36 protein-coding genes are annotated in these 42,827 nt (G+C 71.6%); 15 read left to right on the top strand and 21 right to left on the bottom strand.

The window, feature by feature from the left end:
* Positions 1–210: 210 nt before the first annotated feature.
* Positions 211–1,182 (bottom strand): GlxA family transcriptional regulator, encoded by a 972-nt coding sequence (locus IEZ01_RS00180; RefSeq protein ID WP_189199192.1) that lies wholly within the window; start codon positions 1,180–1,182, stop codon positions 211–213.
* Positions 1,183–2,062: 880 nt separating this feature from the next.
* On the opposite strand from IEZ01_RS00180, the gene IEZ01_RS00175 reads away from it, so the two are divergent.
* The 3 genes from IEZ01_RS00175 to IEZ01_RS00165 all read left to right on the top strand — a co-directional run bounded on the left by IEZ01_RS00175 (position 2,063) and on the right by IEZ01_RS00165 (position 5,751).
* Positions 2,063–2,923 carry an SCO6745 family protein gene (locus IEZ01_RS00175; RefSeq protein WP_028798164.1) on the top strand — a complete coding sequence of 287 codons (861 nt, stop codon included), beginning with the start codon at positions 2,063–2,065 and terminating at the stop codon, positions 2,921–2,923.
* A gap of 96 nt (positions 2,924–3,019) precedes the next feature.
* Entirely contained in the window at positions 3,020–5,416 is a 2,397-nt protein-coding gene (locus IEZ01_RS00170) for a Tex family protein (protein WP_189199190.1), read from the top strand.
* Positions 5,417–5,580: 164 nt separating this feature from the next.
* Positions 5,581–5,751, top strand: a complete 171-nt coding sequence (locus IEZ01_RS00165; protein WP_158685724.1) for a hypothetical protein — start codon at positions 5,581–5,583, stop codon at positions 5,749–5,751.
* 27 nt (positions 5,752–5,778) lie between these two features.
* On the opposite strand, the gene IEZ01_RS00160 is transcribed toward IEZ01_RS00165, so the two are convergent.
* From IEZ01_RS00160 to IEZ01_RS00140, 5 genes are all read right to left on the bottom strand, one after another.
* Positions 5,779–7,416, bottom strand: coding sequence for an ABC-F family ATP-binding cassette domain-containing protein (locus tag IEZ01_RS00160; RefSeq protein WP_189199187.1), 1,638 nt, complete (start codon positions 7,414–7,416; stop codon positions 5,779–5,781).
* A gap of 236 nt (positions 7,417–7,652) precedes the next feature.
* Positions 7,653–7,940 (bottom strand): hypothetical protein, encoded by a 288-nt coding sequence (locus IEZ01_RS00155; protein WP_019890633.1) that lies wholly within the window; start codon positions 7,938–7,940, stop codon positions 7,653–7,655.
* Between the two features lie 78 nt (positions 7,941–8,018).
* Complete coding sequence (locus tag IEZ01_RS00150) at positions 8,019–9,716, bottom strand: BCCT family transporter (RefSeq protein WP_019890632.1); 1,698 nt, start codon at positions 9,714–9,716, stop codon at positions 8,019–8,021.
* A gap of 169 nt (positions 9,717–9,885) precedes the next feature.
* Entirely contained in the window at positions 9,886–11,181 is a 1,296-nt protein-coding gene (locus IEZ01_RS00145) for a M14 family metallopeptidase (protein WP_189199185.1), read from the bottom strand.
* Positions 11,178–13,196, bottom strand: coding sequence for a Xaa-Pro dipeptidyl-peptidase (locus IEZ01_RS00140; protein WP_028798163.1), 2,019 nt, complete (start codon positions 13,194–13,196; stop codon positions 11,178–11,180). Before IEZ01_RS00140 ends, IEZ01_RS00145 begins: the two co-directional genes overlap by 4 nt.
* 213 nt (positions 13,197–13,409) lie before the next feature.
* On the opposite strand from IEZ01_RS00140, the gene IEZ01_RS00135 reads away from it, so the two are divergent.
* Positions 13,410–14,954 carry a M1 family metallopeptidase gene (locus tag IEZ01_RS00135; protein WP_019890628.1) on the top strand — a complete coding sequence of 515 codons (1,545 nt, stop codon included), beginning with the start codon at positions 13,410–13,412 and terminating at the stop codon, positions 14,952–14,954.
* Positions 14,955–15,159: 205 nt separating this feature from the next.
* Positions 15,160–16,242: a LacI family DNA-binding transcriptional regulator gene (locus IEZ01_RS00130; protein WP_019890627.1), complete on the top strand. Its 1,083-nt coding sequence runs from the start codon at positions 15,160–15,162 to the stop codon at positions 16,240–16,242.
* A 256-nt stretch (positions 16,243–16,498) separates the two neighbouring features.
* Here IEZ01_RS00130 and IEZ01_RS00125 read toward each other — a convergent pair whose 3' ends face one another.
* Together IEZ01_RS00125 and IEZ01_RS00120 are read right to left on the bottom strand one after the other, a co-directional pair.
* On the bottom strand, positions 16,499–17,212 hold the full coding sequence (locus IEZ01_RS00125; RefSeq protein ID WP_158685723.1) for a hypothetical protein: 714 nt from the start codon (positions 17,210–17,212) through the stop codon (positions 16,499–16,501).
* A gap of 193 nt (positions 17,213–17,405) precedes the next feature.
* Positions 17,406–20,177: a glycosyl hydrolase gene (locus IEZ01_RS00120; protein ID WP_019890625.1), complete on the bottom strand. Its 2,772-nt coding sequence runs from the start codon at positions 20,175–20,177 to the stop codon at positions 17,406–17,408.
* A gap of 258 nt (positions 20,178–20,435) precedes the next feature.
* On the opposite strand from IEZ01_RS00120, the gene IEZ01_RS00115 reads away from it, so the two are divergent.
* From IEZ01_RS00115 to IEZ01_RS00100, 4 genes are all read left to right on the top strand, one after another.
* A complete protein-coding gene (locus IEZ01_RS00115) occupies positions 20,436–21,722 on the top strand; it encodes an ABC transporter substrate-binding protein (RefSeq protein ID WP_019890624.1) in 1,287 nt (428 codons plus the stop codon).
* Positions 21,723–21,809: 87 nt separating this feature from the next.
* The gene (locus tag IEZ01_RS00110) at positions 21,810–22,784 is read left to right on the top strand and encodes a carbohydrate ABC transporter permease (RefSeq protein WP_019890622.1); all 975 of its coding nucleotides are present in this window, start codon (positions 21,810–21,812) and stop codon (positions 22,782–22,784) included.
* On the top strand, positions 22,781–23,617 hold the full coding sequence (locus tag IEZ01_RS00105) for a carbohydrate ABC transporter permease (protein ID WP_019890621.1): 837 nt from the start codon (positions 22,781–22,783) through the stop codon (positions 23,615–23,617). The genes IEZ01_RS00110 and IEZ01_RS00105 overlap by 4 nt, the downstream gene beginning before the upstream one ends.
* Positions 23,618–23,730: 113 nt before the next feature.
* Positions 23,731–25,128, top strand: coding sequence for a GH1 family beta-glucosidase (locus IEZ01_RS00100; protein WP_019890620.1), 1,398 nt, complete (start codon positions 23,731–23,733; stop codon positions 25,126–25,128).
* Here IEZ01_RS00100 and IEZ01_RS00095 read toward each other — a convergent pair.
* Entirely contained in the window at positions 25,100–26,026 is a 927-nt protein-coding gene (locus tag IEZ01_RS00095; protein ID WP_189199183.1) for an oxygenase MpaB family protein, read from the bottom strand. The two genes, IEZ01_RS00100 and IEZ01_RS00095, sit on opposite strands and share 29 nt — an antisense overlap.
* Positions 26,027–26,264: 238 nt before the next feature.
* Here IEZ01_RS00095 and sph point away from each other — a divergent pair, with 238 nt between their 5' ends.
* The gene (gene sph / locus IEZ01_RS00090; protein ID WP_189199181.1) at positions 26,265–27,257 is read left to right on the top strand and encodes a sphingomyelin phosphodiesterase; all 993 of its coding nucleotides are present in this window, start codon (positions 26,265–26,267) and stop codon (positions 27,255–27,257) included.
* 66 nt (positions 27,258–27,323) lie between these two features.
* On the opposite strand, the gene IEZ01_RS00085 is transcribed toward sph, so the two are convergent.
* The 3 genes from IEZ01_RS00085 to IEZ01_RS00075 form a co-directional block, all read right to left on the bottom strand.
* Entirely contained in the window at positions 27,324–28,220 is an 897-nt protein-coding gene (locus tag IEZ01_RS00085) for a S1 family peptidase (protein ID WP_028798161.1), read from the bottom strand.
* Positions 28,221–28,383: 163 nt separating this feature from the next.
* A complete protein-coding gene (locus tag IEZ01_RS00080) occupies positions 28,384–28,845 on the bottom strand; it encodes a hypothetical protein (RefSeq protein WP_040875226.1) in 462 nt (153 codons plus the stop codon).
* Positions 28,846–28,947: 102 nt separating this feature from the next.
* Positions 28,948–29,427 (bottom strand): macro domain-containing protein, encoded by a 480-nt coding sequence (locus tag IEZ01_RS00075; protein ID WP_019890615.1) that lies wholly within the window; start codon positions 29,425–29,427, stop codon positions 28,948–28,950.
* A gap of 112 nt (positions 29,428–29,539) precedes the next feature.
* Between IEZ01_RS00075 and IEZ01_RS00070 the strand changes: the two genes are divergently transcribed.
* The gene (locus IEZ01_RS00070) at positions 29,540–30,313 is read left to right on the top strand and encodes a MerR family transcriptional regulator (protein ID WP_019890613.1); all 774 of its coding nucleotides are present in this window, start codon (positions 29,540–29,542) and stop codon (positions 30,311–30,313) included.
* A 3-nt stretch (positions 30,314–30,316) separates the two neighbouring features.
* On the opposite strand, the gene IEZ01_RS00065 is transcribed toward IEZ01_RS00070, so the two are convergent.
* The 6 genes from IEZ01_RS00065 to IEZ01_RS00040 form a co-directional block, all read right to left on the bottom strand.
* On the bottom strand, positions 30,317–31,216 hold the full coding sequence (locus tag IEZ01_RS00065; RefSeq protein WP_189199179.1) for a hypothetical protein: 900 nt from the start codon (positions 31,214–31,216) through the stop codon (positions 30,317–30,319).
* Positions 31,213–31,572 carry a hypothetical protein gene (locus IEZ01_RS00060; RefSeq protein WP_189199177.1) on the bottom strand — a complete coding sequence of 120 codons (360 nt, stop codon included), beginning with the start codon at positions 31,570–31,572 and terminating at the stop codon, positions 31,213–31,215. Before IEZ01_RS00060 ends, IEZ01_RS00065 begins: the two co-directional genes overlap by 4 nt.
* Positions 31,573–31,776: 204 nt before the next feature.
* The gene (locus IEZ01_RS00055) at positions 31,777–33,960 is read right to left on the bottom strand and encodes a 3-hydroxyacyl-CoA dehydrogenase NAD-binding domain-containing protein (protein ID WP_189199175.1); all 2,184 of its coding nucleotides are present in this window, start codon (positions 33,958–33,960) and stop codon (positions 31,777–31,779) included.
* A gap of 35 nt (positions 33,961–33,995) precedes the next feature.
* A complete protein-coding gene (locus IEZ01_RS00050; RefSeq protein ID WP_189199173.1) occupies positions 33,996–35,210 on the bottom strand; it encodes an acetyl-CoA C-acetyltransferase in 1,215 nt (404 codons plus the stop codon).
* 31 nt (positions 35,211–35,241) lie between these two features.
* Entirely contained in the window at positions 35,242–36,384 is a 1,143-nt protein-coding gene (locus IEZ01_RS00045; RefSeq protein ID WP_189199171.1) for an acyl-CoA dehydrogenase family protein, read from the bottom strand.
* Positions 36,384–37,535, bottom strand: coding sequence for a CaiB/BaiF CoA transferase family protein (locus IEZ01_RS00040; protein ID WP_052185702.1), 1,152 nt, complete (start codon positions 37,533–37,535; stop codon positions 36,384–36,386). The genes IEZ01_RS00045 and IEZ01_RS00040 overlap by 1 nt, the downstream gene beginning before the upstream one ends.
* Positions 37,536–37,691: 156 nt before the next feature.
* Between IEZ01_RS00040 and IEZ01_RS35815 the strand changes: the two genes are divergently transcribed.
* Both IEZ01_RS35815 and IEZ01_RS00030 read left to right on the top strand, forming a co-directional pair.
* Complete coding sequence (locus IEZ01_RS35815; RefSeq protein ID WP_308427116.1) at positions 37,692–38,066, top strand: mycothiol transferase; 375 nt, start codon at positions 37,692–37,694, stop codon at positions 38,064–38,066.
* 56 nt (positions 38,067–38,122) lie between these two features.
* Complete coding sequence (locus IEZ01_RS00030) at positions 38,123–39,301, top strand: saccharopine dehydrogenase family protein (protein WP_019890603.1); 1,179 nt, start codon at positions 38,123–38,125, stop codon at positions 39,299–39,301.
* 98 nt (positions 39,302–39,399) lie between these two features.
* Here IEZ01_RS00030 and IEZ01_RS00025 read toward each other — a convergent pair whose 3' ends face one another.
* Both IEZ01_RS00025 and IEZ01_RS00020 read right to left on the bottom strand, forming a co-directional pair.
* Positions 39,400–39,777, bottom strand: a complete 378-nt coding sequence (locus IEZ01_RS00025) for a VOC family protein (protein WP_189199169.1) — start codon at positions 39,775–39,777, stop codon at positions 39,400–39,402.
* Positions 39,774–40,514, bottom strand: coding sequence for an endonuclease V (locus tag IEZ01_RS00020; protein WP_189199167.1), 741 nt, complete (start codon positions 40,512–40,514; stop codon positions 39,774–39,776). Before IEZ01_RS00020 ends, IEZ01_RS00025 begins: the two co-directional genes overlap by 4 nt.
* Positions 40,515–40,639: 125 nt before the next feature.
* On the opposite strand from IEZ01_RS00020, the gene IEZ01_RS00015 reads away from it, so the two are divergent.
* A complete protein-coding gene (locus tag IEZ01_RS00015; RefSeq protein ID WP_019890599.1) occupies positions 40,640–40,939 on the top strand; it encodes a YciI family protein in 300 nt (99 codons plus the stop codon).
* On the opposite strand, the gene IEZ01_RS00010 is transcribed toward IEZ01_RS00015, so the two are convergent.
* A complete protein-coding gene (locus IEZ01_RS00010; RefSeq protein WP_229832541.1) occupies positions 40,936–42,129 on the bottom strand; it encodes a WD40/YVTN/BNR-like repeat-containing protein in 1,194 nt (397 codons plus the stop codon). The genes IEZ01_RS00015 and IEZ01_RS00010 overlap by 4 nt on opposite strands.
* Positions 42,130–42,337: 208 nt before the next feature.
* Between IEZ01_RS00010 and ssgD the strand changes: the two genes are divergently transcribed.
* Complete coding sequence (ssgD, locus tag IEZ01_RS00005) at positions 42,338–42,754, top strand: spore wall synthesis regulator SsgD (RefSeq protein WP_028798157.1); 417 nt, start codon at positions 42,338–42,340, stop codon at positions 42,752–42,754.
* Positions 42,755–42,827 lie beyond the last annotated feature (73 nt).

Below are 42,827 nucleotides of genomic sequence, written 5' to 3'. Positions count from 1 at the left end.
GTGGTGCCGGCGCCGTCAGCGGGCCGGGGGTACGGGTAGGTGGTGCCGGCGCCGTCAGCGGGCCGGGGGTACGGGTACGTGGTGCCGGCGCCGTCAGCGGGCCGGCGGTACGGGTACGTGGAGCCGGCGCGGTCAGCGGGCCGGCGGTACGGGTACGTGGAGCCGGCGCGGTCAGCGGGCCGGCGGTACGGGTACGTGGAGCCGGCGCGGTCAGCGGGCCGGCGGTACGGGTGCGTGGAAGCGGCGGCGGTACTCGGCCGGGGCCGTGTCCATCGCCTTGACGAAGGCGCGCCGCATCGCCTCGGGGGTGCCGTAGCCCGCGGCGCGCGCGACCTCCTGGACGCCGTCGGCCGACTCCTCCAGGAGACGGCGCGCGTGCTCCAGGCGTACCCGGTCGACGTACCGGCCGGGGGTGGTCCCGGTCTCCGCCTGGAAGGCGCGGGCGAAGTGCCGGGGTGAGAGCCGGGCGCGGGCGGCGAGCGCCTCCACGGACAGGTCCGCCTCGGGATGGTCGGCGATCCAGGCCTGGAGTTCGCGCAGCGGTTCACGCTTGGCGGTCTGGGCGGCGAGCTGGGCGCTGAACTGCGCCTGGTTGCCCGGGCGGCGCAGGAACACCACCAGCGCGCGGGCGATGGTGAGCGCGGCGTCCCGGCCGAGGTCCTCCTCGACCAGGGCGAGCGCCAGGTCGATGCCGGCGGTGACCCCGGCGGAGGTGGCGACGTTCCCGTCCCGGACGAAGATCGGTTCGGGCTCGACGGTCACCTCGGGGTAGTTCCGGGCCAGATGGTCGCAGGCGTACCAGTGGGTGGTCGCCCTGCGCCCGTCGAGCAGCCCGGCCTCGGCGAGCAGCAGCGAGCCGGTGCACACGGACACCAGCCGGGTGGCCCGCGGGCCGTTCTCGCGCAGCCAGTCGATCAGGCGCGGGTCGGGGGTGCGGGTGCCGTCGCCACCGGGGACGAGGAGGGTGTGGGGCCGGCCGGCCTCCGCCAGCGTGGAGTCGGGCAGCATCCGCAGCCCGCTCTGGGTGCGCACGGGCCCGCCGTCGAGCGAGGCGGTACGGATCGGATAGGCGTCCCCGGAGCCGGTGAGCTGCCCGGCACCCGCGAACACCTCCACCGGTCCGGTGACATCCAGGCTCTGCACGCCGTCGAAGAGGACGACGAGGACGGGTCGCTTCGTCATGCCCCCATCCTTCGCCGGGCGCCACGACAGCCGCAATGACGAAGACCCCACCTTTCCTGCCACGGGCCTGGCGCGGCGCCGGCCGCATCCCGGCCCCGGGGACCAGCCACGCCGGGGAGGCCGCGCGGGAACGTCCGCGCGGGCCGCGCCTGCGAGGGGGACTGGGCCCCGCCGGCCCGGTCCAGAGCGGCCGGCCGACGACGGCGTACGGGAAACGCCTACGCGCGCCGATCCCGGCGGCGAGGGCCACAGCCCGGCTCGGGCCCGCGCGGCCTGGGACTGCCGGGCCCAAGCGGCCCGGCCGGCGAGGCGCACCGGGCGGCGACAGCCGCAGCCTGGCCCGCCCCGCTCGGCCTCTGACGACTGGGCCCCGCACGGGCCTGCCCAGAACGGCCGGCCGACGACGGCGTACGGGAAACGCCGACGCGCCGGTCCCGGCGGCGAGGGGCACAGCCCGGCTCGGGCCCGCGCGGCCTGGGACTACCGGGCCCAAGCGGCCCGGCCGGCGAGGCGCACCGGGCGGCGACAGCCGCAGCCTGGCCCGCCCCGCTCGGTTTCTGACGACTGGGCCCCGCACGGGCCTGCCCAGAGCGGCCGGCCGACGACGGCGTACGGGAAACGCCGACGCGCCGGTCCCGGCGGCGAGGGCCACAGCCCGGCTCGGCCCCGCGCGGCCCCGGCGGCCGGGCCAACACCGTCGGCCGCGAGCGCGTCCGTGCCACCCACGCCTCGCCCGGGGCGAGAGCCGCCGCCGGTCACGCGGTCCACGGCCGGGTTACCGCAGGTCGGCGGCGTGCGGCCGCCCCGTGCGCCCCGCCGGTCAAAACAACGTACCGCCCCCGCATTCCCTCCGTACCGACCAGTCGGTAACGTGCCGTCCATGACTTCTCTGCCCGCGCGCGCCGGACGCCGCTGTCACAACGTGCTCAACCCGATCCACTCGACGCACTACTTCTCCCCCGACTGCGACCGCGAGTTCGCCGAGATCGGCATCACCGACGGCGCCGCCGCGCGGCTCGCCGCCCGTAGTGCCGCCCTTGGGGCGGTCGGGGCCGGGACCGTCGCCGCCGCGTTCTACAACTACAACCACGACCTGCTGGGCCGGCATCTGCCCGCCGTCTGGCGGGTCGCCTCGCCCGAGGAGGTTCTGGACGCGCGGCTGCGGGTCGTCGACGCCACCTTGCGGCGGGTCCTCGGGGACGCCGTGGAGTCCGCCGAGATGAAGGAGGCCGCCCGGCTGGCGCTGACCGCCACCGAGGCGTGCACCCGGCACGCCCGGCCGCTGTACTCCGCCCACGCCGACCTCCCCGTGCCCGAGCAGCCGCACCTCGCCTACTGGTACGCGGCCACCCTGCTGCGCGAGCACCGCGGCGACGGGCATCTCGCCGCGCTGCTGACCGCGGGGCTCGACCCGGTGGAGGCCCTCGTCAGCCACACCGCCACCGGCAAGGGCATGACCCCCCGCTGGGTGCTGGGCTCCCGCGGCTGGCGGCGCGCGGACTGGGAGGCCGCCGCCGGGCGGCTGCGGATACGCGGAATCATCGACGCGGACGGCGAGTTGACCGAGGACGGCACCGCGCTCCGCGCCGAGCTGGAGGACCACACCGACCGGCTGGACGCGGCGCCCTACGAGCACCTCGGCGCCACCGGCGTGGCACGGCTGACCGAGCTCGGCCGGGGCTTCCTGGAGCGGGCGCTGACGGCGGGCGCGTTTCCGGCCGACCTGACCGGAAAGAGCTGAGCTGCGCCGCGCGGCGGGGGCGGTTGCGGCGCTCGGGGCGGTGAACCGGCAGAATACAGGCGCAAGCTTGAGGCACGAGAAGGCGAGTCGGGACCCGTGACGACGTCCATCGAAGGCAGGATCGCCGAGGAGCTCGGCGTACGCGAACGGCAGGTGAGGGCGGCCGTGGAGCTGCTCGACGGCGGTTCGACCGTGCCGTTCATCGCGCGCTACCGCAAGGAAGCCACCGAGATGCTCGACGACGCGCAGCTGCGCACGCTCGAGGAACGGCTGCGCTATCTGCGGGAGCTGGAGGACCGGCGGACCGCGATCCTCGACTCGGTCCGTGAGCAGGGCAAGCTCACCGACGAGCTGGAGAGCCGGATCCGGCTCGCCGACACCAAGGCGCGGCTGGAGGACATCTACCTGCCCTTCAAGCCCAAGCGCCGCACCAAGGCGCAGATCGCGCGCGAGGCGGGTCTGGAGCCGCTCGCCGAGGGCCTGCTCGGCGATCCGTCCGTGGAGCCGGCCGCCGCGGCGGCCGCGTTCGTCGACCCCGCCAAGGGTGTCGCCGATCCGCAGGCCGCCCTGGACGGCGCCCGGGCGATCCTCGCCGAGCGTTTCTCCGAGGACGCCGACCTCATCGGTGAGCTGCGTGAGCGGATGTGGGGCCGGGGCCGACTGGTGGCCAAGGTCCGCGACGGCAAGGAGGAAGCCGGCGCCAAGTTCGCCGACTACTTCGACTTCGCCGAGGGCTTCACCCAGCTCCCCTCGCACCGGATCCTGGCGATGCTCCGCGGCGAGAAGGAGGAGGTCCTCTCCCTGGAGCTGGAGCCGGAGACCCCCGCCGACGACGGCGGCCCCTCCACGTACGAGGGCCTGGTCGCCCGGCGCTTCGGCGTCGCCGACCGGGGCCGGCCGGGCGACCGGTGGCTGCTGGACACGGTCCGCTGGGCCTGGCGGACCCGGATCCTGGTCCACCTCGGCATCGATCTGCGGCTGCGGCTGCGCACGGCGGCCGAGGACGAGGCGGTCCGGGTCTTCGCGGCGAACCTGCGTGACCTGCTGCTTGCCGCCCCGGCCGGGACGCGGTCGACGCTCGGCCTCGACCCCGGATTCCGTACGGGCGTGAAGGTCGCCGTCGTCGACGCGACGGGCAAGGTCGTCGCCACCGACACGATCTACCCGCACGTGCCGGCCAACAAGTGGGACGAGGCGCTGGCGAAGCTGGCGCGGCTCGCGAAGGAGCACGCGGTCGAGCTGGTCGCCATCGGCAACGGCACCGCCTCCCGGGAGACGGACAAGCTCGCCGCCGACCTGATCGCCCGCCACCCCGAGCTCGGCCTGACCAAGGTGATGGTGTCCGAGGCGGGCGCGTCGGTGTACTCCGCGTCCGCGTTCGCCTCCCAGGAACTGCCCGGGCTCGACGTGTCCCTGCGTGGCGCCGTCTCCATCGCGCGCCGCCTGCAGGACCCGCTCGCCGAACTGGTCAAGATCGACCCCAAGTCGATCGGCGTCGGCCAGTACCAGCACGACCTGTCCGAGGTGAAGCTGTCGCGCTCCCTCGACGCGGTCGTGGAGGACTGTGTGAACGGTGTCGGTGTCGATGTCAACACCGCCTCGGCGCCGCTGCTTTCGCGGGTCTCCGGCATCGGCGCCGGCCTCGCCGAGAACATCGTGGCGCACCGGGACGCCAACGGCCCGTTCCGCTCCCGCAAGGCCCTCAAGGACGTGCCGCGGCTCGGCCCGAAGGCGTACGAGCAGTGCGCGGGCTTCCTGCGGATCCGAGGCGGCGACGACCCGCTGGACGCGTCCAGCGTGCACCCCGAGGCCTACCCGGTGGTGCGGCGGATGGTGAAGACGACGGGCGGCGAGGTCGCCTCGCTGATCGGCAACACGGGCGTGCTGCGCTCGCTGCGCGCGGACGCGTTCGTCGACGAGACCTTCGGTCTGCCGACCGTCACCGACATCCTGCGTGAGCTGGAGAAGCCGGGCCGCGACCCGCGTCCGGCGTTCCGGACGGCCACCTTCAAGGAGGGCGTGGAGAAGATCGGCGACCTCGCCTCCGGGATGGTCCTCGAAGGCGCGGTGACCAATGTGGCGGCCTTCGGCGCGTTCGTCGACATCGGTGTGCACCAGGACGGTCTCGTCCATGTGTCGGCGATGTCGAAGACCTTCGTCAAGGACCCGCGCGACGTGGTGAAGCCGGGCGACGTGGTGAAGGTGAAGGTCCTGGACGTCGACGTGCCGCGCAAGCGGATCTCGCTGACCCTGCGCCTGGACGACGAGGCGGCCGCCGGGACCGGCGCGTCTGCGCCGAAGCGGGAGCGGGAGCGGGGCGGTCAGGGCGGCCGTCCGCCGCAGCAGCGGCAGGGCGGCGGCCGCGACGGGGACCGGGACCGCCGGCAGGGCCGCCAGGGCCGTGGCGGCCAGGGCGCACCGGCACCGGCGAACAGCGCGATGGCGGACGCCCTGCGCAAGGCCGGGCTGCTGGACCCGAAGGGCCGCAAGTAGCCCGCGGGTATGCGCACGTCGGCGCAGAGGCGGCGGGTGGGGTGGCGGCACGGTGTGCCGGCACCCCACCCGCGGTTCGTTGCGGCCGACGTGCGGGCGAAGGCGGGCTGTGTGAGGCTGGCCGCGTCCCCTGATCAGCACAGGACGCGGAAGGCGTGACCGTCATGAACCAGATCGGAGACAAGCCCGAAGAGGTACGCAAGCACCTCGAGGAGGAGAAGCGCGGGGCTCGCCGCAAGGAGCGCAAGCACGGCGAGCGGGCCGCGCCGCCCGTGGACCCGGCCCGGCCGCGCCGGCCGGACGACGAGACGTACGAGGAGAAGGACCGCCCGTAGGGGCGGCCCCCTGTGGCGACCCTCTGCTCAGAGCTCGGTGACCTTGCCGGCCGCGACCTCGACGCGGCGCGTGGTGTGCACGGCGTCCAGCATCCGCCGGTCGTGGGTGACCAGGAGCAGCGTGCCGGTGTAGGCGTCGAGGGCCGACTCCAGCTGCTCGATGGCCGGCAGGTCGAGGTGGTTCGTCGGCTCGTCGAGGACGAGCAGGTTGACGCCCCGGCCCTGGAGAAGGGCGAGCGCGGCGCGGGTGCGTTCGCCCGGTGAGAGCGTGGTGGCCGGGCGCAGGACGTGGTCGGCCTTGAGACCGAACTTGGCCAGCAGCGTGCGCACCTCGGCCGGTTCGGTGTCGTGGACGGCGGCGCAGAACGCGTCGAGCAGCGACTCGGCGCCCAGGAAGAGCCCGCGAGCCTGGTCGACCTCGCCGACGACGACGCCCGGGCCGAGCGCGGCGTGGCCCGCGTCGAGCGGCAGGCGGCCGAGGAGGGCGCCGAGGAGGGTGGACTTGCCCGCGCCGTTGGCGCCGGTGATGGCGACCCGGTCGGCCCAGTCGATCTGGAGCGAGGCCGGGCCGAAGCGGAAGCCGCCGCGGTGGATCTCGGCGTCCCTGAGCGTTGCGACGACGGCGCCGGAGCGCGGCGCGGCGGCGATCTCCATCCGCAGCTCCCACTCCTTGCGGGGCTCATCGACGGTCTCCAGGCGTTCGATCATGCGCTGGGTCTGGCGGGCCTTGGCGGCCTGCTTCTCGCTGGCCTCGCTGCGGAACTTCCGGCCGAGCTTGTCGTTGTCGCCCGCCTTGCGGCGGGCGTTCTTGACGCCCTTGTCCATCCAGGAGCGCTGCATCTGGGCGCGGCCTTCGAGGGCGGCCTTCTTGTCGGCGTACTCCTCGTAGTCCTCGCGGGCGTGCCGGCGGGCGGTCTCCCGCTCCTCCAGGTAGGCGTCGTAGCCGCCGCCGTAGAGGGTGATCCGCTGCTGGGCGAGGTCGAGCTCAAGGACCTTGGTGACCGTACGGCTGAGGAATTCGCGGTCGTGGCTGATGACGACGGTTCCGGCGCGCAGACCCCGGACGAAGCCTTCGAGCCGCTCCAGGCCGTCCAGGTCGAGGTCGTTGGTGGGCTCGTCGAGGAGGAAGACGTCGTAGCGCGACAGCAGCAGCGAGGCGAGTCCGGCGCGGGCGGCCTGGCCGCCGGAGAGCGAGGTCATCGGCTGGTCGAGGCCTACGGTGAGGCCGAGGGAGGCGGCGACCTCCTCGGCGCGCTCGTCGAGGTCGGCGCCGCCGAGGTTCAGCCAGCGTTCCAGGCTGACGGCGTACGCGTCGTCGGCGCCGGGCGCGCCGTCGACCAGGCCCTGGGTGGCCTCGTCCATGGCGGCCTGGGCGGCGGCCACGCCGGTGCGGCGGGCGAGGAAGGCACGGACGCTCTCCCCGGCGCGGCGCTCCGGCTCCTGGGGGAGGTGGCCGACGGTGGCGGCGGGCGGGGAGAGCCGCAGCTCGCCCTGTTCGGGGGTGTCGAGTCCGGCGAGGAGCCGCAGCAGAGTCGACTTTCCGGCGCCGTTGACGCCGACGAGGCCGATCACGTCGCCGGGGGCGACGACGAGGTCGAGGCCGGAGAAGAGCGAGCGTTCGCCGTGGCCGGCGGCGAGGTCCTTGGCGACGAGGGTTGCAGTCATCAGGCCTCGCATCCTAGGCCAGCCGGCGCGGCGGCCGGGATCCGGTTCCGGTCCGGGCACGAACGCGCGGTGGGCGGCTCCCTGGATACGGGAACCGCCCACCACGACCGCCCGGGGCTGACTACTACGACCCCCTGAGGCTCACCACGACCGCCTGGCGAGTGAGCCGCAGACGCTCAAAGCGCCCGGTGGGGGTCCCCCCGGCGAAGCCGGGGGAGAACCGAGCCCCGAAAAAGCTAGTTGTTCTCCTCGGCGGCGATGATCGCGTCGATGCGGCGCTGCAGCGCGTCGGCCTGGGCGCGAGCCTTGCGGGCGGCGTCGCGCTCGCCGAGCCGGTCGAGCTGGGCGGCCTTGCGGCGGAGGTCGGCGACCTGCTGGCGCATCTCTCCGATGTTGACGGTGATGGAGCCGACGGTCTGGGTGCGGTCCAGGGTGTCGGGGGCGGCCTGGAAGCCGCCGGCGCCGAGGAAGGTGCCGCCGGCGATGGCGGCGGTGACGGCGAAGGTCGTCAGGAAGCGACGCATGGGTGTTACTCCAACTTCCGGGTCGTGGGGACCCGTTGGGGTGTGGTCAGTACCAGTCGGTAACTTTAACCCACGTGATCAACTTCCGGCGACCGGGGACCGCGCCCCCTCCGGCCCGGTGCCGGCGTCGGGCCCGACGCCGGGCCCGATGCGCAGTTCGAAGTCGCCGTCGTACTTCTCGTGGCCCGCGATCACGGCGAGTTCGACGACCTCCTCCCCCATCTCCCCGCGCACGATGAGCGGGTCGTGGCGCAGATCGCGCATGAGCGCCACGCACATCCCCGCCATGACGAGCACGAACGGGGCGGCGACCAGGATCGTCAGGTTCTGCAGTCCGGCGAGCGCGTCGCCCTGGCCGTTGCCGACCAGCAGCATGATCGCCGCGACCGCACCGGTCACCACACCCCAGAAGACGACGACGAACCGGCCCGGTTCCAGGGCGCCCTTCTGGGAGAGCGTGCCCATCACGATGGAGGCTGCGTCGGCGCCGGAGACGAAGAAGATCCCGACGAGGACCATCACGAGCAGGCTCATCGCCGTGGCCCAGGGGTACTGCTGGAGCACCGCGAACAGCTGGCCTTCCGGCGAGGGCTCGTCGCCGAGGCGCGAGCGTTCCTGGAGGTGCATCGCCGTACCGCCGAAGACCGCGAACCAGCAGAGGCTGACCGTGCTGGGCACCAGGATCACTCCGCCGACGAACTGCCGGATCGTACGGCCGCGGCTGATCCGGGCGATGAACATGCCGACGAACGGCGTCCAGGAGATCCACCACGCCCAGTAGAAGACGGTCCACCTGCCCAGCCAGTCGGCGACCCCCTCGCCGCTGGAGGCCTCGGTACGGCCCGCCAGCTGCGGCAGTTCCCCGAAGTAGGTGGCGATCGACGTGGGCAGCAGGTCGAGGACGAGGATGGTCGGCCCGACGACGAACACGAACAAGGCCAGGATCAGCGCGAGCACCATGTTGATGTTGGACAGCCACTGGATGCCCTTCTCGACCCCGGAGACCGCCGAGACCACGAAGGCGACGGTGAGGACGGCGATGATGCCGACGAGGAGGCCGGTGCCGACCGTGTCCAGCCAGCCCAGTTCGATCGCCCCGCTGCCGATCTGCAGCGCGCCGAGGCCGAGGGAGGCGGCGGAGCCGAAGAGGGTGGCGAAGATGGCGAGGATGTCGATGACCCGGCCGCCGGTTCCCCCCGCGTGGCGCTTGCCGATGAGGGGTTCGAAGACGGCGCTGACGGTCTGGCGCCGGCGGCGCCTGAAGGTGCTGTAGGCGATGCCGAGTCCGACGACGGCGTAGATGGCCCACGGATGGAGCGTCCAGTGGAAGAGCGTGGTGGCCATGGCGGTCTCCATGGCCTGGGCGGCGTCGGCGGGGCTGGTCCCGGGCGGCGGATCGCTGAAGTGCGCGAGGGGTTCGCTCACTCCGTAGAACATCAGGCCGATCCCCATGCCGGCGCTGAACATCATGGCGACCCAGGAGACCGTACGGAACTCCGGCGGCTCGCCCTCGTTGCCCAGCGGGATCCGGCCGTAGCGGCTGATGGCGAGCCAGAGCGCGAAGACCACGAAACCGGAGGCGGCGAGGACGAACGCCCAGCCGCCGTTGTGGATGAGCCCGGACAGCATGCTGCTGGAGACGGTGTGCAGGGCGTCCGTGGCGACCGCTCCCCACAGGACGAAGGCGAGCGTCAGGGCCGCGGTCACACCGAAGACCACCCGGTCCGTCGAGGAGCGGCCTCCGGTGTGGGGCGAGCCGGGGAGGTCCGCCGTCACCAGCGGGCCGTTCCGGTCGTGCGGGTCCTTCCGGCCCTGCGGCCGCTGTGGTCCACCCTCCGACCCGTGCGGCTCGCGCGACTCATTCGACACAGAGGCACCTTTCAGGTGATACCGGGGATTTTCCCCGGTATCACCTGTTACCACAGGTGGTGGCGGACTCCCGGGATCAACAGGCCTGGACGGCCTGACCCGTTGTGAGGTGGTACGCCGCCCGCGCGTCGAGCAGCAGCGGCACCAGGGCCCGCTGGGACTGCCGCAGCGGCACGAACGCCCCGCCCGGGGCGGGCCGGACCGCCACGCCGTGCAGCGCCAGCTCGTCCTTGAACTCGTCGTACTGCGCGCGGTCCAGGCGGTAGCCGCACGGCGGGTCCTTCAGGACCTCGGCGGGCTCGGCCGGGTCGTTGTCGGCGCCGCCCAGATACACCGGCCCCCGGTCGGCGAACCCGGTCAGCCGGGCAAGCCCGGTCGCCGCCTCGATCCGGCCTCGGCGGGCGTCGACATAGCCGAAGGCGCCCTCCAGCGCCGCGCGTTGGGTGTCCACCCGGCGCCGGTGGTTGAGCGCCGGGTCCTTGCTCTCCGCCTCCGTCAGCGCCTCGACCCGGGTCTCGACGAGCAGGCCGACCGCGTGCTTGAGCCCCGCGGTGTTGCGCAGGATGCGTTCCTGGCCGTCGCCCGCGACCTGCTGGAGCGGCTCGCCGGTGACCGGGTCCGTCCAGATGCCGTAGACCCCGCTGCTGAAGCCCGCCTCCTCCGCCGCGGGCCGGACATGACGCTCCGACAGCCGCCTTGCTTCGTCGTGGACATGGCCGTCCGTGTTGAGGTTGCGCGGCCACAGGGCCAGCAGGTCCTTGTCGTAGTACGGCGAGGTGCCGCCGTACTCGTGCAGGTCGTAGATCACATCGGGCCGCCGGTCCCGGATCACCGCCGCCAGCGCCCGGCCCTCCGCCGTCTTCAGGGCGATGTGGTCGCGGTTGATGTCGACCCCGTCGGCGTTGCCCCGGGTGTCGGCCGCCCTCCCGTCGGGGTTGGCCGTCGGCACCACCAGGACCGTCGTACGGGCCAGGAAGCTCCGGGTCTTCGGGTCCTGGGCGTAGCCGAGGTCCCGTACGGTGCTGAGACAGGCCTCACGGCCCGACGGCTCGTCGCCGTGCTGACTGCAGATCAGCAGCATCGTGCTCGCGGTCCGGCCGGAACCGATGGTGAGGAGCTGCAGCGGCCTGCCCTGGACGGTGGTGCCGATGGTCCGGGCCGACACCCGGTCGCTGCCGCGGTCGACGGCGGCCAGGAATTCCCACTCCTCGGGCTGGCTGGTCCAGCGCGCACCGCCGGAGGTCTCGAAGCCGGTACGGGGCGGCGCGCCGGTACGGTCATCGGCCGCGGCCTGCGCGGGGGCGCCGAGCAGCGGCAGGGCCAGCGCGGCCGAGGTGGCTGCGAGGACGAGGGCGCGGATACGGGGTCTCATCGGGGGAAGCCTCCGGGGATCGGACGGATCTGACGCGGCGCGGTCACGCCCGCCCCCCGGGCCGCGGGCGGGGCGGCGTCGGCCACCGGTCCCGAGGTGGCCCGGACGAACGAGAACGCGCCGCCGACCAGCGGCAGCCTGGCCGAGGTGCGGGCCAGGTCGAGGGTGACGGTGGGCCGGGTGGCGGGAGCGTCGAGGAGGCCCCGGTCCGTACCGCCCACGATCAGGGCGAGGCGGTGGCCGGCCGGGACGACGTGGTCGGCCGACGCGAGGTCGAGGGTGAGGGTGTACGCCCGGCCCGGGGTCAGCGGGCGGCCCTTGGCGGGGTCGGCCCAGGTGCCGAGGTCGGCCCAGCCGCGGCTGACGACGTTGAAGCCGACGTCGGCCGTCTTCGCCTTCGTCTCCTTGAAGCAGGCGCTGTCACCCGCGGTGCTCGCCCCCCAGCAGGTGCGGTGGGCAAGGGTGGTGATGCCTTCGCCGGCCGCGCCGTAGTCCCGGATGGTGTCCGGGCCCAGGTCGACCAGGACGGCCGACAGATGGGCGCTGGTGGTGCTCGGAGTGGCGGTGACCGTCACCTTCGAGGCACCGGAGATCCGCAGGTCCCGGCCGAGCGGACGGGTGAGGAAGGCGGCCTTCGACGGGGTGGAACGGTCCGCGGCGGCGGCCCAGTCCAGCTCGCCGAGCGCCGGGTCGTCGGTGAACGTCTCGGTGGCGCCGGGCCGGGCCGGGGCCAGGGAGAGCGTGCCTACCCCGGCGGACGCTCCGCGCCCCGGGCGGAGGGTGGTGGCGGCGGTGCCGCGCGGCGGCCAGACACGGTCGGTGGTCCACCGGTCGGGGCTCCGCTCGATGTCGGCCATCGGCTCGCGGTCGATGCCGTTGTCGACGCCGAGGAGGTAGTGGTCGAACCAGCGGTGCAGGGTGGTGACCCACTCGGCGCGCCGGAAGTCGAACGGGTCGACGTGCCCGGTCTGGGAGAGCCAGATCTTGCGCTCCACGCCGTTACGGCCGAGCGCGTCCCACCACTGGCCGAAGTGCTTGGCGCGGACGTTGAGGTCCTGCTGGCCGTGCACGACGAAGACGCTCGCCTTCACCTTGTGGGCGTCCTTCACATGGTCCCGCTCCGTCCAGGCGGGGGTCCGGTCGCCGCTGTACGGCGTCCCGGCGGTGATCCGCTGCTGCACCGCCGCGCAACGCGCCCGCGCCTCGGGGCTGTTGACGTACTCGGAGAGCCAGCTGGGGTTGGCGTCGTAGAGGGGGGCGCCCTGGGAGTGGAAGTATTCGTACCAGGAGGAGATCGCGCCGATCGGCACGATCGTCTTAAGCCCCTCGACGCCGGTGGCGGCGACGCCGTTGGCGATCGTGCCGTCCCAGCTCTTGCCGATCATGCCGACCGCGCCGGTGGACCAGGCCGTAGCGCGGGCCGGCTCGGAGCCCGTACGGCTGGTGAAGGCGCGGGCCCGGCCGTTCAGCCAGTCGACGACGGCCTTGGCGGACCGCACGTCGGAGCGGCCGCCGACGTCGTCGCAGCCGTCGGAGCGGTTGGTGCCGGCCAGGTCGACGGCGACAAAGGCGTAGCCGCGCGGGACGAAGTAATTGTCGTAGTAGAGCGGGAACTGCACGGGCCGGCCGTCGGCGTCGTAGGTCTTCTTCTGGCTCTCGTTGCCCCGTCCGCAGCAGGCGTAGTACGGACTGGCGTCCATGATCACGGGGATGCGGCGGCCGTTCGCCGCCGGCTCGCGCGGCCGGACGATGTCGGCGGCGACCCGGTCCGTGCGCCCGTCGCCGTCACCGTCGAGGCCGGTGTCCACCCACACGGACTCGCGGATCGCGTCGGCGTAGGAGTGGACGGGCCGGGACTCCCGGCCGGGTGGCCCCTGGCCGGGGGCCGGGGCGGTGAACGCCGCGGGCGGGGTGACCGCCGTCGCGGGCGTGACCAGCACGGACATCAGGGCGGCCGCGGCCACCACCACGAGTGTTCTGCACGACAGCGGGGTTCTCCGCACGGATATCGGCATGGGCGGGAACGTACTGGAGTCAACTCCCGTATAAAAGAGGGCAGTCGGCGGACCAACGCGACTCAAGGGACGCCCGGGGTGATGGCGGTTCATGTCCGCCAAATGGCGATCGCGTGACAGATGGGGCCATGGACATGACCTGATCCCAGGAGGCTGAATAGGGTCCGAGAGACGTCCAAGAGACCTGTTCCACCTCATGACTTGGAGTTTTCCGTGCACCGCAGACTGATCGTCCCGAGCGCGCTCGCGGCCTCCCTGCTGCTGGCGATCCCGGCATCGGCCGCCGACTACGTCCCCGGCACCCCGGGCATCGGCGACGCCTACTACCCGGCCAGCGGCAACGGCGGATACGACGTGTCCCACTACGACCTGCGGCTGAAGTACCAGCCGGCGACCGATCTGCTGGAGGGCACGGCGACCCTCAACCTCACCACCAAGCAGAACCTGTCCCGCTTCAACCTCGACCTCGGCCTGAAGGCCTCCGAGGTGCGGGTGGGCGGCAAGAAGGCCCGGTTCAAGGCCACCGGCGACCACGAGCTGGAGATCACCCCGGCCACCCCGCTCGACAAGGGCAAGAGCGTCACCGTCGTCGTCCGGTACGCCGGAAAGCCCTCCGAACTGAAGATCGGCGGCTGGACCGCCTGGCACCGCACCCCCGACGGCGGCGTCGCCGCCCAGGAACCCGACTCGGCCGTCTGGTGGTTCCCCTCCAACGACCACCCGCTCGACAAGGCCACCTTCGACGTCTCCGTCTCCGTCCCCGACGGCACCCAGGCCATCAGCAACGGCACCCTCCAGTCGCAGTCCTCCCGGCTCGGCTGGACCCGCTACAACTGGCGCTCCAACAAACCGCAGGCCACCTACCTCGCCACCCTCGCCATCGGCAAGTTCGACATCACCACCGACAAGACCGCCGGCGGCCTGCCCGTCCTCAACGCCTACAGCAAGGACCTCGGCGACAACGCCGGAGCGGCCCGCGCCTCCCTGGAGCGCACCACCGAGGTCGCCGAATGGCTCGAGGAGATCTTCGGGCCGTACCCCTTCAACGCCCTGGGCGGCTACGTCCCCAATGTGACCAGCGGCTACGCCCTGGAGACCCAGACCCGGCCGTTCTACAGCCCCCGGCAGTTCGCGAACGGCGCCAACGTGTCGGTGGTCGTGCACGAGCTGGCCCACCAGTGGTACGGCGACAGCGTCTCCGTCGACAACTGGAAGGACATCTGGATCAACGAGGGCTTCGCCCGCTACAGCCAGTGGCTCTGGTCCGAGAAGGAGGGCGAGGGCACCGCGCAGGAGCTCGCCGACTACGTGTACGCGCAGCGCGCCGCCGAGGACCCGTTCTGGACGGTCAAGCCGGGCGACCCGGGGCCGGAGAAGCAGTTCGACATCGCCGTCTACGACCGTGGCGCGCTGGCGCTGCAGGCGCTGCGCAACAAGGTCGGCGACGAGGACTTCTTCGCGATCCTCAAGGGCTGGCCGACCGAGTACAAGTACGGCAACGCCAAGGTCTCCGACTTCGTGAAGTACGCCGAGCGGATCTCCGGCAAGCCGCTGGCCGGACTCTTCGACACCTGGCTGTACCAGCCGGTGAAGCCGTCCGCCTCCACCGCCGCTCAGGCGAGGATCGCCCCTAAGTCGCTCGCGGCGTCGCCGTCCGGCGCCGGGGCGAAGTCGGCCAAGCCGGTGAAGCCGAAGTCCTGGCAGAAGATCGCCGCGACGAACTCGGTCCACGACCACGACCACGACCACGGGCACTGAGCCCGGCGGCTCCGCGGCGCCGTCCGTCCCCTCGGCGGGGGCGGGCGGCGCCTTGTCGTCGGGCGGGAGCGGCTCGGGCGATTAGGGTGAGAGCGCTCTCACCGTGATGGGAAGCGGTTACCCTCTACCCGTGCTTCCGTACGGACCAGGCCCGCGCCCGCCCGTACGGCGCGTCCGCCCGCCCGCGTCCGACGAGGAGTGTCCGTTGCCCGAGCCGACCCCCGGGGCCCGTCCCACTCTGGAAGCCGTCGCGGCCCGCGCCGGGGTCTCCCGGGCGACGGCATCCCGTGTCGTCAACGGCGGCGCGGGGGTGCGCCGGCCCCTCGTGGAGAAGGTCAGCCGGGCCGTCGAGGAGCTCGGCTACGTCCCCAACCACGCGGCCCGCACGCTCGTCACCCGGCGCAACGGCGCCATCGCCGTGATCATCGCCGAGCCGGAGTTCCGGGTCTTCTCCGATCCGTTCTTCGAGCAGCAGGTACGCGGCATCAGCCGCGAACTGACCGCGCACGACGCACAGTTGGTGCTGCTGTGGGTGGAAGGGTCAGGCGACTACGATCGGATAGCCCGCTACCTCGGCGGCGGCCATGTCGACGGAGCGCTCGCCTTCTCCCTCCACAACGACGACGGACTGCCCGCCGTCATCGCCCGGGCCAAGGTCCCCACCGTGTTCGGCGGCAGGCCCGGCTGGCCGGGCGCCGGAGCCGGGCAGCAGGTGCCGTACGTCGACTGCGACAACCGCGGCGGCGCCCGAGAGGCCGTACGCCACCTCGTCTCCCTCGGCCGCACCCGCATCGCGCACATCGCCGGCCCCCGCGACCAGACCTCGGCCCTCGACCGCATCGACGGATACCGCGACGCGCTGCTCGACGCCGCCACGGGCGGCGGGCCGGGGCTGATCGCCCAGGGTGACTTCACCGTCGACAGCGGGGCCCGGGCGATGGCCGAACTGCTGGAGCGCGCCCCCGACCTGGACGCGGTGTTCGCCGCCAACGACCTGATGGCGTCCGGGGCGTTGCGGGTGCTGCGGGAGCGGGGGCGGCGGGTGCCGCAGGACGTGGCCGTGGTCGGTTTCGACGACATGACCCCGCTCGCCGAGTCCTGCGATCCGCCGCTGACGACGGTCCGTCAGGACATCGAGGGAATGGGCCGGTTGATGGTCCGGCTGCTGATGCGGGTGCTGGGGGACGGCACCGGTACGGGCGCGGACGAGAACGCGGACGAGCCCGGGGCGGGCGCTCCGGGCTCGGTGATCACTCCGACGCGGCTGGTGCGCCGGGCGTCCGCCTGACGGCCGGCTCGCGACGCCCGGCAGTCGGCACCCGCCGCCGGTAATAGGTCATCGGTTTCTTGTCATCCGTTTCCTGTCATCTGTCATCCGGCATCCGGCATCCGGCATCCGTAAAGATCTTGTTTCTCGACCGAGCACGTCACCGCCGGGCAGGATCGGGCGTCAAGTTGGCCATGTGATCAGCCGCCTCGATGGGGTCGGCTCGCAGACGCTCGGCCGTTCCGACTGGCCGTTCGGCGGCGTCTCGACCGGGTTGTCACCAGTGCGTAGGTTCGAGGGGAGCGTGGCCGATCTGACTGTAGTAGGCGCGTACCAGCGAGACGCCGGCGACTTGCCGGCCTTGTTTCACTGCCTGTTCCGCGGCTTTTCGCCCGGTGAAACTCCGCCGCTCCCGTTCGTACTCCTCGACACCCTCGAACTCGAATCGGGTCGCATCGTCCAGGAGTCGAAGCTCGGGACCGTCTTGAACCAGCGTGATGATGAGCCGGTCACGGGTTCGCGGATCGCGGTACTCGTACCGTTCGGAGGTGGAGCTGTATCCGGAGGGGAACGGCGCCCGTGAGCCGATCCACCGGTCGTCGCCGAGGGCCTTCCCCCATGCTTCACCAACCGCCCGCAGGTCACCGTCGAAGACGACAAACCGCTCCAGCCGCCACTGGCAGCCCAGCGGGCCAGGCGGTTCGCCTTCGAAGGAGGAATTGCGAAGGCAGTGGTCCGCTGCCGCATCACCGAGCGGCCGCGGTGCCCCTGGCAGGAGGCCGACGACCTCCTCGAGCCGGTGTTCGGCCTCCGTCTTCGCCTTGCTGCTCGCCGCGTCCACCTCACCGGTCCGCGATGCACCGGCCATCGGAACCGCGGGCCAGGCGTAGATGTACCACCCCCCCACCACGGCGAGGCCCGCCAGCACGGCCGACACCATTGCCGCGCGGACCATCCGGCGCCGCGCCTGGGGTACTCTCCCGCTTTCCATGCCGAGATCCTCCCAAGCAGATGTCACGGAACAGCTACGGAGCTGTCCGGAGTTCGCGTGCCGACGGGCCTGCGTCATCCACACCCAGGCCCGTGCGACGAGCCGGCGACACGGCCGCACGACGAGTCCGGAGGAGTCTTCGGGGCGGCTGACCGTGTTGACCTCGAGGCCAGGTGTCACTTGTGAGCGGGTACTACGGGATGACCACGGCTGAGCGGTCCGTGCCGGTCTGGAGCAGGGCCGTGCCGTTGCCTATGGCGTGCCACACCTCCAGGCGTACGGTGCCGCCGCGCAGGTCGCCCGGTGTGCCGGTGGCCGACTTCAGGCCGCGCGCCTGGGTGTATTCCTCCCAGCCGTGGACGGGGTCGGTGGCGAAGTAGTGGTACGTCTCCGTCCGGTCGAAGGTGCCGTCGCCGGTGAGGTCGTAGCTGATTCTGGCCTGCTGGCCGAGGCCGACGGTGGTGCCGGCGTCGACCTGGAGCCGGAAGGCGGTGCCGGCGCCGGGAGTGAGGGTGGCGTGGACGCCCTTGGCCTCGTAGACGAGGGGCCGGTTGGGGGTGCCGTCGTGGTTGGCGCCCTGGGCGGAGGCGAGGGTGTCGTTCACGGCCGTGGTTCCGGTGGCGGTGGTGAGGGTGCCGCCGGTGCGGAGCTGGAAGGTGTTCCCGGTGCTGGGGCCGGGCTCCCCCGGGTCGGTGCCGCCGCTGCCCGTCTTGGTGGCGGTTGACCGGGCGGGGACAATGAGCTGGGTGCCGTCGGAGAAGGTGACGGTACGCGCGGTGGAAGCGTGGTTGTGGGCGGCGTACGTCCGTACCGTTCCCTTGGTGAAGACCGCCGAGGTGGCGATGTCACCGGTGACGGTCGCGTCGGGGGCGCCGAGGGTGTCGAGGCTGGTGATCCAGTGGTACGTGTGGGCCTTGGACTCGCCGGCCTCCGGGGTGTAGCCGGCGTGCCCCGCGTCCCACTTCGCGCGGGCGGCGGCCGGGTCGGCGAGTGACTGGAACTCCCAGAGGATGTCGCGCCATTCGACGGCGGGGCCGCCGTTCTCCCGTTCCAGTTCGGCGAGGTTGCGCCGGATCGCGGCCTTGTGGCGGGCGAGGTGGAGGGAGCTGCCCGCGGTGACGGGCAGGACGTTGATGCCGTGGATCTCCTCGGGGTTCGCGGTCCACCAGGTGGCGTAGGCGGCGCCACTCCCCCACACCATGCCGGCCGTGTCATGGCCGAAGGAGCCGGGGAAGACCTGCTGGTCGGCGTCGAACCAGTACTGCGCGACGGCCTCGGACTCGGTGGTGAGCAGGTAGAGACCGAGATCGCGCAGTGCGGTGTCACCGGTCACCGAACCCCACAGGACGAGGCCGGCGCTGAGGTTGGTGGACTCGGAGGAGGATTCCTGGTTGTTGCCGGCGGCGAAGCCCTGGTGTCCGGAGGCCCAGCTGTGGCCCGCGTACACATCGAAGCCGCGCAGGAAGGGGAAGGCGGTGTCGGTCCTGCTGGGGTTGGCGGCGTCGCGGATCAGGGTCTTCACCATCCCGCCCCAGGCCTGGTCGGTGGCCCATGCCGGGTCGTACTGGGCGACGATCGCCGCCGCGTACACGTAGTACGAGTAGTGGAAGTGGTGGTCGTTGAGTTCGGTGTCGCTGCCGTAGGAGGCCGGGTAGCCGATCAGGGTCTTCCAGTTCTTGTCGTACGAGAACTCGTTCGCGCCGCCCGCGGTGAACCAGTCCTGGAGGCGGCCCTTGAGCAGACCGATCAGTTTGTCGCGGGTGGCGTGCTCGCCGATCTGGTCGGCGAGGGGCACCAGTTGGGCGAGGCGGCCGAGTGCTTTGCCGGTCCAGTAGGTGTCGGTGGCGCCGGCGAAGGGGTCGGCGGCGTTCGCGGCTTCGGCGAGGTGGGTGCGGAGCCGGGCCTGGTCGATGCCGGTGGTCTTGGGCAGGGCGGGGAGGACGGCGGCCGCCTTCTGGGTGGTGGTGAAGGTCGCCGCGGCCCGGACCTTCATGGTGCCGCGTGGGGAGACGTAGGTGTACGGGGTGAGCGGGTCGGTGGTGTGCAGCCACTGGTGGCGGTAGAGGGCCTGGAGGGTGCCGGTCTCGGTGCCTTCCTGGGGCTGGGTGGTGAGGGTGTAGGTGGCCCTGACCGTGCCGCCGGTGGCCGACCAGGTGGCCTTGGAGCCGGTGACGAAGGAGTAGGCGTACTTCTTGTAGAGGGCGAGGGCGTCGGTGGAAGGGAGGACGGCGAGCGAGAAATAGTCCTTGGTGCCGAGTCCGGCGGTGAGGGTGTCGCCGGCGACGGTCCAGTCGCTGCCGGTGGGTGCGAACAGGGCGTAGTGGTGGCCTGCGACGGTGATGCCGAGGACGTTGCCCTGGTCGGCGAAGACGGTCGGGGTGGTGGCGGTGGTGACGCGGGCGCTGCCGCCGGTGCCCTTGGCGTACACGAAGGGCAGGCCGTGGCCGATGGTGGTGCGCAGGGTGCGGGTGCCGTCGGACCAGTACGGCGTGACGGTCCAGTCGGACCAGGAGTCGGCCTTGGTGTCCGGGGAGTTGAGTCCGCTCAGGCCGAGCGTGAGGTCGCGTTTGTGGGCGTACTCGTACTGCCGTCCCTCGCCGACGACGGCGGGGGTGGTGGGGTGGCCGATGTCGAGGCCGTTCGCCGTGGCCTGGTAGGTCAGGGGGTGGCCGTACATGGGCGTGGAGTACGGGTTGTCGCCGTAGCGCTGGAAGGCGAGGGAGGACCACCAGTCGTTGGTGGGGACGGGGCGGTTCTGGGCGGCGGCGGTGAGTTTGGGGAGGACCGGGGCGCCGGTGTGGTTGGTGGGGCCGGAGGTTCCGGCGGGGCGGGTGTCGGAGTAACTGCCGGATCCGACGGGGATGGTGGCGGCTGCGGCCGGGGCGGCGGCGGGCCCGGTCAGGGCGGCGGCGGCCAGGGCGGTGGTCAGCAGGAATGCTGCGGTGGGTCGGGCGCGGGCTGGCATGGACGGCACCTCGAAGTCGTGGGGGAAATGGGTGTCGAGAGCGCTCTCAGGTGCCGAGGAACGTAAAACTCCTGAAACGCACCTGTCAATACGGCGCGTCGAGCCGCGAGTTGACCGGACAGTATGGCTGTTGTGTGTTCGACTCTTGACGGGAGAAGGATCGGAGAGGCACGCTCCAGACGCATTCGTGAGAGCGCTCTCACACTCTTCCGCACTGAAGACTCACCCACGTCCCGTACGAAGCCAAGGAGGCTTCCCATGCCCCTCGCCCGAGCCGCCAGAACGGCCGTCGCGGTCGTGCTCGGCGGAGCCCTGCTCGCCGCCTGTGGATCTGGGCCGTCCTCGTCCGACGGCGCGGGTGGCAAGGTCACCCTGACCGTCGACCTCTTCGGCTCGTTCGGATACCAGGAGGCCGGGCTCTACGCCGAGTACGAGAAGCTCCACCCCGGGGTCAGGATCAAGCAGACCGACACCGAGGACGAGCAGGACTACTGGAAGTCCCTGCAGACCCGGCTCGCGGGCGGCGGCGGACTCGCCGACGTGCAGGCCGTCGAGGTCGGCCGGATCGCCTCCGTCACCCAGCAGCAGGCCGACAAGTTCGAGGACCTGAAGAAGTACGGGGCGGACGGCCTGAAGAACCAGTTCGCCGAGGCCAAGTGGTCGGCGGCCACCACCAAGGACGGGCGGGTCGTGGGCCTCGGCACCGACGTCGGCCCGGAGGCGATGTGCTACCGCACCGACCTGCTGCGCGAGGCGGGGCTGCCCACCGACCGTGACGTCCTCGCGCGGAAGTGGGCCACCTGGGACGGCTATCTCGCCCTCGGCAAGCAGTACAAGGCCAAGGCCCCGGCCAAGAGCGCCTGGCTGGACAGTGTCGGCAGCCTCTTCACGATCATGATCGGGCAGGAGAAGGAGCGCTACTACGACGCCTCCGGCGCCCTGGTCTACGAGGACAATCCCGCGGTGAAGGCGGCCTGGGACGCCTCGGTGCGGGCCGCCGGGGACGGGCTGAGCGCCAAGCTCGACCAGTGGTCACCGCAGTGGAACCAGGCGTTCTCCTCCGGCTCCTTCGCCACGCTGCCCTGCCCGGCCTGGATGCTCGGCTACATCAAGGGTCAGGCCGGTGAGGCCGGCAAGGGCAAGTGGGACATCGCCAAGCTCCCCGGCGGCGCGGGGAACTGGGGCGGCTCGTATCTGACCGTCCCGCGCGCGGCCAAGCACAAGAAGGAGGCGTACCAGCTCATCCAGTGGCTCACCGCCCCCGAACAGCAGGCCAAGCTCTTCCGCAAGCAGGGCAACTTCCCCTCCGCGACCGGCGCGATCGCCGCGGTCGCCGACGCCACCGACCCGTACTTCTCGGGCGCGCCGATCGGCAAGATCTTCGGTGAGGCGGCCAAGGCGGCGCCGGTGCAGGTCCTCGGCGTCCACGACAAGAATGTCGCCGACCAGATCACCAACGCGCTCAGCGAGGTCGAACGCAAGGGCACCTCCTCCGAAGAGGCCTGGTCGCATGCGAAGAAGGGCGTGGAGAACGCCACCGGCTGACCGGCGCCGGCGGGCCCGGCCACCGCACGCCCGGCCCGCCGCCCCGGTTCGACCCCAGCCCCCTCACGCCTCCCGAAGGGCCGCACGATGACCCTGCCCTCCGCCCCTCCCGCGACCGGGACCGCGCCGCCCGGCTCCCCGGCTCCCGCGCCGGCGCCGCGGGCGCCGCGGCGCCTGTGGCGCACGCTCTCCCCGTACACGTACATCGCCCCGTTCTTCACCCTCTTCGCCGCCTTCGGGGTCTTCCCGTTGATCTACACCGCGGTGGTCTCCCTCTACCGCGTGGAGCTGCAGACCCCCGGCGAGATGGAGTGGCGGGGCCTGGGCAACTACACCGCCCTGTTCACCGACTCCTACTTCTGGACGGCGCTGCGCAACACCTTCACCATCGGGGTGCTCTCCACGGTGCCGCAGCTGGCGATGGCGCTGGGCCTTGCCCATCTGCTCCACTACAAGCTGCGGGGCCGGACCTTCTTCCGTACGGCGATGCTGATGCCGTACGCGACCTCCGTCGCCGCCGCCACCCTTGTCTTCGCCCAGCTCTTCGGCCGTGACTTCGGCCTGGTCAACTACGTCCTGTCGGCTGTCGGTATCGGTCCGGTCGACTGGCAGACCGGCACGCTCGCCTCGCAGGTCGCCGTCTCCTCGATCGTGATCTGGCGGTGGACCGGCTACAACGCGCTGATCTATCTGGCCGGTATGCAGTCCATCCCTGGTGAGCTGTACGAGGCGGCGGAGATGGACGGGGCGTCGCGGTGGCGGCAGTTCGTCCATGTGACCCTGCCCGGGCTGCGGCCCACGATCGTCTTCACGGCCGTCGTCTCCACCATCGGCGCCACCCAGCTGTTCGGCGAACCGCTGCTGTTCGAGGGGTCGTTGTCGGGCGGCATCTCCCACCAGTACCAGACCCTGGGCCTCTACCTGTACGAGCAGGGCTGGGGCTTCTTCCACCTGGGCCGGGCCGCCGCCATCGCCTGGGTGATGTTCCTGCTGATCCTGCTGCTCGTGGGCGTCAACGCCCTGATCGCGCGCCGCCGTTCCCGTACGGAGACCATCCGATGACCAGCTACGCGGGCCGCACACGGCACGGCGGAAAGCTCACCTACGCGATCCTGACCGTCGCCGTCCTCGTCTCCGCCTTCCCGTTCTACTGGACCCTTGTCGCCGCCAGCCGTTCCAACGCCGATCTGGCGCGGGTGCCGCCCTCGCTGCTGCCCGGGCCTCATCTGCTGCGCAACATCGAGGCGGTGACGCTGGAGGCGGACATCGGCAAGGCCCTGCTGAACTCGCTGATCGTCTCGACCTCGATCACCGTCGGCACGGTCCTGTGCTGCACCCTGGCCGGGTTCGCCTTCGCCAAGCTGCGCTTCCGCGGGCGGGGTGCGCTGCTCGCGGTCACCGTCGCCACGATGATGATCCCGCCGCAGCTGGGTGTGATCCCGCTGTTCATGCTGATCGCGAAGCTGCAGTGGGTGAACCAGCTCCAGTCGGTGATCCTGCCCGGGCTGGTCTCGGCGTTCGGGGTGTTCTTCATGCGGCAGTTCCTGGTGCAGGCGCTGCCGGACGAGCTGATCGAGGCGGCGCGGGTCGACGGCGCCTCGACGGCGCGGATCTTCTGGGCCGTCGTCGTGCCGATCGCCCGGCCCGGCATGGCCGTTCTCGGCCTGCTGACGTTCATGACCGCCTGGAACGACTTCTTCTGGCCGATCGTGGCGCTCTCCTCGCAGGAGCCGACGGTGCAGGTCGCGTTGCGGCAGCTCGGCGGCGGCTATGTCCACGACCAGTCCGTGATCATGGCCGGCACGCTGCTGGGCACCCTGCCCGTCCTGCTCGTCTTCGGCCTGCTCGGCCGGCAGATAGTCGGCGGCATCATGCAGGGGGCCGTCAAGGGCTGACCTGTTTCCGGGGCCGACCCGATCTACAGCGCCGCCCGCTCTTCACGGCTGACCCGATCTTCAGGGCTGGCTCATTTTCCCTCCTCATCACGTCTGTTGGGAGCTCCTTCTCCATGACCTCCGTCGACGCCCGCCCCGAGGCCCCCACGCTCGCCTTCCCGGCCGGTTTCCGCTGGGGCACCGCCACCGCCGCGTACCAGATCGAGGGTGCCGCCACCGAGGACGGCCGCACCCCCTCCATCTGGGACACCTTCAGCCGCACCCCGGGCCGGGTCCGCAACGGCGACACCGGCGACATCGCCGCCGACCACTACCACCGCATGGACGAGGACATCGCCCTGCTGGCCGAGCTCGGCGTCAGCGACTACCGCTTCTCGATCGCCTGGCCGCGCGTCCAGCCCACCGGCCGTGGACCGGCCGTCCAGAAGGGCCTGGACTTCTACCGGCGGCTCACCGACGCCCTGCGCGCCGCCGGCATCCGCCCGGTTGCCACCCTCTACCACTGGGACCTCCCCCAGGAGCTGGAGGACGCGGGCGGCTGGCCGCACCGCGACACCGCCGCCCGGTTCGCCGAGTACGCACACCTGACCGCGGACGCGCTCGGCGACCGGGTCGCCACCTGGACCACCCTCAACGAACCCTGGTGCGCGGCGTTCCTCGGCTACGGCTCGGGCGTCCACGCCCCGGGCCGTACGGAACCGGCGGCCGCGCTGCGCGCCGCCCACCACTTCAACCTCGCCCACGGGCTCGCCGTGCGGGCGCTGCGCGCGGCGCTGCCCGCGGCCGCGGAGATCTCGCTGACGCTCAATCTCCATGCGGTGCGGCCTGCTTCCGGTGACCCGGACGACCTGGACGCGGCCCGCCGGATCGACGCGCTCGGCAACCGGATCTTCCTCGACCCGGTCTTCCATGGTCGGCTGCCGGACGATCTGGTGGCGGACACAGCCGCGCTGACCGACTGGTCCTTCGTCCACGACGGGGACCTGGCGACGGCGCACGCGCCGATCGACTCGCTCGGCATCAACTACTACGCGCCGACCGTGGTCGCCGCGGGCACATCCCCCACGCCCTCCCCGTGGCCGGGCACCGAGGACCGGGTGCGGTTCCTGCCCGCGCCCGGGCCGCGGACCGCGATGGACTGGCCGGTGGACGCGGAGGGACTGTACGAGCTGCTGACCCGGCTGCGCGACGACCTGCCCGGGGTGCCACTGGTGATCACGGAGAACGGCGCGGCGTACGACGACTACGCCGACCCGTCCGGCGACGTCCACGACCCGGAGCGGGTGGCCTACCTCCATGCCCATCTGGCCGCCGTGCACCGCGCGCTCGCCGACGGGGCCGATGTGAGGGGCTATTTCCTGTGGTCGCTGCTGGACAACTTCGAGTGGGCCTACGGCTACGGCAAGCGGTTCGGCATCGTCCATGTCGACTTCGCCACCCAGCGCCGCACGCCGAAGGACAGCGCCCGCTGGTACGCGCGGGTCATCGCGCGCGGCGGCCTGACCGGCTGAGCCGCTCGCGGCGGCGCGCCTCGCGGGCGAGGGGGAGGTAGCGCAGGCGCTCGGGGAGTACGGGCACCACGATCCGTACGACCCGGGCGAAGCGGCGCAGGGTTCGCTCCTGCCGGTCGGTCCAGGTCAGGCCGAGGGCGTCGCGGGCGTCCGGTGGCATGAGTCCGGCGGTGAGGAAGGACCGCAGCCGTACGTACCGGGGCATGATCCAGGGCCACAGTGCCGTGAGGAGCAGGCGCAGGGGCATGGGGCCGCGGTCGGGGGGCGGCAGTTTCTGGTGGGGGTCGACGAGGTCGCGTACGACGGGGGTGGCTTCCAGTTCGTCGGCGACGATTCTGCGGTAGTAGGGCCAGAACTCCTCGATGGTCTGGGGCATGTCCTGGTCCCTGATGCCGAGGATGCGGCCGACCTGGAGCCATTCGGCGTAGAGCCGGCGTTCCTGGGCTTCGGTGAGGGGCCGGATGAAGTAGCGGGCGCCGTGGTGGTAGACGGGGAAGCCGGTGGCGTGGACCCAGGCGTAGGTGGCGGGGTCGAGGGCGTGGTAGGGGCGGCCGTGGGTGTCGGTGCCCTGGATGCCGCGGTGCAGGCGGCGCAATCGGCGGCCTTCCTCGGCGGCGGCTTCTCCTCCGTAGATCCACAGCTGGAGTGAGCGCAGGGAGCGTTCTCCGCGGCCCCAGGGGTCGGTGCGGAAGACGGAGTGTTCGTCGACGCCGGCGCCGACGGCGGGGTGGGCGACCTGGAGGGTGAATGCGGCGGGGAGCAGGAGGAGGCCGCGGATGTCTCCGGCGAGGGTCCAGAGGACTCCGCCGGGCGGGGGCGGCAGCGGGTCGGTGGGGGCGGCTGGGGCCTGGGGGCCGGTGGGGTCTGTGGGTTCTGTGGGGGCCGCTGGGTCGCTCATGTGGTGCTCCGGGGTGGTGCGGTCGCGCCGTGGCGGGTGCTCCGGTCGGGCACCGGCCGGGGGGTTTCTCCGTGTCTCTTCCAGTATGGGGAGGGAGGCTTCGATGGCGGCCGAAAAAGAGTTACGGGGGCGGACGTGGCCCGGCAAGATTCCCGCCCTCCGGAGGCTACCGGAAGGTAACCGTGGCTGATTTGATGTGCGGCGCCGGTCCAACCCCCCACCAGAAACGGGAGATCCTGTGCCGCACGCCTCGCTCCGCCGTCGTATCTCCGGTGCAGCCCTGTCCACCGCGCTCGCCGCCGTCACACTGGCCACGGCCACGCCGTCGGCCACCGCGACGGAGGCGGCCGCGACCCCGCGGCTGAAGGTGCTGAGCTACAACACCTTCCTTTTCAGCAAGAACCTGTACCCGAACTGGGGCCAGGACCACCGGGCCCGTGAGATACCGAAGACGTCGTTCTACCAGGGCAATGACGTCGTCGTGATCCAGGAGGCCTTCGACAACTCCTCCTCGGACCTGCTCAAGCAGAACTCCGCCGCGCAGTACCCGTACCAGACCCCGGTCATGGGCCGCAGCAAGACCGGCTGGGACGCCACCGGCGGCGCGTACTCGGCGACGACGCCCGAGGACGGCGGGGTGACGGTCCTCAGCAAGTGGCCCATCGTGCGCAAGGAGCAGTACGTCTACAAGGACGCCTGCGGCGCCGACTGGTACTCCAACAAGGGCTTCGTGTACACCGTGCTGAACGTCAACGGCGCCCGGGTGCACGTGGTCGGCACGCACGCCCAGTCGACCGACCCGGGCTGTTCGGCGGGTGAGGCGGCGCAGATGCGCAGCCGTCAGTTCAAGGCGATGGACGCCTTCCTGGACGCCAAGAACATCCCCGCCTCCGAGCAGGTGATCGTCGCGGGTGACTTCAACGTCGACTCGAGCACCGCGGAGTACGGCACCATGCTGAGCGACGCGGGTCTGGCCGGTGAGGACTCCCGTACCGGTCACCCGTACTCCTTCGACACAGAGGTCAACTCGATCGCCTCCGAGCGCTACCCGGACGACCCGCGCGAGGACCTGGACTACGTCCTGCACCGGGCCGGGCACGTCAGGCCCGCGGGCTGGACCAACCATGTGGTCCTGGAGCGGAGCGCGCCCTGGACGGTCTCCAGCTGGGGCACGAGCTACACGTACACCAACCTCAGCGACCACTACCCGGTCGTCGCCTCCGGGCAGTAGCCGGAAGGTGCCGTGGTGGTGACCCTGACGGGGTCGGGGTCACCACCACGGCGTGGCCGTGCGGGATCAGCGGCCGAGCAGCTTCTTCATCCGCTTGCCCTCGGCGGACTCCCAGAGGGTGTTCCAGAGCTTGGCGGAGCTGGTGGAGGCGTAGACGCCGGGGGCGCCCTGCTCGGCGCAGCCCTCGCCGTACGAGACGATGCCGATCTGGTACGTACGGCCGGAGACCTTACGGAAGAGCGGGCCGCCGCTGTCGCCCTGGCAGGAGTCCTTGCCCTCGACGCCGGCGCAGATGTTGACGGCCTTGTTGTAGCCGGGGTAGGTCGCCTTGCACTCGGGGTGCGAGAGCAGCGGGACCTGGACGCCGCGCAGGCGGTCGGGGTAGTTGGTGATCTCGGTGTCGGTGTTGCCCCAGCCTATGACGGTGGCCTTGTGGCCGGGCCGCAGAAGGGCGTCGGTGCCGGGGGTGGGCAGCTTGACGGGGGCGATGTTGGTGACGGGCTTGGCCAGTTCGAGCAGGGCCAGGTCGTAGGCTTCGTCGCCCTTGGAGTAGCGGGGGTGGGAGATGACGGCGGCGACGTTGCGCAGCTGCCCCTGCTTCTTGTTGGACAGGACCGTGCGGCCGACGGTGACTTCGAGGCCCTTGGGGTCGCTGCCGTCGACGCAGTGGGCGGCGGTGAGGACCACGGTGGGGGCGATGAGGCTGCCGCCGCAGAACTGGCGGTTCACCGGGCTGCCGGAGCCCTTGGAGAGCAGCGCGGCCATCCAGGGGTAGGCGTTGTCGGGCTGCTCGACGCCGCCGATGATGTACGCGCCGGGGTTGCCCTTGCCGGACGGCGCGGGCTGCGCGGCGTGCGCGGTGGCCGCGGTGGCCGCCGACGCGACGAGCGCCAGCGCGGCGCCCGTCGCCAGGCCGGCGGCGCTGATCCGACGAGCGCGGCCGCTGGTGGAGGACATTCTCATGGGGGGTTGGTCTCACTTTCTCGAGGATGGGCGCCAAACTCCTTGGCCGGTGGGGCCGTTGGTGTTCGGGCGCATGCCGTGTTGTCAGACCGGAGAATGTGCTCCGAGGTTCACTGTCTTTCGCGTCATTTCGCGTCTTCGGCGTCCGCCTCTTCTGGCCAGTTCAGTAGGGCGCGTTGGTGACGCTGTGGACGTAGAGGCCGACGACGGCGGCTATGCAGAGGATGACCACCCAGGAACGCAGGCTGGTGTGGCGCCCCTTGGGTCTGCGGGCGGGCTTCGCGGCGCGCGCGGTGGGACGTCCGTTGCGACGCGTCTGCGGGGGCACCGTCGTGTCGGCGGCGGTGTCGGCCAGCAGCCGGCGGCAGATCGCGGCGAGTTCGGACGTCCCGACGGTCAGGGAGACGATGATCTCCGAACGCGCCGGGGCGGTGGTCCCGCCGTCCAGGATGCGCCCGGCCCGTACGAGGACCTCGTCACGGCCCCCGCTCGGCGCGAGGCTGATCCACCGCTGCACATGCTCGCCCCGGATGACGACACCGCCGCCGCGCTCGCGGTAGACGGTGTGTTCCCGCCACAGGACGTCGGCCAACTCGGTTGCTGTTTCCCTGAGTTGGGTGTGCATGTGCTCCCCCTCCACCGTGCCCAATAATTCGAACAAGCACATGACTCTAGCGGCAGGTACACGCCATCTCGCGCCGGGGTGGGCACGCCCGCCCCCGGGGCCCTAGTCCCCGAAGTCGTACACCGTGACCGCGATCCCCCGCTCCACCAGCCGCCGGACGATCAGCGGCTCCACCCGCGACCACTTCCCCCCGGCCAGCCCGCAGCCGATGCGCGGCATGTGGACCGACGCGCCGAGCTCCACCGCCTTGTCGGCGAGGGTGCCGAGCGCGGTGTCTATCGCCTCGTAGCGCACGGGCACGCCCTTGCTGCCGGTCCGCATGCCGCGCTGGCCCACCATGTTGGCCACCCACAGATACGGACCGACCTGGACGCACTGCACGGCGCCGAGGCCGAAGTCGTTGGCGGCGCGCTCGCGGTGCCAGCGCCGGTAGGCGGCCTCGGGCTCGGGCCAGCGCCGGGAGAGGGCGAGCACGAAGCCCTTGCCCCAGCCCCCGAGGTCGTTGCAGACATGCGCGACGATTTTGACGCCCTTGCCGCGCGGCGCGGTGGCGTCCCCCCGTACGTAGTCGATCCCCGTCATGCGAACTACCGTACGGGTCGCCACTGACACCCGCATCGCACTTTCACAACAGTGGTGAGACAGCAGTACTGTTCCACCGGAGGGACGCACCGCGGGAAGGCGAGGCAAGCACATGTCGACCGAGACCGACGAGCCGGCGGAGCAGACGCTCACCGTCGACGAGCTGGCGGCGCGGGCCGGGGTCACCGTGCGAACCGTCCGCTTCTACGGCACCCGGGGCCTGCTTCCCCCACCGGTGATCGGGCCGCGAAGGGTCGGGCGCTACGGGCCGGAGCATCTGTCCCGGCTCGCCCTGATCGAGGAGCTCCAGCATCAGGGCATGACCCTCGCCGCGATCGAACGCTACCTGGAACAGCTGCCGCCGGACCTCAGCGCCCACGACCTGGCCATCCACCGCGCCCTGGTGGCCTCCTGGGCGCCCGAGTCGGCGGAGGAGATCACCCGCCGTGACCTCGAACGCCGGGCGGGCCGGGCGCTGACGAACGTCGACATCGACCGGCTGGCGGCGATGGGCGTCCTCGACCGCGGCCCCGACCCGGAGGTCTTCCGTCTGGACGCCACCCTCCTCAGGCTCGGCGTCGAACTGCTGGAGGTGCCCATCGCCCACGAGACGATCCTCGCCTCCCGTACCGTCCTCCTGGAACACGCCCGCGCCGCCGCGCACGAGCTGTCCCGGCTCTTCCGCGACGAGGTGTGGGACCCCTACCGCGAGCGGGAGTCGGACCCCGACCATGTGGCGGCGATGAAGTCGCTGTCGGCGCACATGCAGCCGATGGTGATCCAGGCCCTGGTCACGGCGTTCCAGCGGTCGCTGCGGGAGGAACTGCGCGAGGCGTTCGGCACGGCGAACGGCGAACGGCCGGAGACCGGACCGGCCCAGACCTAGGGCTCAGGCGCCCAGGCCGAGGACGCGGGGCTGGGTACCCGGGGTCAGGCCGATCCAGGTGGTGTCGCTTTCGCGGATGACGTAGATCGCGTCGGTCCTGGCGTTCCAGCCCAGGGGGACGACGAAGTAGCGGCCGTTGCGTTCCAGGAGCAGACGCAGACCGCTGTAGCGGTAGCGGTGGAGCAGACCGCCCGGCAGGACCTCCTTCTGGAGCCCACCTCCGGTGGGCAGCGCCAGCGGATGGCTGCTGAGGACGACCACCCCCGTCCAGTCGGCGACCCGGCGCGCGTGGTCGCCGGCATCACGGCGGGCCGTCTCGACGGTGACCTGGGTGAGGGCCCAGAAGACGAAGGCCCCCGCCACGAAGACGGGTAGCGCCCTGCGGCGGAAGCCCCGCGGGCGGCGGCCGGCGGAGTCCCGGCACTGACTCAGGAGAAGACCGGCCGCGATGACGAGCGGCGCGACCCAGCCGTATGGCTGGATCTCGGTCCACAGCGCCAGCAGCACAACCCCCGCTGCCACGATCGCCAGAGACGCGCGGCCGGCCACGACCTCCAGCTTGGAGACGGGCGGCGCGCCGCCGCCGTACGCCCGCGCCCCGGTCCGGGCGCGGCGGCGTACCCATGGAGCGGCCACGAGCAGCACGATCACACCGGCGGCCACCAGGACCTCCAGTTTCAGCAGGTGCAGGCTCTGGGTCACCTGCTCGCCGAAGCCCAGGTCGAGCGAGTTCAGGGAGATGTGGAAGTACCGGTAGAAGGTGCTGGTGTACATCGCGCCCAGATAGAACAGCAGCGCGGCGATGAACGTGCCCTGCGCGACCACCACCCTGAGGAGCGCGCCGGGACTGTCGAGGCCGCCCAGGGGCCCTGGGCGCGGAGGCTCGTCCTGGGGCTCGCTCACGTGGTGTCGGTACCGGGCACTTCAGGGGAGGGCGGCCGGTCTGTGGGGGTCAGGGTCGGGGCGGAAGTCGGGCCGCCGTCGTCCGTGCCGGTGGCCGTCGGCGGCGGCGGAGGCGGCGCGATCGAGGGGCCCCCGGTGCCCTGGTTCGGTGGAGGCGCAGGGGGCTCGTCGGTCCCGTCGGTCTCGGCCGTGGCCGGTGGCGGTGGGGGCGAGGTCGACGACACGGCCGGTGGGGACGGCGGGTCCTCCTGGTCGTCGGGCTCGTCGGAACCACAGCCGACCAGCATGGTGGCCGCCCACGCGCCGAGGACGGCGAACAGGGCGCTCCGGATCCAGCGACCGGTCTTCTCTCGCATCCGACCTCCTTGATCGTCCGCGAGCGTAGAGGCCGCCCCCGCCGGTCGGCCGGACCCACACGTGGTGGTGGCGTCGCACCGCTCGATCGGAGGATCGGGCGGTGCGACGGGGGCGGTCGATCTGCGGCTGACCGATGACCGCTGTCGGATGACCGCTGCCCAATGACAAAGATCGGATGACAACTGTCAGCGATCAGTCACCGGTCAGTCGTCGGTGAAGATCTCGCCCCGTTCCGCCTTCGCGACCAGCAGCGCCGGCGGCGTGAACCGCTCCCCGTACTCCGTCGCCAGTTCCCGCGCCCGTGCCACGAAGCCGGCCACTCCGCCCTCGTAGCCGTTGATGTACTGGAGCACTCCCCCGGTCCAGGCGGGGAATCCGATGCCCATGATGGAGCCGATGTTGGCGTCGGCGACGGAGGTGAGGACGTTCTCCTCCAGGCAGCGGACGGTGTCCAGGGCCTCGGAGAAGAGCATCCGCTCCTTCATGTCCTCGAAGGGGATGGTGACGCCGGGCTTGGTGAAGTGCTCGCGCAGGCCGGGCCAGAGACGGGTGCGCTTCCCCGCCTCGTCGTACTCGTAGAAGCCGCCGCCGCCGCTGCGGCCGGGGCGTCCGAATTCGTCGACCATGCGGTCGATGACGACGTCCGAGGGGTGTCCGGCCCAGGTGCCGCCGGCTTCCTCGACGGCCCGGCGCGTCTCGTTGCGGATCTTGCGGGGCAGGGTCAGAGTCAGCTCGTCCATGAGGGAGAGCACCTTGGCGGGGTAGCCGGCCTGGGCGGCGGCCTGTTCGACGGAGGCGGGGTCGGCGCCTTCGCCGACCATGGCGACGCCTTCGTTGATGAACTGCCCGATGACGCGCGAGGTGAAGAAGCCGCGGGAGTCGTTGACGACGATCGGGGTCTTCCTGATCTGGCGTACGAGGTCGAAGGCGCGGGCGAGGGCCTCGTCGCCGGTGCGTGCGCCCTTGATGATTTCGACGAGCGGCATCTTGTCGACGGGTGAGAAGAAGTGCAGGCCGATGAAGTCGGCGGGGCGGTCGACGCCTTCGGCGAGGCCGGTGATGGGCAGGGTGGAGGTGTTGGAGCAGAGCAGCGCGTCGGGTTCGACGATGTGCTGAATTTCCTGGAAGACCCGGTGCTTGAGGGTGGTGTCCTCGAAGACGGCTTCGATGACGGCGTCGCAGCCGGCGAGGTCGTTGACGTCGGCGGTGGGGGTGATGCGGGCGAGGAGTTCGTCGCGCTTGGCCTCGGTGGTGCGGCCCTTGGCCAGGGCCTTGGCGAGGAGTTTTTCGGAGTAGGCCTTGCCGCGGGCGGCGGCTTCGGGGGTGACGTCCTTGAGGACGACGTCGATGCCGGCCTTGGCGCAGGAGTAGGCGATTCCGGCGCCCATCATGCCGGCGCCGAGGACGGCGACCTTGCGGACGGTGCGGGGTTCGATGCCCTTGGGGCGGCTGCGGCCGGCGTTGACGGCCTGGAGGTCGAAGAAGAAGGCCTGGATCATGTTCTTCGCGGTCTGGCCGGTGACCAGCTCGGTGAAGTAGCGGGCCTCGATGACGAGTGCGGTGTCGAAGTCGACTTGGGAGCCTTCGACGGCGGCGGCGAGGATGTTGCGGGGGGCGGGGTAGGGGGCGCCGGCCAGTTGCTTCTTGAGGTTGGCGGGGAAGGCGGGGAGGTTGGCGGCGAAGCGGGGGTTGGAGGGGGTGCCGCCGGGGATCTTGTAGCCCTTGACGTCCCAGGGCTGCTGGGATTCGGGGTGGGTGTCGATGAAGGCGCGGGCCTTGGCGAGCATGTCGTCGGTGGAGGTGGCGACTTCGTGGACGAGGCCGTTGTCGAGGGCGCGCCGGGGGGAGTACTGGGTGCCCTGGAGGAGGACCTTGAGGAGGGCGTCGGCGATGCCCATGAGCCGTACGGTGCGGGTGACGCCGCCGCCGGCGGGGAGGAGGCCGAGGGTGACCTCGGGCAGGCCGATCTTGGATCCGGGGGTGTCGAGGGCGATGCGGTGGTGGCAGGCGAGGGCGATTTCGTAACCGCCGCCGAGGGCGGCGCCGTTGATGGCGGCGACGACGGGCTTGCCGAGGGTTTCGATGCGGCGCAGGGAGGCCTTGATGGCGGTGCCGGTGTCGAAGGCGAGCTGGGCGTCTTCGGGCCGGAGTTTGATCATGTCTTTGAGGTCGCCGCCGGCGAAGAAGGTCTTCTTGGCGGAGGTGACGATGATGCCGCGGATGGTGTCCTTCTCGGCTTCGGCGCGGTCGGCGACGGCGGCGATGGAGTCCTTGAAGGCTTGGTTCATGGTGTTGGCGGACTGGTTGGGGTCGTCGAGGACGAGGGTGACGATCCCGGTGTCGTCCTGTTCCCAACGGATGGTGGTGCTGGTCGGCGTTGCGGTCATTGCTGCTTCTCCGTAAGGGGGTGGGAACGGGGCGGTCAGACGCGCTCGACGATGGTGGCGATGCCCATGCCGCCGCCGACGCAGAGGGTGGCGAGGCCGTAGCGCTTGTCCTGGCGTTCGAGTTCGTCGATGAGGGTGCCGAGGATCATGGCGCCGGTGGCGCCGAGGGGGTGGCCCATGGCGATGGCGCCGCCGTTGACGTTGACCTTGTCGAGGGTGAGGCCCATGTCCTGGACGAAGCGGAGGACGACGCCGGCGAAGGCTTCGTTGATTTCGACGAGGTCGATGTCGTCGATGGTGAGTCCGGCTTTGGCGAGGGCTTTGCGGGTGGCGGGGGCGGGGCCGGTGAGCATGATGGTGGGTTCGGAGCCGGAGACGGCCGCGGCGACGATGCGGGCGCGGGGGGTGAGTCCGTAGCGTTCGCCGACGGCGCGGGAGCCGATGGCGACGAGGGAGGCGCCGTCGACGATGCCGGAGGAGTTGCCGGCGTGGTGGACGTGGTCGATTTTTTCGACCCAGTGGTACTTCTGGAGGGCGACGGCGTCGAAGCCGCCCATGTCGCCGATGGTGGCGAAGGAGGGCTTGAGGGCGGAGAGGGAGTCGGCGGTGGTGCCGGGGCGCATGTGTTCGTCGTGGTCGAGGACGACGAGGCCGTTGCGGTCGCGGACGGGGACGACGGAGCGGTCGAAGCGGCCGTCCTTCCAGGCGGTGGCGGCGCGTTCTTGGGAGAGTGCGGCGTATTCGTCGACGTCGCGGCGTGAGTAGCCTTCGAGGGTGGCGATGAGGTCGGCGCCGATGCCCTGGGGGACGAAGCCGGTGTCGAAGTTGGTCATGGGGTCGGCGAACCAGGCGCCGCCGTCGGAGGCCATGGGGACGCGGGACATGGATTCGACGCCGCCGGCGAGGACGAGGTCTTCCCAGCCGGAGCGGACTTTCATGGCGGCCATGTTGACGGCTTCGAGGCCGGAGGCGCAGAAGCGGTTTTCCTGGACTCCGGCGACGGTGTCGGGGAGTCCGGCGGCGATGGCGGAGATGCGGGCGATGTCGGAGCCCTGGTCGCCGACGGGGCCGACGACGCCGAGGACGATGTCGTCGATGGCGGCGGGGTCGAGGGTGGGGAAGCGGCGGCGGATTTCGTGGATGAGGCCGACGACGAGGTCGATGGGCTTGGTGCCGTGGAGGGCGCCGTTGGCTTTGCCACGGCCGCGGGGGGTGCGGATCGCGTCGTATACGTATGCTTCGGTGCTCACTGGGGTGCCTTTCGTGAGGGTGCTTGGTGGGTCAGCCGAGCAGGGAGCGGCCGATGATTTCTTTCATGATTTCGGTCGTGCCGCCGTAGATGGTTTGTATTCGGCCGTCGGTGTAGGCGCGGGCGATGGGGTGTTCGGTCATGTAGCCGTAGCCGCCGTGGAGTTGGAGGCAGCGGTCGGTGACGCGTTTTTGGAGTTCGGTGGCCCACCATTTGGCCATGGAGGCGTGGACGGCGTCGAGTTGGCCGTCCGCATGGTCTTCGATGCAGCGGTCGAGGAAGGTGCGGGTGACGGCGCATTCGGTGGCCATTTCCGCTATTTCGAAGCGGATGTGCTGGTGTTTGGCGAGTGGCCGGCCGAAGGCTTCGCGTTCTTTGACGTAGCGGGTGGTGAGGTCCAGGAGGTGTTCGGCGGCGGTGATGGCGGCCATGGCTATGGCGAGGCGTTCCTGGGCGAGGTTGGTCATCAGGTGGATGAAGGCGCCGCCCAGTTCGCCGAGGAGGTTCTCTTTGGGGACGTGGACGTCGTTGAAGAAGAGTTCGGCGGTGTCCTGGGATTTCTGGCCGATTTTGTCGAGGTTGCGGCCGCGTTCGAAGCCGGGCATGCCGCGTTCGACGACGAGGAGGGAGAGTCCGTGTGCGCCGCCTTCGGGGGTGGTTTTGGCGACGACGATGACGAGGTCGGCGAGGATTCCGTTGGAGATGAAGGCTTTTGAGCCGTTGAGGATCCAGTGGTCGCCGTGGTCTTCGGCGGTGGTGCGGATGGCTTGGAGGTCGGAGCCGGCACCGGGTTCGGTCATGGCGATGGCGGTGATGGTTTCGCCGGTGCAGAAGCCGGGGAGCCAGCGTTGTTTCTGTTCTTCGGTGGCGAGGATGGTGAGGTAGGGGCCGATGATGTCGTTGTGGAGGCCGAGGGCGAGGCCGGGGGTGCCGGCGCGGGTGAATTCTTCGGCGAGTACGGCGCTGTAGCGGAAGTCGGGGTTGCCGCCGCCTCCGTACTCTTCGGGGACGGCGAGACCGAGGAGGCCTTGGCGGCCGGCGGCGAGCCAGGCGTCGCGGGAGACGATCCCGTCTTTCTCCCACTGGTCGTAGTGGGGCAGGACTTCTTTGGTGAGGAAGGTGCGGACGGTCTCGCGGAAGGCGTCGTGGTCGGTGTCGTAGAGGCGGCGTTCCATCAGGGCTCCTGGTGCAGGTGGGGTAGGTGCCAGTCGCGGGCGACTTCGGCGGTGTCGGCGCCGGGCTGGGCGGGGCCGCGGTGGATGGTGCCGGGGGTGGCGGAGAAGCGGGGTGCGGGGGCGGGCTGGGTGATGCCGCTGTGTTCGACGAAGGTGGCGCGGGCGGCGAGGTGGGGGTGGGTGGGGGCTTCGCGGAGGGAGAGTACGGGGGCGACGCAGGCGTCGGAGCCTTCGAAGAGGGCGGTCCATTCGTCGCGGGTCTTGGTGCGGAATCGCCGGGCGATGGTGTCGCGGAGTTCGGCCCAGCGGGTGAGGTCTTTGCGGGCGGGGGCTTGGTCGGCGATGCCGAGGATGCGGGTGAATTCGTCGTAGAACTGCTGCTCGAGTGCGCCGACGGCCATGTGGTGACCGTCGGCGGTTTCGTAGGTGCCGTAGAAGGGGCAGCCGCCGTCGAGGAGGTTGGTGCCGCGGCGGTCGTGCCAGCCGCCGGCGGCGAGCATGCCGTGGATCATGGTGGAGAGGTGGGTGGTGCCGTCGACGATGGCGGCATCGACGGTCTGGCCTTGGCCGGTGGTGCGGGCGTGCTGGAGTGCGGCGAGGACGCCGATGACGAGGTAGAGGGCGCCGCCCGCGTAGTCGCCGAGGAGGTTGGCGGGGATGGCGGGTGGTTGGCCGTCCGTGCCGATCATGCCGAGGGTGCCGGTGGGGGCGATGTAGGCGATGTCGTGGCCGGCGCGGTGGGCGAGGGGGCCGTGCTGGCCCCAGCCGGTCATGCGTCCGTAGACGAGGCGGGGGTTGCGGGCGAGGCAGGTGTCGGGGCCGACGCCGAGGCGTTCGGCGACGCCGGGCCGGTAGCCCTCGATGAGGATGTCGGCGCGTTCGACGAGGTCGAGGACGTGGGTGGGGCCGGTGTCGGATTTGAGGTCGATCAGTACGGAGCGTTTGTTGCGGTTGGTGAGGTCATGGGTGGGGTCGATGGCGAGGCCGGGGCCGCCGGGGCGGTCGACGCGTACGACGTCGGCGCCGAGGTCCGCGAGGTGCATGGCGGCGAACGGGCCGGGGCCGATGCCGGCGAGTTCGATCACGCGTAGGCCGGTGAGCGGGCCGCTCGGGCCGGGGCCCGGGGCGGGGTGGGTCGGTGGTGCCGTCATCAAGCCCCCAAGCGGTATGAGCACGACTGCGGTGTGACATGGCCGAGGTGTGACACGACTGCGATGTGACACAACTCGGTAGGACACAACTTCGGTATGACACAACTGATGTAACACCGGTGATGCTAGGAACGCGTTCCACTCCGCACAAGCCCTGTGGCCGGCCGGTGCGGGTCCACGCCCCGAAATCGACCGGCGGCCGTGACCGCCGGTTCGGAAGGACGTGCCGAGGGACGATCACACCAGAATCGAGCCCCCGCACACGGGCGGCGAGCGCGCCACACTGACCGGCATCCTCCACTTCCCGCGCGCGGCGCCGGCGATGGAAGGTACGCGGGACTGACCTCGGAGCAGCTCAGGGCGCGGGCGGTGCCGCCTTCGGGGCTTTCGCCGCTGGGGCTGGTCCGCCATCTGGCGGAGGTGGAACGTAGCTGGTTCTCCAACACCCTGATGGGTGAGGCGGTGGCGGCCCGGCGCCACCGGCGAGTGAGGCCGCGGCCCGGCGTACGGCCCCGGGCGCGGGAGCGCTAGGCTCCGCCTCCGACGACAGCGGGCGGGGAGCCCGCGGGGGCGCAGCGGAGGGCTGGATGGAGACAGGGCGGGCGTATGACGTGGTGCTCTTCGGGGCGACCGGGTTCGTCGGGGAGCTGACCGCGCGGTACCTGGCCGAGCACGCTCCCGAGGGGTGCCGTTGGGCGCTCGCCGGGCGCAGCCGGGTGAAGCTGGAGGCGTTGCGCGAGCGGCTCGCCGCGAGGTGGCCGCACTGTGCGGAGCTGCCGCTGCTGTGCGCGGACGCGGACGATGCCGGATCGCTGCGGGAGCTGGCGCTTTCGGCGCGGGTGGTGGCGACGACGGTCGGTCCGTACGTCTGGTACGGGGAGGGTCTGGTGGCGGCCTGTGCGGAGGCCGGTACGGATTATGTGGACCTGACCGGTGAGGCCGAGTTCGTCGATCGGATGTACGTGCGGTACGACGCGCTGGCCCGGGAGACGGGGGCCCGGCTGGTGCACGCGGCCGGTTTTGACTCGGTGCCGCATGATCTGGGCGTGTATTTCACGGTCCAGCAGCTGCCGGAGGACGTGCCGTTGCGGGTGGACGGGTTCTTGCGGGTGGGTGCGTTGTTCTCGGGCGGTACGTTCGCCTCGGCGCTGACGGCGATGGGGCGCGGGCGGCAGATGGTGCGGGCGGCGCATGAGCGGCGGCTGCATGAGCCGCGGCTGGTGGGGCGGCGGGCGCGGGCGGTGCTGGGCGGGCCTCGGTTCAGTGTGGAGACGGGCACGTGGGCGTTGCCGCTGCCGACGCTGGACCCGCAGGTGGTGGCGCGGTCGGCGGCGGCGCTGGCGCGGTACGGGCCGGACTTCCGCTACCGGCACTATGCCTCGGTGAAGACGCTGCCGATGGCGCTGGGCGGGGTGGCGGTGGTGGGTGCGGGGGCGGCCCTGGCGCAGGTGCCGTGGGCGCGGCGGTGGCTGATGGAGCGTTACGCGCCGGGCCAGGGGCCGGACGAGGAGCGCCGGGGGCGGAGCTGGTTCTCGTTGCGGCTGGTGGGCGAGGGCGGTGGGCGGCGGGTGTTCACCGAGGTGTCGGGTGGTGATCCGGGGTACGACGAGACGGCGAAGATGCTCGCCGAGTCGGCGCTCGCGCTCGCCTTCGACGCGCTGCCGAAGACGTCCGGGCAGGTCACGACGGCGGTGGCGATGGGCGACGCGCTGCTGGGGCGGCTGCGGGCGGCGGGGATCCGGTTCCGGGTGGCGGACGCCAGGTAAGGGCGGGGCGCGGTCACGTCGGCTGGTGGCGGAGCCAGGTAGGGCGGGGACGGGGCGCGGTCGGCGCCGGGTGGTGGCGTACGGGGGCGGGGCGGTGGTCAGTGCCGTACGAGGCAGAAGGGGTGGCCCGCCGGGTCGGCGTAGACGCGCCACGCGCGCGTGCCGCCTCCGTCGTCGAGGAGGGTGGCGCCGAGGGCGAGTACGTCGCGGTGGGCGAGCTCCAGGTCGTCGACGCGGATGTCGAGATGGGACTGCTGGGGGCGGCTCGGGTCGCCCCAGACGGGCGGGCGGTGGTCCGTGGCGCGCTGGAAGGCCAGCACGGGGCCGGTGCCGGGATGGAGGGTGGCCCAGTCGTCGTCCAGGGACCACTGGCGGTCGGGGCGGTTCACCTCACCGCCGAGGAGCCCCTGGTAGAAGCGGGCGAGGGCAAGGACGTCGGCGCAGTCGAGGACGACGCACTGGAGGCTGCCGATCACTGGATGCGGGGTCCTTTCCGGGAGGGGTCCTCAAGCGTCCGGGAGATGTCCTTGAGCGCTTGCCGGCACAGGGCGTCGGCGTGGCGGGTGGTCTCCGGGAGGCGGTAGCGGGGGCTGAGGTGGAGGGTGTGCGCGCAGGCGGCGTCGAGGGTGACGCGGTGGCCGACGGAGACGAAGACGGGTTTGACGCCGTCCTGGGTGCGCAGGGCGCGGCCGACGGTCTCGCGGCCGTGGCTGTCGTCGGCGACGAGCGCGGCGGTCGAGCCCCGGCGCTCGCCGGGCTGTTCGTAGGTGAAGGTGAACGGGTTCTTGGCGACGCCGATGACGGGCAGGCCGGTGAGGACTCCGAGGTGGCTGGCGAGGCCGAAGCGGCGGGGGTGGGCGAGCCCGTATCCGTCGCAGACGACCAGTCCGGGGTCGGTGTTCAGGGACTCCAGGGCGGCGAGGACGGTCGGTATCTCGCGGAAGGCGAGCAGGCCGGGTACGTACGGGAAGGAGATCCGTCCGACGGCGGTGGTCTTCTCCACGACGTCCAGGCTGCGGGCGTCGAGGACGACGGCGGCCGCGACGACGACGTCCCGTTCGTCGTCGTATGCCACGTCCACCCCGGTCACGACGCCGTTCCCGGGGGTGGGGCCGGCCTCGTCGAGTACGACCTTGCCGCGCAGTTCGTCCTGTACGGCCCGTGCGGTGGCCTCGTCGGCGGGCCAGCCCGCGGGCGCTTCGATGATCTTCATGGTGACGGCCACCTTACGGGGAGCCTGGGCCGGCGTATGGCGACGGCGAAGGGGCGGCGGGGGCTGGGGGTCCGCGAGTCGGACGGGGCCGCGGGCGGCGGGCCGGCGCCGGTAGCCTGCCGATCATGTTCGTACTGGAATTGACCTACACAGCCCCCGTCGAGCAGGTCGACGCGCTCCTCGACGCGCATGTCGAGTGGCTGGACGCGCAGTACGCCGCCGGGGTGTTCATCGCCTCGGGGCGCAAGAACCCGCGTGACGGCGGGGTGATCCTCGCCGTGGGGGACGACCGCGCGCAGATCGAGAAGATCGCGGCGGCCGACCCCTTCACCACCGGCGGGGTGTGCGCGTACCGCATCACGGAGTTCGTGGCGACGAAGACGGCGCCGGAACTCGCCCCGTACCGCCAGCAGCTGCCCGTCTAGAAGCCCAGGCGCGCCACCCGGCCCTTCTCGCCCGCCGCCCAGCAGCCGATGTCGGGCGTGCAGTCGACGGTGTCGTACGAGCCGGTGTCGACGGTGCGCCAGCTGCGGCCGCCGTCGAGGGTGAGGTCCGTGCCCGTGGGGCCGACGGCGAGGGCCGCGGTGCGGCTGTGCGGCAGCCAGGCGACACCGGAGCGGTAGGCGGGCGGTGGGGTGGATGCCTGCTGCCAGGTGCGGCCGCCGTCGCGGGTCACCGCTCCCGCCCGGGGTGAGGGCTGGTCCTTGCGGTAGTCGCCGCCGACGGCGATGCCGTGGTGGCGGCCCTGGAAGGCGAGGGCGAACACGCCGCGTGCCGGGTCGCCGGCCGGGATGGTGGATTCGGTGGCCGTCCAGGTGAGTCCGCGGTCGGCGGAGTGCAGGACGCGGGCGGTGGCGCCGCCGCCGGTGGCCAGCCAGACGTCCTTGGGGCCGGAGCTGACCAGGCACTGGCCGCTCGCGGCGAAGCCCGCCTCGCCGGGCAGGGCGTCGGGCATGCCCTTGCTGGGCAGCACCTTCCAGGACTTTCCGCCGTCGCCGGTGGCGAGGATGCGGTACTTGCCGTCGACCGGGTCGCTCATGGCGAGACCGTTGCTGCGGTCGAAGAAGGTGACGCAGTCGTAGAAGGCCTTCGGGTCGGTGTTGCGGAAGGATTCTGTCCAGGTCGCGCCGCCGTCGTCGGTGCGCAGGAGGCGCGACGCCTCCCCCTCGCCGATGGCGAGGACGACGGCCCGCTTGGTGTCGAAGGCCTCGATGTCGCGGAATTCCAGCTCCGCGGCGCCGGGCGGCGATACGTTCCGCCAGGTGCGGCCGCCGTCGGTGGTGCGCAGGACGGTTCCCTTGGAGCCGGCGACCCAGGCGCTGTCGCGGCTGACGGCGGCGAGCCCCCGGAACCGTGCGTCGGTGCCGGTGGCGGTGAGCTTCCAGGGCGTCCGCTCCGGGCGGCTGTCAGCCGTCGTACTCGGTTCAGCCGTGCCCTGCGCCTCGGTCGGCTGGTGCTTCGCAGTCATGTTGTGCGCCTTGGCCGGGTGGGCCGGCGCGGTCATGTCGTGCGCCTCGGTCGTGTGCGCCTGGGCGGGCGCCGCGAGGGCGGCCGCGAGCGCCGCCCCGCATAGCCCCACCGACACCGTTCGTCTCGTCTTCCCCATGGACGTCATGGCGCCGGAAGCTAGCCGACGGGGCAGGTCCCGTCCAGGGTGCGAGGTGACCGTGCGATGTCACGCTGCGACGTGCGGTTGCGCGGTGCACTGACAACGATGGCGGTGACGCAGGTCACGCCGTATGACAGTGCACGCCCCGGCGGATTTCGTCGTCCTCCCAGGTGTCAGGGAGACGTCACAGAAGCCGCGCGCGAGGAGCAAGGCCTTGTCCACCGTCATCGAGCAGGCCGTGCAGGCCCGCATGGTCGCGTCAGCGCCGCGCATGGAGACCGTGCACGCCACGCTGCGCTACGACCCCAAGGACCCGTTCGCGGTGAGCATGGCGTTCCCGCCGCCCGCGACGCTGGAGGGCGTCGAGGTGTCCTGGGCGTTCTCCCGGGATCTGCTTGCGGCGGGCATGGACCGGCCGGCCGGTGTCGGCGACGTACGGGTGAGGCCGTACGGGTACGACCGCACGGTGCTGGAGTTCCATGCTCCGGAGGGTGTGGCGATGGTCCATATCCGTACGTCCGAGGTGCGCGGTTTCCTGCACCGTTCGCAGCTTCTGGTGCCGTCGGGGGGCGAGCACCAGTACCTCGATCTGGACGAGGATCTGGCGGAGTTGCTCCGGGACGCCATCTAGTAGTGCTTTGTTAGCGGGTCTTGTCACATTGGGTGTTCGGTAGTTCGCTGGTTGTATGAGGGCTGGGGAGCTT

Source organism: Streptomyces purpureus (assembly GCF_014648195.1).
GTDB lineage: Bacteria > Actinomycetota > Actinomycetes > Streptomycetales > Streptomycetaceae > Streptomyces > Streptomyces purpureus.
Note: the sequence above shows the minus strand (reverse complement) of the source record. Positions and strands in the feature narration are given on the sequence as shown.

Bases quoted from the DNA above. Each gene is read 5' to 3' on its own strand.
- IEZ01_RS00180 (WP_189199192.1), bottom strand. From the start codon at position 1,182: ATGACGAAGCGACCCGTCCTCGTCGTCCTCTTCGACGGCGTGCAGAGC.
- IEZ01_RS00175 (WP_028798164.1), top strand. From the start codon at position 2,063: ATGACTTCTCTGCCCGCGCGCGCCGGACGCCGCTGTCACAACGTGCTC.
- IEZ01_RS00165 (WP_158685724.1), top strand. From the start codon at position 5,581: ATGAACCAGATCGGAGACAAGCCCGAAGAGGTACGCAAGCACCTCGAG.
- IEZ01_RS00160 (WP_189199187.1), bottom strand. From the start codon at position 7,416: ATGACTGCAACCCTCGTCGCCAAGGACCTCGCCGCCGGCCACGGCGAA.
- IEZ01_RS00155 (WP_019890633.1), bottom strand. From the start codon at position 7,940: ATGCGTCGCTTCCTGACGACCTTCGCCGTCACCGCCGCCATCGCCGGC.
- IEZ01_RS00145 (WP_189199185.1), bottom strand. From the start codon at position 11,181: ATGAGACCCCGTATCCGCGCCCTCGTCCTCGCAGCCACCTCGGCCGCG.
- IEZ01_RS00140 (WP_028798163.1), bottom strand. From the start codon at position 13,196: ATGCCGATATCCGTGCGGAGAACCCCGCTGTCGTGCAGAACACTCGTG.
- IEZ01_RS00125 (WP_158685723.1), bottom strand. From the start codon at position 17,212: ATGGAAAGCGGGAGAGTACCCCAGGCGCGGCGCCGGATGGTCCGCGCG.
- IEZ01_RS00120 (WP_019890625.1), bottom strand. From the start codon at position 20,177: ATGCCAGCCCGCGCCCGACCCACCGCAGCATTCCTGCTGACCACCGCC.
- IEZ01_RS00115 (WP_019890624.1), top strand. From the start codon at position 20,436: ATGCCCCTCGCCCGAGCCGCCAGAACGGCCGTCGCGGTCGTGCTCGGC.
- IEZ01_RS00110 (WP_019890622.1), top strand. From the start codon at position 21,810: ATGACCCTGCCCTCCGCCCCTCCCGCGACCGGGACCGCGCCGCCCGGC.
- IEZ01_RS00105 (WP_019890621.1), top strand. From the start codon at position 22,781: ATGACCAGCTACGCGGGCCGCACACGGCACGGCGGAAAGCTCACCTAC.
- IEZ01_RS00100 (WP_019890620.1), top strand. From the start codon at position 23,731: ATGACCTCCGTCGACGCCCGCCCCGAGGCCCCCACGCTCGCCTTCCCG.
- IEZ01_RS00095 (WP_189199183.1), bottom strand. From the start codon at position 26,026: ATGAGCGACCCAGCGGCCCCCACAGAACCCACAGACCCCACCGGCCCC.
- IEZ01_RS00085 (WP_028798161.1), bottom strand. From the start codon at position 28,220: ATGAGAATGTCCTCCACCAGCGGCCGCGCTCGTCGGATCAGCGCCGCC.
- IEZ01_RS00080 (WP_040875226.1), bottom strand. From the start codon at position 28,845: ATGCACACCCAACTCAGGGAAACAGCAACCGAGTTGGCCGACGTCCTG.
- IEZ01_RS00075 (WP_019890615.1), bottom strand. From the start codon at position 29,427: ATGACGGGGATCGACTACGTACGGGGGGACGCCACCGCGCCGCGCGGC.
- IEZ01_RS00070 (WP_019890613.1), top strand. From the start codon at position 29,540: ATGTCGACCGAGACCGACGAGCCGGCGGAGCAGACGCTCACCGTCGAC.
- IEZ01_RS00060 (WP_189199177.1), bottom strand. From the start codon at position 31,572: ATGCGAGAGAAGACCGGTCGCTGGATCCGGAGCGCCCTGTTCGCCGTC.
- IEZ01_RS00055 (WP_189199175.1), bottom strand. From the start codon at position 33,960: ATGACCGCAACGCCGACCAGCACCACCATCCGTTGGGAACAGGACGAC.
- IEZ01_RS00045 (WP_189199171.1), bottom strand. From the start codon at position 36,384: ATGGAACGCCGCCTCTACGACACCGACCACGACGCCTTCCGCGAGACC.
- IEZ01_RS00040 (WP_052185702.1), bottom strand. From the start codon at position 37,535: ATGACGGCACCACCGACCCACCCCGCCCCGGGCCCCGGCCCGAGCGGC.
- IEZ01_RS00030 (WP_019890603.1), top strand. From the start codon at position 38,123: ATGGAGACAGGGCGGGCGTATGACGTGGTGCTCTTCGGGGCGACCGGG.
- IEZ01_RS00020 (WP_189199167.1), bottom strand. From the start codon at position 40,514: ATGAAGATCATCGAAGCGCCCGCGGGCTGGCCCGCCGACGAGGCCACC.
- IEZ01_RS00015 (WP_019890599.1), top strand. From the start codon at position 40,640: ATGTTCGTACTGGAATTGACCTACACAGCCCCCGTCGAGCAGGTCGAC.
- IEZ01_RS00010 (WP_229832541.1), bottom strand. From the start codon at position 42,129: ATGACGTCCATGGGGAAGACGAGACGAACGGTGTCGGTGGGGCTATGC.